This is a genomic window from Oceanicaulis sp., assembly GCF_965284345.1.
GTDB lineage: Bacteria > Pseudomonadota > Alphaproteobacteria > Caulobacterales > Maricaulaceae > Oceanicaulis > Oceanicaulis alexandrii_A.
This window is the reverse complement of sequence record NZ_OZ260073.1, coordinates 2128347-2183468: the sequence shown is the minus strand read 5'-3', so window position 1 is coordinate 2183468 and position 55122 is coordinate 2128347. Positions and strand designations below refer to the sequence as shown.

The 55122-nt window shown below is 63.3% G+C and carries 60 protein-coding genes and 1 other RNA gene (2 of these 61 running past the window's edge); 30 read left to right on the top strand and 31 right to left on the bottom strand.

The window, feature by feature from the left end:
• Positions 1-141: the 3' portion of a calcium/sodium antiporter gene (locus ACQ66J_RS10520; RefSeq protein ID WP_430431594.1), read on the top strand. The gene continues 864 nt to the left of window position 1, outside the view; only the last 141 of its 1005 coding nucleotides appear in the window; its start codon lies off the left edge, out of view; the stop codon is at positions 139-141.
• A gap of 296 nt (positions 142-437) precedes the next feature.
• Here ACQ66J_RS10520 and ACQ66J_RS10515 read toward each other — a convergent pair whose 3' ends face one another.
• The 4 genes from ACQ66J_RS10515 to ACQ66J_RS10500 all read right to left on the bottom strand — a co-directional run bounded on the left by ACQ66J_RS10515 (position 438) and on the right by ACQ66J_RS10500 (position 3291).
• Complete coding sequence (locus ACQ66J_RS10515; RefSeq protein ID WP_430431593.1) at positions 438-698, bottom strand: hypothetical protein; 261 nt, start codon at positions 696-698, stop codon at positions 438-440.
• A gap of 181 nt (positions 699-879) precedes the next feature.
• On the bottom strand, positions 880-1464 hold the full coding sequence (gene pth, locus ACQ66J_RS10510; RefSeq protein ID WP_430431592.1) for an aminoacyl-tRNA hydrolase: 585 nt from the start codon (positions 1462-1464) through the stop codon (positions 880-882).
• An 85-nt stretch (positions 1465-1549) separates the two neighbouring features.
• A complete protein-coding gene (locus tag ACQ66J_RS10505; protein ID WP_430431591.1) occupies positions 1550-2185 on the bottom strand; it encodes a 50S ribosomal protein L25/general stress protein Ctc in 636 nt (211 codons plus the stop codon).
• A gap of 173 nt (positions 2186-2358) precedes the next feature.
• Positions 2359-3291, bottom strand: a complete 933-nt coding sequence (locus ACQ66J_RS10500) for a ribose-phosphate pyrophosphokinase (RefSeq protein ID WP_375549818.1) — start codon at positions 3289-3291, stop codon at positions 2359-2361.
• A gap of 215 nt (positions 3292-3506) precedes the next feature.
• Between ACQ66J_RS10500 and ACQ66J_RS10495 the strand changes: the two genes are divergently transcribed.
• Both ACQ66J_RS10495 and ACQ66J_RS10490 read left to right on the top strand, forming a co-directional pair.
• Positions 3507-4679 carry a sensor histidine kinase gene (locus tag ACQ66J_RS10495; RefSeq protein WP_430431590.1) on the top strand — a complete coding sequence of 391 codons (1173 nt, stop codon included), beginning with the start codon at positions 3507-3509 and terminating at the stop codon, positions 4677-4679.
• Positions 4660-5046: a response regulator gene (locus ACQ66J_RS10490; RefSeq protein WP_375549820.1), complete on the top strand. Its 387-nt coding sequence runs from the start codon at positions 4660-4662 to the stop codon at positions 5044-5046. Before ACQ66J_RS10495 ends, ACQ66J_RS10490 begins: the two co-directional genes overlap by 20 nt.
• On the opposite strand, the gene ACQ66J_RS10485 is transcribed toward ACQ66J_RS10490, so the two are convergent.
• Positions 5043-6173 carry a class I SAM-dependent methyltransferase gene (locus ACQ66J_RS10485; RefSeq protein ID WP_430431589.1) on the bottom strand — a complete coding sequence of 377 codons (1131 nt, stop codon included), beginning with the start codon at positions 6171-6173 and terminating at the stop codon, positions 5043-5045. The genes ACQ66J_RS10490 and ACQ66J_RS10485 overlap by 4 nt on opposite strands.
• A 22-nt stretch (positions 6174-6195) precedes the next feature.
• Positions 6196-7077 carry a prolipoprotein diacylglyceryl transferase gene (gene lgt, locus ACQ66J_RS10480; protein WP_375549822.1) on the bottom strand — a complete coding sequence of 294 codons (882 nt, stop codon included), beginning with the start codon at positions 7075-7077 and terminating at the stop codon, positions 6196-6198.
• Positions 7078-7172: 95 nt separating this feature from the next.
• Between lgt and ACQ66J_RS10475 the strand changes: the two genes are divergently transcribed.
• The 3 genes from ACQ66J_RS10475 to proC all read left to right on the top strand — a co-directional run bounded on the left by ACQ66J_RS10475 (position 7173) and on the right by proC (position 8991).
• Positions 7173-7511, top strand: coding sequence for an accessory factor UbiK family protein (locus tag ACQ66J_RS10475; RefSeq protein ID WP_337954532.1), 339 nt, complete (start codon positions 7173-7175; stop codon positions 7509-7511).
• 115 nt (positions 7512-7626) lie between these two features.
• Positions 7627-8124: a YbjN domain-containing protein gene (locus ACQ66J_RS10470; protein ID WP_107711418.1), complete on the top strand. Its 498-nt coding sequence runs from the start codon at positions 7627-7629 to the stop codon at positions 8122-8124.
• A gap of 18 nt (positions 8125-8142) precedes the next feature.
• The gene (gene proC, locus ACQ66J_RS10465; RefSeq protein ID WP_375549823.1) at positions 8143-8991 is read left to right on the top strand and encodes a pyrroline-5-carboxylate reductase; all 849 of its coding nucleotides are present in this window, start codon (positions 8143-8145) and stop codon (positions 8989-8991) included.
• Positions 8992-8993: 2 nt separating this feature from the next.
• Here the strand turns inward: proC and ACQ66J_RS10460 are convergent, their stop codons facing one another.
• From ACQ66J_RS10460 to flgK, 9 genes are all read right to left on the bottom strand, one after another.
• Complete coding sequence (locus ACQ66J_RS10460) at positions 8994-9380, bottom strand: hypothetical protein (RefSeq protein ID WP_430431588.1); 387 nt, start codon at positions 9378-9380, stop codon at positions 8994-8996.
• A gap of 123 nt (positions 9381-9503) precedes the next feature.
• Positions 9504-9947 carry a hypothetical protein gene (locus ACQ66J_RS10455; RefSeq protein ID WP_430431587.1) on the bottom strand — a complete coding sequence of 148 codons (444 nt, stop codon included), beginning with the start codon at positions 9945-9947 and terminating at the stop codon, positions 9504-9506.
• 67 nt (positions 9948-10014) lie between these two features.
• Entirely contained in the window at positions 10015-10341 is a 327-nt protein-coding gene (locus tag ACQ66J_RS10450; RefSeq protein ID WP_430431586.1) for a hypothetical protein, read from the bottom strand.
• Positions 10342-10374: 33 nt separating this feature from the next.
• Positions 10375-11124 (bottom strand): RHS repeat-associated core domain-containing protein, encoded by a 750-nt coding sequence (locus ACQ66J_RS10445; RefSeq protein ID WP_430431585.1) that lies wholly within the window; start codon positions 11122-11124, stop codon positions 10375-10377.
• Positions 11057-11488 carry a hypothetical protein gene (locus tag ACQ66J_RS10440; protein ID WP_430431584.1) on the bottom strand — a complete coding sequence of 144 codons (432 nt, stop codon included), beginning with the start codon at positions 11486-11488 and terminating at the stop codon, positions 11057-11059. The genes ACQ66J_RS10445 and ACQ66J_RS10440 overlap by 68 nt, the downstream gene beginning before the upstream one ends.
• Positions 11489-11554: 66 nt before the next feature.
• Entirely contained in the window at positions 11555-11977 is a 423-nt protein-coding gene (locus tag ACQ66J_RS10435; protein ID WP_430431583.1) for a hypothetical protein, read from the bottom strand.
• 11 nt (positions 11978-11988) lie between these two features.
• Positions 11989-13272 carry an RHS repeat-associated core domain-containing protein gene (locus ACQ66J_RS10430; protein WP_430431582.1) on the bottom strand — a complete coding sequence of 428 codons (1284 nt, stop codon included), beginning with the start codon at positions 13270-13272 and terminating at the stop codon, positions 11989-11991.
• Between the two features lie 77 nt (positions 13273-13349).
• Positions 13350-14261 carry a flagellin gene (locus ACQ66J_RS10425; protein ID WP_430431581.1) on the bottom strand — a complete coding sequence of 304 codons (912 nt, stop codon included), beginning with the start codon at positions 14259-14261 and terminating at the stop codon, positions 13350-13352.
• Between the two features lie 19 nt (positions 14262-14280).
• On the bottom strand, positions 14281-16407 hold the full coding sequence (gene flgK, locus ACQ66J_RS10420) for a flagellar hook-associated protein FlgK (RefSeq protein WP_430431580.1): 2127 nt from the start codon (positions 16405-16407) through the stop codon (positions 14281-14283).
• 447 nt (positions 16408-16854) lie between these two features.
• Between flgK and ACQ66J_RS10415 the strand changes: the two genes are divergently transcribed.
• The 14 genes from ACQ66J_RS10415 (at position 16855) to ACQ66J_RS10350 (ending at position 31863) form a co-directional block, all read left to right on the top strand.
• Entirely contained in the window at positions 16855-18792 is a 1938-nt protein-coding gene (locus ACQ66J_RS10415) for a flagellar hook-length control protein FliK (protein WP_430431579.1), read from the top strand.
• 16 nt (positions 18793-18808) lie between these two features.
• Entirely contained in the window at positions 18809-19549 is a 741-nt protein-coding gene (locus ACQ66J_RS10410) for a flagellar hook assembly protein FlgD (protein ID WP_430431578.1), read from the top strand.
• A gap of 101 nt (positions 19550-19650) precedes the next feature.
• The gene (locus ACQ66J_RS10405; RefSeq protein ID WP_430431577.1) at positions 19651-21051 is read left to right on the top strand and encodes a flagellar hook protein FlgE; all 1401 of its coding nucleotides are present in this window, start codon (positions 19651-19653) and stop codon (positions 21049-21051) included.
• Between the two features lie 182 nt (positions 21052-21233).
• Complete coding sequence (locus tag ACQ66J_RS10400; RefSeq protein ID WP_022701524.1) at positions 21234-21506, top strand: DUF1153 domain-containing protein; 273 nt, start codon at positions 21234-21236, stop codon at positions 21504-21506.
• Between the two features lie 239 nt (positions 21507-21745).
• Positions 21746-23338, top strand: a complete 1593-nt coding sequence (gene fliF / locus ACQ66J_RS10395) for a flagellar basal-body MS-ring/collar protein FliF (protein ID WP_430431576.1) — start codon at positions 21746-21748, stop codon at positions 23336-23338.
• A 4-nt stretch (positions 23339-23342) separates the two neighbouring features.
• Positions 23343-24380 (top strand): flagellar motor switch protein FliG, encoded by a 1038-nt coding sequence (gene fliG / locus ACQ66J_RS10390; protein WP_375549832.1) that lies wholly within the window; start codon positions 23343-23345, stop codon positions 24378-24380.
• A 15-nt stretch (positions 24381-24395) separates the two neighbouring features.
• Complete coding sequence (locus ACQ66J_RS10385) at positions 24396-25064, top strand: hypothetical protein (RefSeq protein WP_375549833.1); 669 nt, start codon at positions 24396-24398, stop codon at positions 25062-25064.
• 84 nt (positions 25065-25148) lie between these two features.
• A complete protein-coding gene (gene fliN, locus ACQ66J_RS10380; protein WP_430432248.1) occupies positions 25149-25454 on the top strand; it encodes a flagellar motor switch protein FliN in 306 nt (101 codons plus the stop codon).
• A gap of 31 nt (positions 25455-25485) precedes the next feature.
• Positions 25486-26850, top strand: coding sequence for a sigma-54 interaction domain-containing protein (locus ACQ66J_RS10375; RefSeq protein ID WP_375549834.1), 1365 nt, complete (start codon positions 25486-25488; stop codon positions 26848-26850).
• A gap of 143 nt (positions 26851-26993) precedes the next feature.
• Complete coding sequence (gene flhA / locus ACQ66J_RS10370) at positions 26994-29102, top strand: flagellar biosynthesis protein FlhA (RefSeq protein ID WP_430431575.1); 2109 nt, start codon at positions 26994-26996, stop codon at positions 29100-29102.
• Positions 29103-29128: 26 nt separating this feature from the next.
• Positions 29129-30112, top strand: a complete 984-nt coding sequence (locus ACQ66J_RS10365; RefSeq protein WP_375549836.1) for a flagellar biosynthesis-like protein (FlhF) — start codon at positions 29129-29131, stop codon at positions 30110-30112.
• The gene (locus ACQ66J_RS10360) at positions 30109-30912 is read left to right on the top strand and encodes an AAA family ATPase (RefSeq protein ID WP_430431574.1); all 804 of its coding nucleotides are present in this window, start codon (positions 30109-30111) and stop codon (positions 30910-30912) included. Before ACQ66J_RS10365 ends, ACQ66J_RS10360 begins: the two co-directional genes overlap by 4 nt.
• Positions 30913-30984: 72 nt before the next feature.
• The gene (locus ACQ66J_RS10355; RefSeq protein ID WP_375549838.1) at positions 30985-31311 is read left to right on the top strand and encodes a hypothetical protein; all 327 of its coding nucleotides are present in this window, start codon (positions 30985-30987) and stop codon (positions 31309-31311) included.
• 96 nt (positions 31312-31407) lie between these two features.
• Positions 31408-31863 carry a hypothetical protein gene (locus ACQ66J_RS10350; RefSeq protein ID WP_430431573.1) on the top strand — a complete coding sequence of 152 codons (456 nt, stop codon included), beginning with the start codon at positions 31408-31410 and terminating at the stop codon, positions 31861-31863.
• 75 nt (positions 31864-31938) lie between these two features.
• Here ACQ66J_RS10350 and ACQ66J_RS10345 read toward each other — a convergent pair whose 3' ends face one another.
• Positions 31939-32661 (bottom strand): c-type cytochrome, encoded by a 723-nt coding sequence (locus ACQ66J_RS10345; protein ID WP_430431572.1) that lies wholly within the window; start codon positions 32659-32661, stop codon positions 31939-31941.
• Between the two features lie 142 nt (positions 32662-32803).
• Positions 32804-33676 (bottom strand): NAD(+) diphosphatase, encoded by an 873-nt coding sequence (nudC, locus tag ACQ66J_RS10340; protein ID WP_430431571.1) that lies wholly within the window; start codon positions 33674-33676, stop codon positions 32804-32806.
• Positions 33677-33861: 185 nt separating this feature from the next.
• Here nudC and ACQ66J_RS10335 point away from each other — a divergent pair, with 185 nt between their 5' ends.
• Positions 33862-34422, top strand: a complete 561-nt coding sequence (locus ACQ66J_RS10335) for a carboxymuconolactone decarboxylase family protein (RefSeq protein ID WP_430431570.1) — start codon at positions 33862-33864, stop codon at positions 34420-34422.
• Positions 34423-34658: 236 nt separating this feature from the next.
• The gene (locus ACQ66J_RS10330) at positions 34659-35177 is read left to right on the top strand and encodes a porin family protein (RefSeq protein ID WP_430431569.1); all 519 of its coding nucleotides are present in this window, start codon (positions 34659-34661) and stop codon (positions 35175-35177) included.
• A gap of 63 nt (positions 35178-35240) precedes the next feature.
• Here the strand turns inward: ACQ66J_RS10330 and ACQ66J_RS10325 are convergent, their stop codons facing one another.
• Positions 35241-36335, bottom strand: a complete 1095-nt coding sequence (locus ACQ66J_RS10325) for a serine hydrolase domain-containing protein (RefSeq protein ID WP_430431568.1) — start codon at positions 36333-36335, stop codon at positions 35241-35243.
• 80 nt (positions 36336-36415) lie between these two features.
• Here ACQ66J_RS10325 and ACQ66J_RS10320 point away from each other — a divergent pair, with 80 nt between their 5' ends.
• Positions 36416-36961: a winged helix-turn-helix domain-containing protein gene (locus ACQ66J_RS10320; protein WP_430431567.1), complete on the top strand. Its 546-nt coding sequence runs from the start codon at positions 36416-36418 to the stop codon at positions 36959-36961.
• A gap of 92 nt (positions 36962-37053) precedes the next feature.
• Positions 37054-37263, top strand: coding sequence for a hypothetical protein (locus ACQ66J_RS10315; RefSeq protein WP_375549848.1), 210 nt, complete (start codon positions 37054-37056; stop codon positions 37261-37263).
• On the opposite strand, the gene ACQ66J_RS10310 is transcribed toward ACQ66J_RS10315, so the two are convergent.
• The 3 genes from ACQ66J_RS10310 to ACQ66J_RS10300 form a co-directional block, all read right to left on the bottom strand.
• Positions 37260-37586, bottom strand: a complete 327-nt coding sequence (locus ACQ66J_RS10310; protein WP_022701506.1) for a hypothetical protein — start codon at positions 37584-37586, stop codon at positions 37260-37262. The genes ACQ66J_RS10315 and ACQ66J_RS10310 overlap by 4 nt on opposite strands.
• A gap of 166 nt (positions 37587-37752) precedes the next feature.
• Positions 37753-38481: an autoinducer binding domain-containing protein gene (locus tag ACQ66J_RS10305; protein ID WP_430431566.1), complete on the bottom strand. Its 729-nt coding sequence runs from the start codon at positions 38479-38481 to the stop codon at positions 37753-37755.
• An 86-nt stretch (positions 38482-38567) separates the two neighbouring features.
• Positions 38568-39554 (bottom strand): hypothetical protein, encoded by a 987-nt coding sequence (locus tag ACQ66J_RS10300; RefSeq protein WP_430431565.1) that lies wholly within the window; start codon positions 39552-39554, stop codon positions 38568-38570.
• A 188-nt stretch (positions 39555-39742) separates the two neighbouring features.
• Here ACQ66J_RS10300 and ffs point away from each other — a divergent pair.
• From ffs to ACQ66J_RS10275, 5 genes are all read left to right on the top strand, one after another.
• An RNA gene (ffs, locus tag ACQ66J_RS10295) (signal recognition particle sRNA small type) lies at positions 39743-39839 on the top strand.
• A gap of 76 nt (positions 39840-39915) precedes the next feature.
• Positions 39916-41691, top strand: coding sequence for a DNA polymerase III subunit gamma/tau (locus ACQ66J_RS10290; RefSeq protein ID WP_430431564.1), 1776 nt, complete (start codon positions 39916-39918; stop codon positions 41689-41691).
• The gene (locus ACQ66J_RS10285; RefSeq protein WP_430431563.1) at positions 41688-42032 is read left to right on the top strand and encodes a YbaB/EbfC family nucleoid-associated protein; all 345 of its coding nucleotides are present in this window, start codon (positions 41688-41690) and stop codon (positions 42030-42032) included. The genes ACQ66J_RS10290 and ACQ66J_RS10285 overlap by 4 nt, the downstream gene beginning before the upstream one ends.
• Positions 42033-42339: 307 nt before the next feature.
• The gene (recR, locus tag ACQ66J_RS10280) at positions 42340-42936 is read left to right on the top strand and encodes a recombination mediator RecR (RefSeq protein WP_430431562.1); all 597 of its coding nucleotides are present in this window, start codon (positions 42340-42342) and stop codon (positions 42934-42936) included.
• Positions 42937-43130: 194 nt separating this feature from the next.
• Positions 43131-44135: an alpha/beta hydrolase gene (locus tag ACQ66J_RS10275; RefSeq protein ID WP_430431561.1), complete on the top strand. Its 1005-nt coding sequence runs from the start codon at positions 43131-43133 to the stop codon at positions 44133-44135.
• On the opposite strand, the gene ACQ66J_RS10270 is transcribed toward ACQ66J_RS10275, so the two are convergent.
• From ACQ66J_RS10270 to ACQ66J_RS10260, 3 genes are all read right to left on the bottom strand, one after another.
• On the bottom strand, positions 44136-45164 hold the full coding sequence (locus ACQ66J_RS10270) for a sensor domain-containing diguanylate cyclase (RefSeq protein ID WP_430431560.1): 1029 nt from the start codon (positions 45162-45164) through the stop codon (positions 44136-44138).
• A gap of 80 nt (positions 45165-45244) precedes the next feature.
• A complete protein-coding gene (locus tag ACQ66J_RS10265; protein ID WP_430431559.1) occupies positions 45245-46027 on the bottom strand; it encodes a C40 family peptidase in 783 nt (260 codons plus the stop codon).
• Positions 46028-46030: 3 nt separating this feature from the next.
• Complete coding sequence (locus ACQ66J_RS10260; protein ID WP_430431558.1) at positions 46031-47401, bottom strand: leucyl aminopeptidase family protein; 1371 nt, start codon at positions 47399-47401, stop codon at positions 46031-46033.
• A gap of 146 nt (positions 47402-47547) precedes the next feature.
• Here ACQ66J_RS10260 and ACQ66J_RS10255 point away from each other — a divergent pair, with 146 nt between their 5' ends.
• Positions 47548-48381, top strand: coding sequence for a tetratricopeptide repeat protein (locus tag ACQ66J_RS10255; RefSeq protein WP_430431557.1), 834 nt, complete (start codon positions 47548-47550; stop codon positions 48379-48381).
• 20 nt (positions 48382-48401) lie between these two features.
• Here ACQ66J_RS10255 and ACQ66J_RS10250 read toward each other — a convergent pair whose 3' ends face one another.
• The 7 genes from ACQ66J_RS10250 to ACQ66J_RS10220 form a co-directional block, all read right to left on the bottom strand.
• The gene (locus ACQ66J_RS10250) at positions 48402-48899 is read right to left on the bottom strand and encodes a hypothetical protein (RefSeq protein WP_375549860.1); all 498 of its coding nucleotides are present in this window, start codon (positions 48897-48899) and stop codon (positions 48402-48404) included.
• A 69-nt stretch (positions 48900-48968) separates the two neighbouring features.
• Complete coding sequence (locus ACQ66J_RS10245; RefSeq protein ID WP_430431556.1) at positions 48969-49949, bottom strand: type II secretion system F family protein; 981 nt, start codon at positions 49947-49949, stop codon at positions 48969-48971.
• Between the two features lie 9 nt (positions 49950-49958).
• Positions 49959-50954 carry a type II secretion system F family protein gene (locus ACQ66J_RS10240; protein WP_430431555.1) on the bottom strand — a complete coding sequence of 332 codons (996 nt, stop codon included), beginning with the start codon at positions 50952-50954 and terminating at the stop codon, positions 49959-49961.
• A 3-nt stretch (positions 50955-50957) separates the two neighbouring features.
• The gene (locus ACQ66J_RS10235) at positions 50958-52493 is read right to left on the bottom strand and encodes a CpaF family protein (RefSeq protein WP_430431554.1); all 1536 of its coding nucleotides are present in this window, start codon (positions 52491-52493) and stop codon (positions 50958-50960) included.
• Positions 52494-52502: 9 nt separating this feature from the next.
• Positions 52503-54137: an AAA family ATPase gene (locus ACQ66J_RS10230; RefSeq protein WP_430431553.1), complete on the bottom strand. Its 1635-nt coding sequence runs from the start codon at positions 54135-54137 to the stop codon at positions 52503-52505.
• 13 nt (positions 54138-54150) lie between these two features.
• Positions 54151-54807 carry a CpaD family pilus assembly protein gene (locus ACQ66J_RS10225; RefSeq protein WP_430431552.1) on the bottom strand — a complete coding sequence of 219 codons (657 nt, stop codon included), beginning with the start codon at positions 54805-54807 and terminating at the stop codon, positions 54151-54153.
• Positions 54808-54811: 4 nt separating this feature from the next.
• On the bottom strand, positions 54812-55122 hold the 3' end of the coding sequence (locus tag ACQ66J_RS10220) for a type II and III secretion system protein family protein (RefSeq protein ID WP_430431551.1). 1282 nt of this gene lie beyond the right edge of the window; only the last 311 of its 1593 coding nucleotides appear in the window; its start codon lies off the right edge, out of view; the stop codon is at positions 54812-54814.

Here is a 55122-nt window from a genome sequence, read left to right as displayed (position 1 = left end):
ACGGCTGCGGCGCTGGCCATTGTGGCCTACGCCGTTCTGCGCCGTCCGATCGGGCGCGTATCCGGCGTCGCCTTGACGCTGGCTTATGTCGGTTATCTTGCGGTCCTGCTGCTCTTGAACCCGCCCAGCCTGCCCGTCTAGGCGGGCCTGCCAAAAAAATGACCGGCTGCACGAAGCAGCCGGCCAGATGGGAAGGTTCGTCCGCCTTGCGGCGGGTGCTCGGGGAGGAGCAGGTTCACTCTCATCGCGCGCTGTGACCTCTTAAGGGCTGCAACAAGGAAAGCTCGGGGCGGCATTAAGGCCGCCTCGCCGCAAGCCTGACAGGGCGTTCATCTGGATATCCCAAGTCAGCACCGAAACGACACAGGGCCGGTTGCGATGGCAACCGGCCCTGGCCGTGCACGCTGGGGAACGTGCGAGGGTGTGAAGCGTCGTGTTTACTGGTGGTCGCCGTGATCGTCCGTCGGCAGGGTTGCGGACCAGGCGTCAAACTCGCCCTGGTCCAGGCCGCCATCGGCGTTGACGTCATAGGCGGCGAACTCGCCTTCGGTCAGCTCCGGCGCAACAGCTTGCGCTTCGGACACGGTCACCACGCCGTCACCATCGGTGTCGACATCGTCAAACATCGGGGCTTGGGCGAATGCGGTCCCCGCGAACGCGGCGGCGGCGATCGTCGAAATCAGAACTTGGCGTTTCATCAGTCTCTCTCCTTGCTCTAGAGCCAGACTCTGACGCGGCGTCTGAGGGTCGCCCCGTCGTCTGGCAGGATCGAAGATGAGGGTCGCTTGTGTCGGCAGAGGGTCGAAAGCGTGCTCTTCTGGAGAAGATTTGACGGCGTATTCCCGTCCGCAAACAGGCGGAATTGTGAACGTCTGTTCATCAAGGCGCAGGCGCGAGATGGGTCACCTTGGTCTGGAAGGCGTCGTCATTGTCTTCCACAATCAATGGGAAAGACCGGGCGATCGCGTCCAGAAGCGGGCCAAGCCAAACCCCTTCCGCCTTTGAGAAATCGCCCAGCACCCAGTGGGTCACCTGGTTCTTGTCGCCGGGATGGCCGATGCCGATGCGCCCGCGTTTGAACTCGCCCCGGATATGCGCCTTGGTCGACCGCAGGCCGTTATTGCCGGCATGACCGCCGCCGGTCTTGAGGCGAAACTTGCCCGGCGCCAGATCCAGCTCGTCATGGAAGACCAGGATGTTCTCAGGCTCGATCTTGTAAAACCGCGCCGCCTCGGCCACCGCACGCCCCGCTTCGTTGTAATAGGTCTCAGGCTTGAGCAGGAGCACCTTGCGCGGGCCTTTGGCGGTCTCCACCATCCCTTCGGCGGTCTGACCCTGAAAACGCTTCTTCCACGGCCCCAGCCGCCAATCCTCGGCGATGGCGTCCAGCGCCATGAAGCCGACATTGTGACGGTTGCCGGCGTATTGGCCGCCCGGATTGCCCAGGCCCACGATCAAATGCATGGCGCGCTCCACAAATGAAAAAGGCGGCCGGGACAGAATGTCCGCCAGCCGCCTTTTAAGTCCGTTTCCGGCGAAAGGAAGAGGATTACGCCTCGCCGCCCTCGGCCTCAGCCTCGGTGTCTTCGCCTTCAGCCTCAGCCTCGTCGCTGTCACGTGCAGCGCGCGAGTTCTGGATGGTGGCGATGGTGAAGTCACGATCGGTGATCGCCGGCTTCACGCCTTCCGGCAGGGTCACTGCGGAGATGTGAATGGAATCGCCGATGTCATAGCCAGACAGGTCCACGTCGATCTGATCGGGGATCGAGCCCGCCGGCACGTTCACTTCCACAGCGTGACGCACCACATTGAGGATGCCGCCGCGCTTCAGGCCCGGAGACTTCTCTTCATTGTGGTACTGAACGGCCACTTCGACGGTGATGACGGTGGTTTCGTCAACACGCTGGAAGTCGATGTGCACCGGCTCGTCGCGCACCGGGTGGAATTGCACGTCGCGCGTCAGCACGGTCTGCTTTTCACCCTTGTGATCAATGGTGATCATCGAGGCCAGGAAGGACCCCGAATTGATCGCCTTGACCACTTCGTTGTTTTTCAGCGCGATCGCGACGGGACCTTTGTCACCGCCATAGAGAACGCCCGGCACAAGGCCGTTGCGGCGGGTCTCACGCGAGCCGCCAGTACCCGTGCGCTCGCGCACTTCGACGGAGAGAACAATATCGCTCATGATCCGGTCCCATACGAAATCGGTTTAAACGCAAGCGCCGCCGGTTTTGGCGGCGCGCGCTTCGTTCAGCCATCAGTGACTGAGTAAGAACTTTCGAGCCGCGGCGTATAGCGGATGCTTGCGTTGAGCGCAAGCGATCCGCTGACTCTTCGCCGCGGCGCGAGGCGAAAAGGTTAGTCAAAGAGCTTGGAAACGGACTCATCATTGGCGATCCGGCGGATCGCCTCGCCCAGAAGCGGCGCCACGGACAGCGAGCGGATATTCTTGCCCGCCTTGACCTTGGCGGTCACGTCGATGGAATCGGTCACCACCAGCTCCTTGAGAACCGAGTTGGAGATGCGCTCCACCGCCTTGCCCGACAAGACGCCGTGCGTGATGTAGGCGGAGACTTCCTTGGCGCCTTTCTCTTTCAGCGCCGCAGCGGCGTTGCACAGCGTGCCGCCCGAATCGATGATGTCGTCAAAGATGATGCAGCGGCGGCCTTCGACATCGCCGATAATGTTCATCACTTCAGACTCGCCCGCCTTGGGCCGGCGCTTGTCGACAATGGCGATGTCGGCGCCCAGACGCCCGGCCAGCGAGCGCGCGCGCACCACCCCGCCCACATCAGGCGAGACGATCAGCAGATCTTCCACATCGTAATGCTGGCGAATGTCGTCCTCGATCACCGGGGTGGCGAAGAGATTGTCGGTGGGAATATCGAAAAAGCCCTGGATCTGACCGGCATGCAAATCAATGGTCAGAACCCGGTGAGCGCCCGCTTCAGCGACCAGATTGGCCACCAGCTTGGCGGTGATCGGGGTGCGGCCGCCGGTTTTGCGATCCTGCCGGGCATAGCCGAAATAGGGGATGACGGCGGTGATCCGGTTGGCGCTGGCGCGCGCCAGCGCGTCCATGCAGATCAACAGCTCCATCAAATGGTCGTTGGCCGGCTCGGAAGTGGGCTGGATGATGAAGACATCCTGGCCGCGCATATTCTCGTCAATACGCACGAACAATTCGCCGTCGGCGAAGCGCTCGATCTCCACGTCCGACAGAGGGGCGTCAAGATAATCTGCAATGGCTTTCGCCAAGGGTCGGTTGGCGTTGCCGCACATCAGTTTCATGATCTGCCCTCTCCGGTGTTCTGGGTCGCGGCGCTCATAGCAGGATAAGTGCGCGCGGCAAAGCGGCGGGGCGCCCTGTCTGCTGCCATGGCTGTCGAGACGTAAACGGACGAAATTCCCCTGTCAGGCGCATCACTCGCCTTTTACTGGAACATTGTCTTAAGGGGACTAGCTGAAGGCTTTGAGTTCAAGCGCACTGACGTCTAGAGGGCTTTATGCAATCACTTCACGGATTCATGCCGCACGGGATGTGTTATCTGTGGCGTCTGGACATTCTGATCATGCACGTTCTGGCGGATGTGCTGATCGGCCTCTCCTATCTGTCCATACCCGTCGTGATCTGGTGGATCTCGGTCAAACGGCCTGACATCCTGTTCCGGCCAATCGCGTATCTGTTCATTCTTTTCATCATTTTCTGCGGCGTCACGCATTTGTTCTCGATCTACACGGTCTGGACGCCGGCCTATTTCATCGAAGGGGGGCTCAAACTCGCCACCGCCGTGGTTTCGGTGGCCACCGCTGTCGTCCTCTGGCCGCTCCTGCCCAAAGCGCTGGCCATGCCCAGCAGCGAGCAATTGGCGCAGAGCAATAAAAGCCTTCAGGACGAGGTGAAGCTGCGCACGGGCGCCGAACGCCAGCTCACACAACTGACCAATTCGCTGGAACGTCAGGTGCAACGGCGCACCTCCGAGCTGGAGCGCTCTAACGGCACCTTGCGAGATTTCGCGGCCGGGGCCTCACACGATCTCAAGGCGCCCGCACGACAGATTTCGCTGCTGGCCGACCTCGCCCAGCGCGAGCTCGGCGGCGCCGCCAGCCCTAAAGCGTTGGGCTATCTGCATGATGTGAAATCCAAATCGCGCGATATGCTGATGCTGATCGATACGCTGCTCAGCTATTCAGACCTGGTGGAAACCAAGGCGGAGTCGAGCGCGACCGCACTCAAACCCCTGCTTGAAACCTTGCTGCGTGAATACTATCCCGACGCGCCGATCACGCTGAACGTCACGGGCGACCCGACCGTTCAAGGCGATGAGACCTTGCTGGCGCACCTGTTTCGCAATCTGGTCGACAACGCCGTCAAATATGCTGACACGCCCAAGATCGTCCTCACCCTAGACAGCCATGAAACCGCGAACGGGCTTGTGGTCCGTTTCGCCGACAACGGCCCCGGCATTCCCGCCAATCAGGCCGAAGGCGCTTTCAAGATGATGCAGCGCTATCGTAGCGACGTGCCCGGGTCAGGCGTGGGGCTGGCCTTTTGCGCCCGGATCATGGAGGCTCATGACGGCAAGATCATAGTCGACCCCGACTATGATGACGGGGCGCGGTTCATTCTCAGTTTCCCACCGTTTGAGGAGTTTGCAGATGACAAGCCTGATCATTGAAGACAGCCAGATCGACGCGACCTTGATCACGGATGCGCTGACGGCGCAGGGATTTGGCGACCTTCAGGTCTTCGAGCGCGCCGAAGATGCGATCAAGTTTATCCGCACCCAGCCAGGCCGCCCCGATTTCTGTCTGGTGGACAGCCGCCTGCCCGGCATGTCCGGCGCCGACTTCATTCGCCTTGTGAAGGCCTGTGAGAAGATGGCGGGCGTGCCGTGCATCAGCCTGTCCACCTCTAATCTCAAGGACGAAATCCGCATCGCGCTCGCAGCGGGCGCCGACGGCTATTTCGTCAAACCCTCTGACATCGACGAATACGAGCGCGTGATCGCCCGCATCATCGAGGCGCATCTGACGCCGAACTAGCGCGTAAACGGCGCGATCCCCGGCGCGGGCGGCAGACCGTGCGAGCTGAACGCCGCCAGTTTGAACAGCGCGCCCATATCCTCAGGCGAGACGAGGCGATGCATCTGGCGCTTGAGCCGGGCCTGGCCCGCCGCGTCCACCGATTTCGCCAGAACCGCCGCGCGTTGCTCGATCCCCAGCTCGGTCAGGAACGCTCCTTGAGTCATGGGGCCGTACGCGGTCAGCCCCGCATCGAGCCCCAGCCGCAACAACCGGTCAAAATCCACCCAGGCCGTTAGATCCGCCGTGCCAGGCATATCGAGCGGGTCCACCTTTTGATGAGCGCGGATAGCCTGCAGCGTGTCGCCGGTCTCCGGCTGTGACGAGCCGTAATCCACAAACAAGGCGTAGCCCGGATCGCGTTTGAAGCGGCCCGCCAATTGCTCCATCTGCTGCTGGTCGCCGGGGCGCAGCTCCACCAACGCGCCGTCTTCCGCCTGGCGCAGGGCCGGAGCGATATAGCCCACATCCGCCTCGCTCAGCACCGGTCCGAGCCCGAAACCGAAGCGGTCCTCGTCTTCGGGATGCAAGGTCACCACGCGTTCGCGCCACTGGCCCTGATGCCGGATCGCCTGGCGGATCGGCAGGCAATCGAGAAACTCATTGCCGATCACCACGGCGGGCCCGGAGGGCGCTTTTTCGAACGCTTTCGCCCAGTGGATCGGAACCTGTGCGTTCGCCAGCGTCTGGCCCTGCACCATTTTCAGCGCCGGCGAGGCTTCGACCAGAGTCACATGCACCGCGTCCAGAAAGCCCGGCGCCGCGCGGCCCGCGCGCAGCATGTCGCTCATCATGCGGCCCGTGCCCGGCCCCAGCTCGATCAGCTCGAACCGCGACGGCGCGCCCATCTGCATCCAGCACTCCGCCGCCCACAGGCCCAGCAATTCGCCGAACATCTGGCTGATCTCGGGCGCGGTGATGAAGTCGTTCGCGGCGCCCAGCGGGTCCTTTGTGGCGTAAAAGCCCGCCATGGGATGAAACAGCGCCTCCGCCATGTAGGCGGCGACCGACAGCGAGCCTTCTGAACGGATGCGCTCAATCAGGCGCTCTGAGATCATCTGCGCGGGGCGAAAGTCATCATCGCTCATGACAGGGCGTCCTCGTATCGGGTCAGGCTTTGCGCGCGCCCACAGCCGGGTTCCGGCGCGCCCGCCAGATCAGATAGGCGCCGACGGCGATCATGGGAATACACAGCACCATGCCCATGGTCACATAGCCCTGCAGCGCGTCGGGCATTTGCTGGTCCGGTTCACGAAACACCTCGACGAAAGCGCGGAACACGCCATACCCCGCCAGGAAGGCGCCGGTCAGAAGGCCCGGACGGCTAAGCGCCCTGAAACGGTAGATCAGCACCGTCAGAATGACGAACAACACCACGCCCTCAAGCGCGGCTTCATAAAGCTGGCTGGGATGGCGCAGCTGGCAGGTCGGGTCGGCGGAGAAGCGCATGGCCCAGGGCAGGTCTGGCGCCGGACGCCCCCACAGCTCGCCATTGATGAAATTGGCCAGCCGCCCGAAGAACAATCCGATGGGCGTCGCCGCGGCCACGGCGTCCGACACCCGCAGCAAGGGCGCTTTGTAAGCGCGCGCGGTGAACACCATCGCCAGCGTCACCCCCAACAGCCCGCCATGAAAACTCATGCCGCCATCGGTGATGCCGGTGACCACGCGCAGCGGCTCCTCCCAGATCATCGAGGTGTTGTAGAAGAGCACATAGCCCAGCCGCCCGCCGCCAATGATGCCGATCATGATCCATAGCACCAGATCATCCACAAAGGCGCGGCTGTACGGCGCGGTCTGGGTTTTGGGCGTCAGCCCCCAGAGCCGCCCCTGGGACACCAGCCGCAACACCCAGTACAGGCCGATGAACAGCCCGGCGATATAGGCGAGCGCGTACCAGCGGATCGGAAACGGGCCGAGACCGGCGATTTCGGGAATCGAGAATAATACCGGGTCGATCAGGTCGAAGCTGGCGGGGCATGCGCCTATCATGGACGGCTCCAGAAAAATAATTCGGTCGTAAAGACCGATTGTTAACTGTTAGACGGCGCGACTCCGCATTGCCTAGCGGGGCCGCGGACGCCTATATGGGTCTTCATAGCAGAGCACACGGTGATGTCATGCAGTCCCGCAACCCAATGTTCGCAGATCTGGCCGATCTGATGACCGACGCATTCAGCGCAGCGCAAGCCGCAGGCGATGAAGCGCGCGCGGTGTTCCGCGCCCAGGCCGAACGCATGGCGTCCGAACTTGATCTTGTCAGCCGCGACGAGTTTGAAGCTCTGCGGGCCGAAGCGGACGCCAGCGCCGCCCGGCTTCAATCGCTGGAGGCCCGTCTGGCGGACCTGGAAGCCCAATCGGCGAAAAAGCCGAGCCGGGCGAAACCGGCCGCCAAGACATCCACAGCAAAAAAATCCGCTGAATAAACCACTTACAATTTCCCTAACGCTGAGCGCTTGCACCCCGGGGATCGGGGCGCATACCGTTCCACATGGGCGACAAACTGAGTCGCCGGGCGCAGCGAGGGGCTAGAGGACCATCATGGATCTCACCACCCAGGAAACCATCATCGCGATGGATCCGCTGGAAAGCATTGAACAAGCCGTCCTGACGGCGCAATACGCCTATGAGCGCGATGATCTGGAACTGCATATGGCGGTGCCGGGGTCCTGGCGCGACCATCAGGTCTGGTTCGCCTATCGACCGGATCTGGATGTAATTCACGTCTTTTCCGCGCTCGACCTCAAGGCGCCTGACAGCCGTTACAAGGATGTCTGCGAGCTGGTGGCGCGCCTGAACGAGCGCCTCTGGATCGGTCATTTCGAGATCTGGCATGAAGACGGCTCCGTCGTCTTTCGCCATGCGCTGACCCTGCCGGAAGCGGAAAACGTCTCCGTCGCGCAAGGGGCCACGCTGATCGAAGCAGCGAAAGAAGCGGGTGAAAGGCTGTATCCGGCGTTCCACTATCTGCTCTGGAGCGGTAAGACTCCGCTCGAAGCCGTGGCCGCCGCCATGTTCGACACGGCCGGAGAGGCCTAAAAGGACCCGAACGCACTTATGTCAGACATTGAGGGCCGGATCGGCCTGCTGGGCGCGGGCCGAATGGGCTCCGCACTGGCACAGGGCTGGCTGCGCAAAGCGCGCGGCGGCATTAGCGCCGACGACATTATTCTGATCGACCCCCGGCCCGGCGTCGGCGCTCAGACGCTGATCGAGACGCGCGGCGTGGCGCAGGCGGACGCCCTGACGCCCGAGCTGGCGCGCACGCTCGGCACGCTGGTGGTGGCGATCAAGCCCGACCAGGTGCGCCCGGTGCTCAGCGCTCTCAATGACGACCTGCCGCTGGACGCGCTGGTGATCTCGATCTGTGCGGGCGTTCCGCTACGCACCTTGTCGAAAGCCCTGCCGGACCGTCCCATCGTGCGCGCCATGGCCAATACGCCCGCCGCCATCGGCGAAGGCATGAGCGTGTGCGTGGCCAATCCGATCGCCGACACCAAAGCGTTTGAAAAACGCGTGGAAAGACTGCTCAAGCCCGCCGGGCTGGTGGAGTGGATTTCCGATGAGCGGCTGATGGATGCGGTGACGGCGGTCTCGGGCTCGGGACCCGCCTATGTGTTCTTGTTCACCGAAGCGTTGGCCGCAGCGGCGGAAGCGGAAGGTCTGCCGCGTGCGCTCGCCCTCACCCTCGCCAAGCAGACCGTCGCCGGCGCTGGCGCCTTGATGAAGGCGGGCCAGGGCGAACCGGATGAGCTGCGCCGCGCTGTGACCAGTCCCGGCGGCGCCACCCAGGCCGGCCTTGACGCTTTGATGAACGGAGGCGGTTTGCCCGGGCTTGTGCGCAATGCGGTCTCCGCCGCCGAACGTCGGGGCCGCAAAATGGGCAGCCAGAGCGCGGGCGACTAGGCTCAGGCCTGCCTTGCCGGACGCAATGCCCAACCGCGAAACCGGTCCCCACTTTCGCTGAAAAGGCTTTGAGTGCGGCCCCGCCCGTCCGAGGTCAGATTGCCATTGCCGTCATAGCCGAGCGAGACGCCGGTGACCGAGGTGTACGGGTTCAGCCCATTGCTGGCGTAGTTATCAGTCGCCGAGAAAGACGGCCGCCAGACCAGATCCTCGCCCGCCAGCGTGCTGACAAGGGTTTCAGACAAGATCTGTCCCACGCCGTTCGACGTGAAGTCAGAGGCGATTTCCGCCCCCGCGCCGTTACACGCCGCAGCCGCCGCGCCGCTCAGATTGATGTCATGACAGCGGATATCCCCGCGCGGAATAGCCAAAGAGCGCGGCGGCGCCATTGGCGCAACTCACGCTCTGCCGGTGGGACTGGCCGTCATAGGCGATGGTCGCCGGCTGTATAAGAGTTCAAACATACGAAGTTCAGTAAACTACGATTGTAGAATTCACTTTGAATTTAAATATCAAATTTCACTAATAGAAACCAATACGGTAATGTCATACCCAGCAATGTCGTACGAATTCAAACCACACCGAGCCCTTGCCTGAATAATTTCAGAGTTTCGACTAATAACACTACCGCCTAATTCGTCAATATTATACTCAATTAATTCTAACTCCGCTACACTAAATTCTTCCTTAATAATTCCAAATTTATGTATATTGTATATGCACTGACTTTCATAGTTTGACTGCATAGAATTACTACCATTTTCACAGGATGTAATAAAAATCAAAACTACAACCAAAACAACTAACTTAGACATTTTGTAATCCGGCGACAAGCTGGGGACGCGACCACGAATAACTTCTCGCGGAATACCTACAAATGGCGTCACGCGATACACTAAGGTTTGTCCAATCCCTGCATCCAATCTGACACGTACTCTGAAATTATTATAATTCATATTATCGATCCATACACTTCCAGGCGTTTCAAAACCGACGTTGTGTGTCTGACGAGTAGTGCCGACTCTACTCATCGCCGATTACCCTCGTCACTGAGATGTCTATTCTTACTACGGTATCTGGTAAGAATTGATCTTTTAAAAAAGTTTCGATGCCTTGGCGTTCCAGCATTTCAGCAGCCTCATCAACATTTCGAATAACCGTCCTTCCGAAAGCTGCTGCAGCTCGGGGATCAATTGGATCCCCATAACGCCGAACAGTAATCTTTACTCCTGAAGCGTCGGCAGGCATCGGGAAGTCAAGCTCACGGCTGGTAACTGAAAGGGGTACGCCTTCCATCACAGGGAGAGGGCGGGCCGAGTTGCCCTGCTCTCTCCGGCCCATGGAGCGCATATCTATGCTCTTGCACATAGCCGCCACCTCCTTCTATACGGCTGGCGCACACGCCATCCCCGTCGGATCCGTCGCGTTCACCGGATCATTGCCCACATAGGCGTAGAGATTCCACTGGTCGGCGTATCCGATGGGATCGGTGGAGAGGAACCGGCCCAGATCGGCGTCGTAATAGCGGGCGCGATAGTAATAGAGCCCGGTTTCCGCGTCATAGCGGCGGCCCGTATAGCGGAACGGATTGCCGGACTCATCGCCGCGCAGCTCCACCCCATAGGGCGAGTAGACATAGCGCTTGATCGCGCCGGTCTGGGTATGGGTCACCGCCACCACATGGCCCAGGCGGTCCGCAGTGTAGGCATAGGTGTCCGCGCCCGCCTGGTTCGGCGCGCAATCCGCCGAGCTGCCGCAGGTGATCATCAGCACCCGCTGGTCAACGCCCGGCCCCGGGATATAGCGCCGCAGCAAGGCGCCGCTATCGCCGTCATACTCGGCGATCTCCATGGTCCCGGCATGCACGAACTCGGTGCTGGTATTGCCCACCAGCATGCGCTTGCGTCGGCCTTCCGCGTCATAGCTGAACTCGGCCTCCACGCCGGCGCCGGACAAGGTCTCAAGCCGGTTTTCAGACGAATACGCCAAAGTCTGACCGCGATAGGCCGTTAGATTGCCGTTCAGATCATAGCTGAACGCCTGACCGTCCACGCTTTCGTACTGATCAAGCGGATTGGCCACATAGTTCGCGCTGAGCGGTGAGCCGGCCTGGGCCGGTGAGATTGATGTCATGACAGCGGATATCCCCGCGCGCGGAATAGTCAAACAGCGCGGTCGAACCATTGGCGTAGCTGACGCTCTGCCGGCGCGACTGGGCGTCATAGGCGATACTGGCGAGGCGCCGCCCCGCGGAGGCGCAAGGGTCGTTAAAGTTCGCCGCGCCCTCTTCCGCGCAGATCACCCGCCCCAGCGCGTCATAGCCATAGGCCACCTGGCTGGCGTCGAGATAGGTGAGCTCAACGAGATTGTTCGTCACATCATAGGCGTAAGACACCGTCAGACCGTTCTGATGGGTCTGGGACTTGATCCGCCCAGAGGCGTCATAGCCATAGCTGAGGGTCAAACCGTCATGCACGGCCGAAGTGCGCAGACCCATGGGATGGGCATAGGCACTTCCGAGCGGCGACCGAACGGAAATCAAGTTGGCTGCTGAGTAATACTGCTATGGATCCCATCCGCTATAGCCAACATTTATTTCAACAATCTGACCATCATGAAAACGAGCGGATACGCGGGCGTCCCTCATGAAACCGGGTTGTTTGAAGCTCCAGTATTCATCCTGGTGCACAGTGACGTCCTGTTCGCAGAACGGCCCTCGTGAAAATACTGGCACACCCTCCGCAGAAACTACAACCACCTGCGGCGCAAACCGTCCCTCCTCGATGTTACGGCAGGCTGCGCTAAAAGCTTCTTGGTACGTCATATTGGTTGCAAGACCGGCGTAAGCGCCATCCGTGATATCGCATTGGCGATATAGCAGCCCACTGCACTCTGCACCTTCTGAATTGAGGGGTGCGCAGCCTGAAATCCCTATTAGTGACAATACAGCAAAAAAGGCCATTCCTGCGTATATATGTAGTTTCATGTCCAGCTCCATTAACACGAATCGCGCGCAATCCGGGACCCTGTACAGGTCACCCGCTCTGCCTGCCCTGCGCCGGGATGTATGCCGGATGGCGCAACGAACCTAGTTCCCGCTAAGGCCGCACCCGCCTGACCGCGCGCGAAAGCTTCGGCGTTACTGTTGGTTGAGCCCGGAACAGCAGCAGGAACCGGGCTATAGGGGCGCGGATCGCTTTCGACTCCAAAGAGAAAATGAGCATCATCGTTACCTAAGCCCACAATCTCCTCATAGGATACTCCCGGCACAGCCTCTCCATTAATGATTGACTCAAGCGCCTCGACGTCATCGAAAAGTGTCTTCGTGCCAAAGTTCTGACGCACGGTATTTCCTGAAGGCCTACCCGCACTTCGGTTCGCATTTTCTGGGCCGTACGAATAGACGCCCTCAATACGACCCTCGGAGATTGACGTTCCTGCCTCTGTCACGACGAGAAAGGCATGCTTGGTATTGATTGTTGCGTTATAGGCAGCGGCCCCAGCTCTCGCTCTCATTGTATGCGTCCCTCGGGCTGCAGCGTAGGCAGCAGTGGCAGCGGCTCGGGCCTCAACTGGAGTAAAGATGCGCCGACTAACTATGTATGACTCCCTCCCCGTCGGATCGGTCGCGTTGAGCGGATCATTGGCCACATAGGCGTAGAGATTCCACTGGTCGGCGTAGCCGATGGGATCGGTGGAGAGGAACCGCCCCAGATCGGCGTCGTAATAGCGGGCGCGATAGTAATAGAGCCCGGTTTCGGCGTCATAGCGGCGGCCCGTATAGCGGAACGGATTGCCGGACTCATCGCCGCGCAATTCCACCCCATAGGGCGAGTAGACATAGCGCTCGATCGCGCCGGTCTGGGTATGGGTCACCGCCACCACATGGCCCAGGCGGTCCGCAGTGTAGGCATAGGTGTCGGCGCCGGACTGGTTCGGCGCGCAATTGGTCGAGCTGCCGCAGGTGATCATCAGCACCCGCTGGTCCACCCCCGGCCCCGGAATATAGCGCCGCAGCAAGGCGCCGCTATCGCCGTCATACTCGGCGATCTCCATGGTCCCGGCATGCACGAACGCGGTGCTGGTATTGCCCACCAGCATGCGCTTGCGCCGCCCCTCGGCGTCATAGCTGAACTCGGCCTCAACCCCGGCGCCGGACAGAGTCTCAAGCCGGTTCTCAGACGAATACGCAAGAGTCTGACCGCGAAACCGGTTCCCACTTTCGCTGAAAAGGCTCAGCCTTTGCCGGACGCCTTTTCGAACCGCGAAACCGGTTCCCACTTTCGCTGAAAAGGCTCAGCCTTTGCCGGACGCCTTTTCGAACCGCGAAACCGGTTCCCACTTTCGCTGAAAAGGCTCTAGAGAAAATTCAGCAGGCTGATCTGGCTGAGCGTCGAGAAGGTCTGGGCGGACACTTGCACGGCGGTTTGCGCCTGCTGGAAGCGGGTTGCGGCCTCGGCCATGTCCGCATCCTCGATCCCCGCCACCATGATGGTGAGGTAATCGGCGCGCTTTTCATGGCCGGTGATGGCGTTCTCCACCTGTTTCTGACGCGATCCGTTCTCCGCCTGCGCCACATTGATCGTATCAAAGGCGGCGATAATGTTGGCCAATTCAGTTTCCAGAAACGCCTGCTGGTTTTCTGTGATCTGACCGTCAAAGGGTCCGTCCGGCCCGGCGTTGAAATCGGCGATCCGCTCGATGGACGCCATCAGGTCCGTGCCCACTTCAGAGGCGGTGGCGTTGATGTCCATGGTGATCGTCTCTTCGATCATCGTGGTCTGGCGCCGTGCGGCGTTGTCAAACATCGCCGAAACATCCGGCGCCGCCGCCTGCAGGTCGGCGATGGTGTCCGCGGTGAAGGGCAAGGCGTCCGTACGCACGCCGCCAAAGACGTAAGAGCCGTTAAAGCGCATGTTGAGCGCCGCCGAGGCCTGGTCGAACACCTCTTGCACCTTGTCCATCATGAACGAGCCGTCATTAGTGGTCAGCGCCGTCCGCAGGTCCGTCGCCGCTTCAGACAATTCCTGATACGCCAGATCCTGGATCTCCAGCCGGTTCATGATCCGGCTGTTGGCGCTGGCGAAGGACTCGCTGCGCTCCTGGGCGGCCCGCGCCGAGATGATCGTCTCGGCGGTGTTGGCGTAGCCCTTGAGGTCCGGCGCTTTCTTGCCGCTGGCGAGCTGATCGCGCGCATCATAGGCTTCGCGCTGGGCGCGCATCAGGTCCATCAGCGCCGCCTGGGATGCGGCTTGGGTGGAAATTCTCATTCTAAGCTCCCGTCCCGACCTAAACGATACGCAGCAACGTATCGGACATTTCGCGCGCGGCCTGCAGAAGACGCGCCGCGGCGTTATACGATTGCTGAAACTGGATCATCCGGGCGAGCTCTTCATCGAGACTCACCCCTTCAACATCCGAGCGCTTGATATCGGCGGCTTCCTTGACCGACGCGGCGGCGGTTTCCTGACGCTGGGCGGCGGCGGCGACCGACCCGACCTTGCCGGCGACCCGCGCGCCATACTCGACCAAGGTGGACTGCCCGCCGCGCATATCGCCCGCATCATCAAAGGTGCGTTTGACCTGCCCGGCTGCGGCCAATGCCTGACCCCCGCGATTATCGCCCGAGCTGACCACCAGATCGCCCGGCGCGGACGCGCCCGTCACATCCAGCTTGGCCATGGCGAGCAGCATGGAGTCCGACCGGATGGAAGGCCGCACTTCAAAGCCTTCAGACCGGCTCATCCGGGCGTTTTCGGACAAGCCGAAAATCGTGGTGAAGGATTTGCCTGTGCCGGTGCGGATGCTGGTGTCGCCGGTGACCACGACCTCATACTGCTCGTAGCCGGCGCCGGGGGTGAAACTGATCTCGCCGTTCGCGTCCATGCCGAACGAGCCGTAGGCGCCCAGCCCCGTGCCCGCCGCGTTCAAGGCGTTCAGCTGATCCTGAATGGTCGCGCCTGCGACCGTCACGTCGATATCGGCCGTGCGGGCGCCGCTGGGTCCGAGCACCTTGAAGCTCATCACGCCGCCTGCCGCCAGGCCATGAGCGCTGGTCGCCGTCAGACCCGTCTCGAAAAAGCCCGGACGGTCGGAATCCACGATGTCGTTCAAACCAAAGAAATGCGCGAAGCCGCGCCCGCCGATGGATGAGGGCGTGGTCTCGTCTTGCACCGTCGCGACGCCATGATTGGCGTTGGTCGCGTCAATGCTCAGCCGGCCATTGGTGAAGCTCGCCGTACCGTTGGCGCCCAGCGCGGTGTTCAGCTCATTGACCAGATCGGTGATCGAGTTCGCGGCGTTGCCGTCCACCGTGAAGCCGGCGCCGGTGACCGTAATGGCCACCTGCTGGACCAGCGTGCCGTCAGTATTGACGATCGCCAAAGTCGCCGCGCCGGAGCCTTGCAGCACATCGCCGCCCACAAGGCTGGTGTCGCGCCCGGTCAAAGTGTTGGGCGGCGGATAGGCGGTGGCGTCGTTATGCGCCGCGTTCAGCGCGTCCGCCGCCCCTGCAGTGAACTCGCCCAGGGCCGCCGCGAGCTGCGGCAGATCCTGATCGCGCAGATCGATCAGGCCGCGGATTTCACCCGAGGTGATGTTGTGGGTCAGGCTGACCCGCGCGCCGGACGCGGAGACCACAGCGGTGATCTCGCCGAAATCCAGCCCATAGGCGCCGGTGCCGGCCGGTGTGTATTCCAGCTCCAGCCGTGAATTGTCCAGAAGCGCCACGCCATCGGCGGTGGAGACAAAAACCCGTCCGTCGGGCTGTCGCTGGGTGCGCACATCAATCAGGCTCGACAACTCATCCAGCAATTCAACCTGCCGGTTCGCCGCGCCGCTGGTGTCGGACGCGCTCGCGCTTAATGATTGCGCCTGCGTGTTGAGATCCTGCATCTCCTCGAGAATCTCGTTGATCCGTCCGACCCCGGCGCCGATCCTTGTGTCCGCCTCATTGCGCAACGTGCGCATCTCGACAGACAAACGTTCAGTCTCATCAAAAAAGCTCTGCAATTCAGAGGCTGCGCTGAGGCGAGACACGGTTTCCGCACTGTCCGCCGCCGCGGCGCTGAGCGAGCTGAACGCGGCGTTCAAGCGGCCAAAGAGCGACGCTTCGTCATCCGTGCCGCCAAACTGGGCCTGAAGCCGGTCCAGCGCGCCATTGCGCGCCATGGCTGCAGAGTAATCAGACTGGGCGCGCACCGAGGCCGCCAGCAGGTATTCATCGGTGATGCGCTCGACGCCGCGCACCTGAACGCCCATGCCCTGGCCCGCCACATTGCGTGACGTGATCGCAAGCTCGGTGCGCGCATAGCCAGGCGTGTTGACGTTCGCGACATTGTTGGACGCCGTGCGCAAGCCGAGCTGAGACGCCTGCAGCCCGGACAGGGCGTTGCCGATCACAGAATTGAGCGCCATGTGCGCCTCCAACATTCGCCCGCGCGGGTGATTTTACCCATCGAGCGGCAATAATTTCCCGGTCAGCCGGTGAAGCTTGAGTCCTGAGCGCTGCGCGAAGTTCAAAACAAGCACCTGAATTAAATGTGCTTTTTATGCCTTCGTCGGATTTTCGCTCACACGCGCTCCGAAACTGACCAAGACAGACAGCGCAAGCACCGGGCCAAGTGAAAACCCCCTGACCGGGTCGGCAAATCCGTCATCCAAGAGCAGGGAGAATCTGCCGACCGGCGCCGATTTCAAACCCTAACAACAGGTTTATTCATTGTTTTAAAACAGCTTTCCGGAATGATGAAATTGGCACGCCCCTTGAAAGCTCATGCAAACGCTTGCTCGGGCAAAAGGCTCGACACCTCAGACGCAGCAAAACGCGGCGCATCAGCTTGATGATTGCGGAGCCTTACGCTCATGCCGCTCGACCGCTTGCCTCCGGCCCCGGCGCCGACCGCCCCGTCCACCCAACGCGCTTCCCGCGCGTCGGAGACGGGCGGACAGGCGTTCGCCCTGCCTGAGACCCAGGATCGCAAGCCGACATCCGCACCGGCAGCGTCTGACAGAGCCGAACGCAACGCCGCGACGGCGCGCGACAAGGTGCAGGCCGATCAGGCGCGCACTGAAAAATCCCAGGCCGAACACGCGCAACGTGACGCCGCCAATGACGCGCAAGACGCGCAGACCCAGAACTCGACCGAAACCCCGGAAACATCGCAAGGCGAGACCGCAGCCAATGTGGTCAGCCTCAATGAAGTCCTGGCGGCCAACGCCTCGGCGCCTCAAGACGGCGAGGCTTCCGAACCAGGTGTGTCGGCGCAGGCGGGCGCGGCTCAAGGGTCTGAAGACGCGTCAGACGCGGCGATGAAACCCGGCGCCGACGCCAAGTCTTCAACCGCTGACGCCGCACAATCGGCCAAGCCGGCGCAAGCTGAAGCCGCCGCCCCGACGGCTGCGGCGAGCGCCGCGCCCGCCGGAACCGCCGATGACGGCGCTGAAACCGCGCGTCCGGACGCCGTCAAACCTGTTTCAGGCGATAAAGCGCAGCAGACCGGCGCTGCATCCGGGCCTGAGGCCGAGACGCCATCGGGCAAGAGCGCTCAACCGGTTGATGGCCGCGCCACCCCCACTGGCGCGGCAGGCGTGGCTGATGACGCCAGCGCACAGACCAAGGCGGCTGCGGCTTCTGACTCTGCGGGCGCGACCGACGCCGAAGCCGAGGCAGACACTGCGGCGCAGGCGCGCACAGCTGAGACGGTGAAGTCTGAGACACGCTCTGACGCCGCCAACGCCAACGCGTCCAAAGAAGCAGGACCGGGCGCAGCGGCACAGGCTGACGCCGCCCCCAAAAGCCGGAGCGACACAGCCCAACAGGGCGCCGCAACTCCCGCGTCCGACGCCGTGAAACCTGACGCCGCCGCGTCTTCTGCGTCATCAGCCGCCGCCCCGTCTGACGCTGCGGCTCAGGCTCAGGGTCAATCCAAGGCTCAGGCTCAAGCACAGGCCCAGGCCGCTCAGCAAGATGAGGCCGCTCTGACGCACCGCGCGGACTCAGATCGCGCGCCCGGCGCCCAGAATAAAGCGCGTCAGTCTGACACTGGCGCGCCGTCAGCGGCCAAGACATCCGCCAACACCGCCCAGAGCGCCGCCGCAGCCAGCACCGGAGCGACCGGCGCCGAGCCCGCCGTGTCCGCGGCCAAGCCTGCCGCCATGCCCGCGCCTGCGGTGACCGCCTATACAGACCCGCTGACCTTCCTGCTTCAGGATACGGCGCTGTCGAGCGAGACGCCCCTGGACACAAACACCGATACGATCGATCCGGATCTGGACATGGGCATGGCCCGCCAGGATGCGCGCACCGAGGCGCAACGTCCGGGGCAGGCCCAGGCGCACACAGCCGCCCGTTTCGCGCCCACCACCACCCATACGCTGGCCGCCCAGATCGCCCGCAAATTCAATGACGGCGCCCGGGTGTTCGACATTCGCCTGGACCCGCCCGAGCTGGGCCGCGTCGAGGTGCGTCTGGAGCTGGGGCCCAATAACAAGGTCTCAGCCGTGCTGAGCGCGGAACGCGCTGACACTTTGTCAGAACTGCAACGCTCGGCCCGCGACCTTGAAAAAGCGCTGACCGACGCCGGCCTTGAGTTGGGCGAGGACGGATTGTCCTTCTCGCTGAGCGAGGATGGCGGCGCTTTCACCTCTTTCGACGATGACGCTGGCGACTCCGCCAACGATTTCGCCGCCCGCAACCGGTTCACCGCGGAGGTCGAAGCTGACCTGCCCGGAGCTCCTTTGGCTGACGCGCTCTACGGCTTCGCCGTCAGCCAGCGCGCCGGCGTCAACCTGATCGCCTGAGAAGAAGAGCGAACTCATGACAGACGTATCCGCCGCCGCACAAACCCAGCAACCGCAAACCCAGTCCAAACTGGCCACTGCGGGGTTGGCGGACAATTTCGACACCTTCCTGACCCTGCTGACCGAGCAGCTGAAGAACCAGGATCCGTTGAACCCGATGGAGTCCGAGCAATTCGTCCAGCAACTGGTGCAGTTCTCCTCGGTGGAGCAACAGATCGCCTCCAATGAATCGCTGGAAGCCCTGCTGGCGCTGCAGCAATCAGACGCTCAGCTGACCTCGCTTCAGTTCATCGGCAAGGACGCCACGGTGAACACCACCTACAGCTTGCTCAAGGATGGCGAGGCGAAATGGGAATACGGCCTGCCGCAGGAAGCGCAGAGCGTGGAGCTGCTTATCACCGATGAAAACGGCAAGCAGGTCCGCCGTCTGGATGGCGACACCTCTGAAGGCGTTCATGACGTGGTCTGGGACGGCAAGGATGAAGCGGGCAACACCATGCCCGCCGGCGTCTACCAGCTGGAAGTCGTGGCCAAGGATGCTGACGACGTCATCCTGGATTACGCCGTGCGCGTCACCCACCGGGTCACCGGCGTGGAGATGAGCGGCGGCCAGGCGCAAGTCAGCTTCGCCAATGGCGAACTGGTGCTGCCGGCCAGCCTGGTCACCAGCGTTCGGGAATCGCAAGGCCAGACCGCGCCCCCGAACACCACAGACACTGGCGATGAGACCGAAGACGAGTCTCAAGCCGCAGCCTAACCCCGAATGGGGACATTCGGAGCCCGAACCGCTCCGCAACAAAATCGAGGCTCTTGACCAGAAGGACCGGGAGCCCGGGCACAAACGATGGGAAGCACGATATGAGTATCAACTCGGCCATGGCCGCCGGCGCGTCCGGACTGATCGCCAACTCTTCGGCGTTGGCGGCGATTTCGGACAATATCGCGAACGTGAACACGATCGGCTATAAGCGCGTCGATACGATCTTCACGCCGAACTACAAGATCGGCGGCGGCGGCGCGAGCCGGTACGCCTCCTCGGGCGTCAGCTCGAACTCGCGTCTGGACGTTAATTCGTCCGGCCTTCTGACGCCCGGCGTCTCGGCCACCGACATGGCGATCGATGGCGACGGCTTTTTCGTCGTGCGTCCCACCCCGACCAATTCCGGCACCGGCTCTGACGCCGTGCTGTTCACCCGCTCGGGCGGTTTCCAGACGGATTCCTCGGGCTATCTGCGCAATGATGCGGGCCAGTATCTGTACGCCTGGCCGGTCCAGGCGGACGGCACGGTGAACCAGAACCCGTCCAATCTCGACCAGCTTGAAGCGGTGAACCTGTCCAATATCGGCGGCACCGCCAACGCCACCTCCAATGTGCGCATCAACGCCAACCTGCAGGCGAGCACGACGCCGTCCGCCGCGGCGGCGACCTATGCCGCGGGGACCACGGCCAACAATATGGCGTCCGGCAATGTGACGCCTGACTTTGAACGCACCATTCAGATTTATGACACCCAGGGCGGCGTGCGCTCGGTCACCATGTCCTTCCTCAAGCACGCCACCAACGCCAACCAATGGCATGTGGAAATGCATGTGCAGCCGGCGGCGGACGTGACCACGGGCGCGCCGCTGGTCGATGGTCAGATCGCCACCGGCATTGTGGCCTTTGACACCAACGGCGAAATCCAGTCCGGCGCGCCGACCACTTTTCCGACCACGATCGCGTTTGAAAGCTCGGACACGGCGGGACCTGTGGGCGCGGGCGCGATCCGCTGGTCGACCACCACCGGCGTGGGCGCGCAGACCCTGGCGCTCGATCTGGGCACGGCGGGCGCGCCGGGCGGCATCACCCAGTTCAACTCGCCCTCAAACCTTGACTCCACCGTTGTGGACGGCGCGATCTTCGGCGCTTTCGCCGGGGTGGAAGTGAGCGAGGACGGCTTCCTGTCGGCCCGCTTCACCAATGGCGTGGTCCGCCAAGTATACCAGATGCCGGTCGCCACCGTGTTCAACGCCAACGGCCTGGCCTCGGTCGGCGGCGCGAGCTTCCAGATCACCGAAGATTCCGGCGCCTTCACCCTGAACGCGCCCGGTTCGGGCGCATCGGGCACCATCGCCGCGCAAACGGTGGAGAACTCCAACGTGGATATCGCCACCGAATTCTCAAACCTCATCATCACCCAGCGGGCCTATTCAGCCAGCTCCCGGATCATCACCACGGCGGACGAAATGCTCGCCGAAGCGATCCAGATGAAGCGTTAAACCACCGCCGTCCCACCGGCCGACTGACACCCCGGCGCTTCGGCGCTGGGGTGAATTTTTTCTAAACAATTGATTTACCGTACTTTTACCTTGAGCTTTAGGCTCACCTTAAGAGGCCCTCCCGTATAACCCTCCTCACTAAGGACGCGCGTAAGACGTGTCTTCTAACAAGGATGGGTCGGATGGAACGTCGAGCGAAGAAGGAAAACTATGTCATCGGTCCAGATGGCAGCCCGCTAACCGTGGCCGATTTGCCGAGCCCGGACACCAAGCGGTGGGTCATTCGCCGGAAGGCGGAAGTGGTCGCAGCGGTTCGCGGCGGACTTCTGAGCCTGGATGAAGCCTGTGACAGATATCGGCTGACCGTGGAGGAGTTTCTCTCCTGGCAGCGCTCAATTGACCGGCATGGACTGGCCGGATTGCGCACCACGCGCATACAGCATTACCGCCAATAGGCGGTACGCCCCCCTCTCTCTTTTTCTGGCCTGAATTCAGCGCGGCGAGCCTTTGCTCGCCGCGCTGATCGTGTTTTTTGATTCAACGCGTTAACACCCCGTTTACGCGGATAGTGGGAAAAACTTGCCTAGCCGCTTCAGGGAGCGGCGTTTTCTGATTCGGAAACGAGCAAGGGCGGCCCGGCGTGAACGCGTTATTGGAACAGCTTTCCCGATTCGGTGTTGGCCGATTGATCGCTATGTTCGGCCTCACGGCCGGCGCAGCGGCGGCTCTGGTGTTTTTCACCATGAGCATGAACTCCAATGGTCAGGCGCTGTTGTTTTCGGGGCTGGCGCCATCTGACGCCGCCGCCGTCAGCGAGCGCCTGGACCAGGCCGGCATTTCCTATGAGCTGCAAGAAGGCGGCTCGGCGGTCTATGTCAGCACCAATCAGGTCGACGAAGCGCGCATGCGCGTCGCGTCAGGCGGCGCGCTGAGCTTTGGCTCGGTCGGTTATGAGATCTTTGACGAGACCGACGCTCTGGGCACCACCAGCTTTGTGCAGAACGTCAACGCCAAGCGTGCGCTGGAAGGTGAGCTGGCTCGCTCCATCAACACGCTGAATTCCGTCACCGGCGCCCGCGTTCACCTGGTGCTGCCCGAACGCCGCCTGTTTTCACGCGACGAGCAACAGCCCTCCGCTTCGGTCGTGGTCTCCGTGCGCGGGGAAATGTCCAGCTCCCAGATCGCCACGATCCGCAATCTGGTCGCCACCGCCGTGCCGGGCCTTCAGGTCAACCGCATCACCCTGGCCGACGATCAGGGCCGGCTCCTGGCTGCCCCCAGCGACGCAGAGGGCGATCTGATCGGCGCCATGCTCGATGACCGTCAGAGCGCGATCGAGCGCGACTTGCAGCAGAAAATCCGCGATCTGGTCGAGGGCGTCGTCGGCTCGGGCGGCGTGCGCGTCGCGGTGACCGCCGAGCTCAATCGCCAGAGCCAGACCCGCACCCGACTGGAATACGACCCCAACGGCCAGGTGGAAGTCAGCCGCCGCGCTGAAGAGCAAAGCCGCTCCGAACCCGTCACCTCCGGCGGCGTCTCCGTCAGCGAGAACACGCCGGACGGCGAAGCGGGCGCAGACGGGGAAACGCCCCTGATGGCCAACAGCCAAAGCTCGATCACCGAACGCAATTATCAAAACACCCAGGAAGAGACCGTCTCCATCATTCAGGCGGGCGATCTGCAGCGCCTGGCGGTGTCCGTGGTTGTGGATGAAGTCGCCAGCGTGGGCGAAGACGGAAGTTTGACGTTTGAGCCGCGCAGCGAAGAAGAGCTGACCCAGATCCGAAACCTGGTCGCCGCCGCCGTGGGCTTTCCAACCGACACCACGCTGACCGATGGCGAGCAGATCCTGCAAGTCACCTCCATGCGCTTTAACCGTCCCGACCTGTCGCTGGGCACGCCCGCCCCTGAAGGCTTCAACCTGGGCAGCCTGGACTTCATGCGCATCGCCGAGATCGTCGTGCTGTTCATCACCGCCCTGCTGGTGATCTTGCTGGTGGCGCGCCCGCTGGTTCAGGGCGCGATCGGCAATGTCTCTGGCGGGCGGACCGCCGCGCTGGCGGGCGCTGGCGGCGCGGGCATGCCGGAGAATGTCCAGGCGCTGCTGGGCACGCCCGAAGGCGGGATGATGCTGCCTGAAGAGCCGGGCCCGGACGACCATATCGACGTGGCCCAGATCGAAGGTCAGGTGAAAAAATCCTCGGTGCGCAAAGTGGCCGCCCTTGTGGAGCAGCACCCTGATGAATCCATGAGCATCCTGCGCACCTGGATGCACGACGGGGAGTGATCTGATGTCTGACGCTCCAGCCCCTCGCGGTCGTAAAGTCGACGACCCCAAAGACATGTCCGGCGCCGAAAAGGCGGCTGTGATCCTGCTCGCGCTGGGCGATGAACAGCGTCAGCTGTGGGAGATGATGGATGACGAGGAAATCCGCGTCGTCTCCCAGGCCATGGTCAATCTGGGCAATGTCACCTCCGGGGCCGTTGAAAAACTGATCATGGAGTTTGTCGGCTCCATGTCCTCGACCGGGTCGATCACGGGCTCGGTGGATCAGGCGCAGCGCCTTCTGTCCTCCTTCCTGCCTGAGGACAAGGTCGACCAGATCATGGAAGAGCTGCGCGGTCCCGCCGGCCGGACCATGTGGGACAAGCTCGCCAATGTGAACGAGGTGGTTCTGGCGAACTATCTCAAGAACGAATACCCGCAGACCGTCTCGGTGGTGCTTTCCAAGGTGCGTCCCGATCACGCCTCGCGCGTGCTGGCCGCCCTGCCCGAAGACTTCGCCATGGAAGTGGTGACCCGGATGCTGCGCATGGAGCCGGTGCAGCGCGAGATCGTGGAGAAGATCGAGGAGACGCTGCGCTCTGAATTCATGAGCAATCTGGCGCGCACCTCCAAACAGGACAGCCATGAGCTGATGGCGGACATCTTCAACAATTTCGACCGCCAGACCGAAAACCGCTTCCTGGCGTCGCTGGAAGAGCGCAATCGCGATTCCGCGGAGAAGATCCGCTCGCTGATGTTCGTGTTTGAAGATCTGGGCAAACTCGACCCGCAAGGGGTGCAGACCCTGCTGCGCGGCGTGCCGAAAGACCAGCTGGGCCTGGCGCTCAAGGGCGCGTCGGACACGCTGCGCGACCTGTTCTTCTCCAACATGTCCGAGCGCGCGGCGAAAATCCTGCGCGAGGACATGGCCTCCATGGGGCCGGTGCGCCTCAAGGATGTGGATACCGCGCAACAGACCATGGTCAACCAGGCCAAAGACCTCGCCGCCAAGGGCGAAATCCTGCTGTCAGAAGGCGGCGGCGAAGATGAACTCATTTACTAGGGAGGCCGAAGCTTCGTGACTGACGGCTTCAGAAAATTCGACTTTGACCGGGAGTTCGCTCCGGACGGCCGCATTCTGCGAGAAGGCGACACGTTCAAGCGCGTCTATACCGAAGACGAAATGCAGATGGTGGCCGAACAGGCCGCCGAAGCCGCCCGTCAGGTCGCCGAAATCGAAGCCCAGGAAGCCGCCGCCGAAGCCGCCGGCCAGGTCGTACACCAGGTCACGGCGCTTCTGGGCCGGATGCAGGCGGAATCTGAAGCCATGCGCGAAGACGCAGGCCGTCTGGCGCTGGCCGCCGCCCGCATCATCGCCGGCGCGGCGCTGGAGCAATTTGGCGAAGACACGCTGAAAGCCTGCATCACCGAAGCCCTGTCCGATCTGCGCGGCGAGCCGCGCATCGCCGTCCGGGTCAACCCAAGCATGTCGGACGCGCTGGCTGAAGTGATGGAAGGCGAAGCCGCCCAGCGCGGAATGGAGGGCGCGCTGATCGTGCGCGCCGACGCCGACGTCGCGCGCACGGATTGCGTGCTGGAATGGCGCTCAGGCGCCATTGAACGCACCACCCAGGACATTGAAGCCCGCATCGAGCAAGCCGTGAAAAACTGGCTCGCCCAGCCTCTGGACGCCGATGCGGACGCCACCCCCGATCAGGCCGCTATGGGCGGTCAAGCCCAGGCCTGAAGGAGCTAAGCCATGAGTGACGACGATCTGAACCTGCCCGATCTGTCTGACGAGCCGGCCGGCGTGAACCCTGATCCCACGCCCATGGGCGAACCGTCCGCCGGCGCCGCCCAGTCGCTGATCGACGAGGAAGTGCGCACGGCGGTGGATCTGGCGCCCGTCTTTGACGTGCCGGTGAACATCTCCGCCGTGCTGGGCAAGGCGCAAGTGGATGTGAATTCGCTGCTGCGCCTGACCTCGGGCTCGGTGCTGGAGCTCGATCGCAAGGTCGGCGAAGCCATCGACATCTATGTGAACTCTCGCCTGGTGGCGCGCGGCGAGGTCGTCGTCGTGGACGACCGGCTGGGCGTGGCCATGACTGAAATCATCAAGGACGGGGACACCGGCTGACCCCGGCCGCCCATAGGAAAGGAAACGAACGATGCGCGTTCTGATCGTTGGAAGCCTGGGCGGCCAGTTGTCCGCCGCCACGAAAATCGCCATGGACCGCGGCGCCAAGGTCGCCCATGTGGACACTATCGAGCAGGCCACCGGCTATCTGCGCGCCGGCAAGGGCGCCGATATCTTGATGGTCGACGTCAATCTGGATGTGGGCAGCCTGATCGCCGCCAACGAGGCCGAGCGCATCATCGTTCCGGTGATCGCGTGCGGCGTGAATGTGCGCCCGGAAGCCGCCGCCGGCGCCATCAAGGCCGGGGCCAAGGAATTCATCCATCTGCCGCCCGATCCCGAGCTGATCGCCGCGGTGCTGGAAGCGGTGTCAGACGATGACCGCACCCTGATCGCCCGTGACCCGCTAATGCTGGACGTGGTGCGTCTGGCCGATCAGATCGGCCCGTCGGACGCCTCGGTTCTGATCACCGGCGAAAGCGGCGTGGGTAAAGAGGTGATGGCGCGCTATGTCCACAAGAAATCCAAGCGCGCGTCCAAAGCCTTCGTCTCGGTGAACTGCGCCGCGATCCCCGAAAACCTCCTGGAATCAGAACTCTTCGGCCATGAGAAAGGTGCGTTCACCGGCGCCTTGGCGCGGCGGATCGGTAAATTCGAAGAAGCCGACGGCGGCACGCTGCTGCTCGACGAGATCAGCGAAATGGATGTGCGCTTGCAGGCCAAGCTGCTGCGCGCCCTGCAAGAGCGCGAGATCGACCGGGTGGGCGGCTCCAAGCCCGTGAAGGTGAATATCCGGGTGCTGGCCACCTCCAACCGTGATCTGCGCGAAGCGGTGCGCGACGGCAGCTTCCGTGAAGACCTGCTGTTCCGCCTGAATGTGGTGAACCTCGCCATTCCGCCCCTGCGCGACCGCCCTGAAGACACGCTGGCGCTGGCCGATCACTTCTTGAAGAAATACGCCAAGGCCAACGGCGTCGATTATCGCCCGCTGTCGGACGCTGCGAAGACCCAGGTCGTCGCCCGCGCCTGGAAAGGCAATGTGCGAGAGCTCGAAAACGCCATGCACCGTGCGGTGCTGCTGGCCAGCGGCCCGCAGATCGAGCCCGAAGCCATCCGCCTGCCCGACGGCTCGCCCCTGCCCGCCAGCGCGGGCGGATCCTCGGTGGCGCGCCAGGCCGCGCAAGCCGCTGACGAAGCGATCAATCTGGTGGGCAAGACCGTGGCGGAAGTGGAGAAGGATCTCATCCTCGACACGCTCGATCATTGTCTGGGCAACCGCACCCACGCCGCGAACATTCTGGGGATTTCGATCCGTACGCTGCGCAACAAGCTCAAGCTCTATGGCGAACAGGGCGAGGATGTTCCCGCGCCCGGCGAATCCCGGTTCGCGGGATGACGCCCGCCCGGGCTCTTGACCGTTCCTCGCCACGCATGGACGAGGCGCGGCGCTCTTTTGAGCGCGTGAGAATCCGGGCACTCAGAACCCTGGCGAGCGCAGAATCGCGCCTCGCTTCACCCTTGCCAGAACAGGCCTGATCCATGGCTGACGCCAACGCCTCCTCCCAAAGCGGTTTCGATTTCGGCCAGATCGCCAAGCGGCTGGCGCGGGGCGATATCGCCATGGGCCTGGGCGTTCTGGGCCTGCTGGTCATGCTGATCCTGCCGCTTCCGAAAGCGCTTCTGGACGTGATGCTGGCGGTGTCGGTGAGCTTTTCCGTGCTCATCCTGATGACCGCGCTGTTTATCCGTTCACCGCTGGAATTCACCGCCTTTCCGGCGATCTTGCTGGTGGCGACCATGCTTCGGCTGGGGCTGAACGTGGCCTCCACCCGCCTGATCCTGTCTGAAGGGCAGAACGGCACCGGGGCGGCGGGCGACATCATCGAGGCTTTTGGCGGCTTTGTGATGCAAGGCAATTTCGTCATCGGCATCATCGTCTTCATCATCCTGGTGATCGTGAACTTCGTCGTCATCACCAAGGGGTCGGGCCGGATCGCGGAAGTCGCCGCCCGCTTCACCCTGGACGCCATGCCCGGCAAGCAGATGGCGATCGACGCTGATCTGTCTTCGGGCCTGATCAATGAAGACGAGGCGCGCAAGCGCCGCAAAGAGCTTGAAGAACAATCAAACTTTTTCGGGGCCATGGACGGCGCCAGCAAATTCGTGCGCGGCGACGCCATGGCGGGCATCCTGATCACCTCGATCAATCTGATCGGGGGCATGATCATCGGCGTCGCCCAGTCGGGCATGGATTTCAGCTCGGCGGCGAGCACGTTTTCCTCCCTGACCATCGGCGACGGTCTGGTGTCCCAGATCCCGGCGCTGATCGTGTCGCTGGCGGCGGGCCTTCTGGTGTCCAAGGCGGGTGTGGACGGCGCGGCGGAAGAAGCCGTGTTCGGCCAGCTTTCGGCCAATCCCGCCGCCATGGGGATGGTGTCAGGCACCTCGCTCGCCATCGGCCTGCTGCCCGGCATGCCGCTCATCCCGTTCGCGCTGATGGCGGCGGGGTCGGGCGCGCTCGCCTGGCAAAGCGCGCAGAAACGCGACAAGGCGGTGGTCAACGAAGCCGCCGAAGCCGTCGCCCAGGAAGCCGCCGCCGCGCCCGATCCGCAAGATGCGCCGATCGAGGACACGCTACATATCGACGAGCTGAAGATCGAGCTCGGCTACGCCTTGCTGCCGCTGATCAATGATGTGGAAGGCCGCCGCCTGACCGATCAGATCAAGGCGCTGCGTCGCAATCTGGCCCAGGATAGCGGCTTCGTCCTGCCTAGCGTGCGCATTGTCGACAACATGCAGATGCCCGGCGAGCAATATGTGCTGCGCGTCAAGGAGATGGAGGCCGGGGTCGGCGAACTGAAGATCAACCAGATCCTCGCCATGAACCCGTCCGGCGCCCAGGTCGATCTGCCCGGAACCCACGTCAAGGAGCCGGCCTTCGGCCTGCCCGCCACCTGGATCGACGAAGCCAATCGCGAGGAAGCCACCTTCCGCGGCTATACGCTGGTGGATCCCGCCGCCGTTCTGGTCACTCATCTGACCGAGATCCTGCGCGACAACATGTCAGAGCTTCTGAGCTATGCCGAAACCGAAAACCTGCTCGACGCGCTGTCACCCCAGCACAAGAAACTGCTCGACGAAGTCACGCCCGGCCAGGTGACCCGCGCAGGCATTCAGCGCGTTTTGCAAAACCTCCTGAAAGAGCGGGTCTCGATCCGCGATCTCGCCGCAATCGTTGAAGGCGTGGCCGAGGCGTCAGGCGCGACCAACAATCTCGACGCCATCACCGAGCATGTGCGCAGCCGTCTGGCGCGCCAGATCTGCTACGCCAATCGCGGCCCGGACGGCAATCTGCCGGTCCTGTCGCTGAGCCCGCAATGGGAGCAGGCCTTCGCCGAAGCGCTGATCGGGGATGGCGAACGCCGCCAGCTCGCCCTCGCCCCCAGCAAGCTGCGTGAGTTTGTCGAAGTCGTGCGCGCCGCCTTTGACCGGGCCGGCATGAGCGGCGACGTACCGGTGATGCTGACCAGCCCCCATGTGCGCCCCTATGTGCGCTCGCTGACCGAACGCTTCCGCCCGCAAACCGTGGTGATGAGCCAGAATGAAATTCACCCCAGCGCCCGGCTCAAGACCGTCGGCCAGATCTAGTCGCTGACTAAAGGAGAAATGGCGCGATGCGCCTGCGCACCTTCACAGGACAGACCCTGAGCACCGTCATGGAGCAAGTGCGCCATGAGCTGGGCCCGGACGCGGTGATCATTTCCACCACGGACGCCGCTGACGGCGGGGTGGAAGTGCGCGCGGCCGCCGAGCGCGGCGCGGTTCACGCCAAGGGCGAGACGCCGGAAACCGCTTTGGCGCGCCGCGATCAGGCGCGCACCCAGGCGCGGGGCGAAGCCGATGAAGGCCTGACGAAAATCGCCCGCGCGCTGGGCTGGCACCTGCCGCCTGAGCGCGCGTCTGAAGCGCTGATGGACAGCGCCATGGCGCTTGAGGACGGGGAAGCCACCGCCACCCTGGCCCGGGCGCTCGATCAACGCTATGGCGTGCATCCGCTGGAACCTGATCCGGGTCGCCCGGTGCTGCTGGCCGGACCGCCGGGATCCGGCAAATCCTCCGCCCTCGCCAAGCTGGCCGCGCGCGCCGTCACGCAAGGCCATGCGCCCATGCTGATCAGCGCCGACAGCCGCGCTGGTTCCGCCGAACAGATGACCGCCTATGCCGACGCGCTCGATCTGCCGTTTGAAGGCGTGACCGGCCCGCGTGAATTACGGTCCTTGCTGGAATCAAGCCGCGCCGGCCCCGTCTTGATCGATGTGGCGGGGCTCAACCCGTTTGATCTGGATCAGCTCGATGATCTGGCCGGGCTCGCCGACGCCGCAGACGGTGAAATCGTCGCCGTGCTGGATGCGGGCATGACGCCGGGGGACGCCGAAGACGCCGCCGCCCTGTTCAGCTCGATCGGCGCCGGCCGGGTGATCGCCACCAAGCTCGACATTGCGCGCCGACTGGGCGCATTGCTGGCCTTTGGAGAGGCGGGGCTTGCTTACGCCCAGATCTCCGCCTCGCCCTATATCGGCGACGGGCTGGCGCCCGCGACCGCGCTGCGCCTGTCCAGATTGCTCTTGGAAGACCCCGGAGAGGAGCTCCCGGCATGACCAATTTCGCCACAGACGCCAGCCTGGCGCTCACCGCGCCGCGACAGGCCGGACCGCTGCTCGCCATCGCGTCCGGCAAAGGGGGCGTGGGCAAGACCACGCTCGCCATCGCCATGGCCCACGCTTTCGCCCGCCGCGGCCAGCGCAGCCTGCTGGTGGATGCGGATCTGGGCATGGCCAATGTGGACGTGCAATTGGGCGTCAGCGCCGCCAGTGATCTGGCGTCCGTCGTGGCCGGTGATCTGAGCCTGGCGGAAGCGGTGAATTGTGTGGGCGAAGGCAGTTTCGACCTGATCGCCGGGCCGTCCGGCTCCGCCGCCCTGGCCGGGCTCGACCTTGAAAACGTCAATCGGCTGGCGGCTGGCGTCACCGCCGCCTCCATGGCCTATGATCGCACCTTGATTGATCTCGCCGCCGGGGCGGAGCGCTCCACCATCCGTCTCGCCGCCGCCGCCGACGATGTGCTCATCGTCATCAATGACGAGCCGACCTCGCTGACCGACGCCTATGCCTTCGTGAAAACCCTGCGCATGCGTGATGAAGGCGCCTGTCCGTTCGTGGTGGTCAACAACGCCCCTGATCCCGCGGCCGCCCATAACGCCTATCTGGGCTTCGCCAAGACGTGTGAGAGCTTTCTGGGCTTCCGCCCGCCGCTGGCGGGCATAGTGCGCCGCGATCCGCATGTGCCCCAGGCGATTCGGGCCCAGGTGATGCTGGAATCGCGCTATCCGGCGTCTGACGCCGCCTCTGACATCGCCAAACTCGTGCGAGCGCTGGAGCATGGCGTCGCCGTCAAGTAAGCTGACCATCAAGCCCTGGGGGGCAACACACGCGACAAACGCCTCGATCAGAGGCTGGCGAAGGGGGGACGCATGGCGGGCAATGACGCCTGGAGCCTGTTATGGGCCGGTTTCACACTTTTTGATCTGTCCTTCATCCTCATGGCGGGGATTGTCGCGGCGCTGGCCATGCGACGCTGGGGACAGCTGACCGGCGCGGCCCTTATCGCCTATGCGGTGGACGTCTTGTTGCGCTTCTCGCTGGAGTTCATGAGCGCAGGCGACATGCCGGCCAATTTCGCACTGGACCTCGCCTTCGCCCGCATGGACATGCACGCCCTGTCGGCCGCCCTGCGGCCCTTCTTGTATTTCGGGGCCATCGCCATCCTGTTCGGCGTCAAGAAGCGCTATGGCGGCTGAGGCCGCCGCACGCCTGCATCCAAACCCGGCCTGAGCGTCATCTTATCCATACGTACTGCGCCGCTGGGGCGCAGGCCCGGTATGGAGCGCACCTGAATGCTCATCTCTCTTCTCACCCTCGCCCTGACGCTCCCGCTTGAGGCTGGCGTCACCCTGGGCGCCTCCGAACAGACCAACGCCCCCGCCCTTTCCCGGATCTGCGAGCGCCAGACCCGGCGCACGCTCGACCCGGCGCAGCTGCCGCTGGCGCAATCAAGCCATGTTCAGATCGACTGCCAGGGATATGCGTTTCTCGGCGCGCCGCGCTTGGCCGAGTTCGTCTTCGCCGACGGTTCGCTGACCCATGTGTGGATCCTGGTCGAGGCGACAGAGCTGGATACGCTGGAGATGCAGTTTGCTGCGGCGTACGGCCCGGCGGATGCGCGCGCAGCAGAGTTCAGCGCCTGGTACGAGGCCCGCACCGCCGTGCGCAAGGATGTCCCTGAAGCGCTCTATTACAGCGCGCACGCCGCGCCCCTGTTTGAAGCCTGGTTCAGCGGTCAGGGCGGCTAAACCTGCACTCCCATCAACAAAAAGGGCGCGTCCGGCTGGACGCGCCCTTTTCAGAAATGCTTGGTGCGAAGCCGCTTAAAGCTCTTCGCCGCCTTCAGGCTGCGGCTCGGCCGGCGCGTCGACTTCGATGTCGACATCGCCCATCTCCTCGATCGAAGCTTCCGCTTCATCCAGGGTCTCGACGATCTCAGCGTCAGCAGCCGCTTCGCCCTCGGTCGTAGCGGCGTCAGGCTCGGGAACCGCCAGCGGTTCCGGCAGGTCCAGATCCGAACTGCCCTGTTCACGCATGTAAGCGATCAGATTGATGCGATCTTCCTGGTCCCGCAGACCGGCGAAGCTCATCGCCGTGCCCGGCATGTAGCGGCGCGGGCTTTCCAGGAAGTTGTACATGTTCTCGTACAGCCAGGCGCTGACAGTCTCGCCATACTCTTCCATGGCGCCGGAATAGTTGAAGCCGTCAACGGCGGCGACATCACGGCCCATGACGCCCCAGAGGTGCGGGCCGGTGCCGTCCGCCATGCCGGAGTCGAAAGAGTGGCAGCTGGCGCAGCGGCGCGCCACGCGTTCCCCGGCGGAGATGTCCGCGCTGGCGAGCAGAACGCCGAAATCAACCGGGCCTTCCACTTCTTCCTCGGCGGGCCCGCTGGCGCCCTCGAGGGCGGCGAGATCCACCGGATAGCCGAATTGCTCGGGCTGTTCAGCATGGAACAGGCTGTCGCCCAGCGTCGTCAGCCCTAGAATGACCAGGGCGACCGCCAGGAGAGCGGCAGCCAGTTTATTGAAGAAAAGAGAGCCCATGAGCGTCCTCACCGATCCCTATTGAGACAAATGGAGTGTGCGCGGTGTTTGGCATGCTCCGTCGAAAGAGGCAACCAGTTCACACCGCTTCGAAAGGTATTGCCCAGCTCATTTTGACAAGCGCGACAGGGCGTCGCACTTCTCAGACCGAGTCGGCCGACAGCCATCTTTCTATCAGCATGCGCGCAATTGAGAAGTGCCGGGGCATCATTCGGCTGACTTCGGTGTTGAAAAGCGCGCGCACCTCGTCGCGGGTGAACCAGCGCGCATCCTCCAGGTCATCATCGGGCACAAGGGTTCCCGGCTCCGCCTCCGCCATCAGCCCGATCATCAGCTGGGAGGGGAAGGGCCAGGGCTGGCTGGCCACATACGCCACAGAGGTCACTTTCAGATGGACCTCCTCAGCGACTTCGCGCACGCAGGCGGCTTCAATGGTCTCGCCGGGCTCCATGAACCCCGCCAGGGTGGAATACATGCCTTCAGGCCAGTTCGGTTGCCGGCCCAGCACGCATTGATCGCCCGCATGCACCAGCATGATCACGCTGGGATTGACCCGCGGGAAGTGCTCGGTCCCGCAGCTGGGACAGACCCGTTTGGAGCCCGCATCCGCCACATCCGTGCCGGCGCCGCAATTGGAACAGAACAAATGCTCGCGATGCCACATCAATAGCGAGCGCGCACGCCCTAGCACGCTGGCCATGTCAGGGCGCGCGTCAGCGGCGCTATGCCGAAAGTCAGGCCCTTTGTCCGCTACGCCCGGCTCCAGCGCGGCGGCGAACCAGGGCTGGCCGTCCAGAACGCCGATGAAGATCAGACCGGGCGGTCTCAGGGGCAAACGCGCGGCGTACTTCGCGCGCATGATCAGCGGCCCGCCCTGATCATTCAGCGCCAGATCGCCGCCGGCGAATAAAACAGCCTGCGCCTTGCGATCAGCAAGCTGGCTTTCGATCCAGTCCGGTTTGGACCGGAGCAATCCCGCGTGATCAAGCGCGGCGTCCGTGAAGGTCAGTGTCATGGTGCGCTTCTAGCGCGCATCGCCGCAGTGACGCCAGCCCGAACAGAGCCTCAGATCGTTCGCATTCCTGTGAACACGTGTTGATCGCTCAGAAGCTTCCGCATGGCCGCAGCTTGGCCCATCTGCCCATCGTCACACCGACCCGCGCCGCACATCGCGACGCTGTTCCCCCGATGGAGCCTCCCATGACCGAATTTAACCTGTACGACGAAACCAACGCCCCTGAAGCCGCCCGCTCGATTCTGAACACCGCCAAGGGCGCGTTCGGCTTTGTGCCGAACCTTCTGGGCACGCTGGCGGAAAGCCCAGCCGCAGCCGAAGCCTATCTCACCCTCGCCGGCATTGTGGACAAGACCAGCCTCAGCCCGGCCGAGCGCCAGATCGTGCTTCTGACGGTGTCGTATGAAAACACCTGCCATTACTGCATGGCGGCGCACTCCACCCTGGCGGGCGGCGCTGGCGTCGATGCGGCGACCCTTGACGCCCTGCGCTCTGGCGCGGCCCTGCCGGATGCGCGTCAGGACGCGCTGGCTCAGTTCGCCCGCACACTGGTGCAAGAACGCGGCTACGCCAGCGAGGCCGACATCAAGGCCTTCCTGGACGCCGGCTTCACCAAGGCGAACATCTTCGACGTCATCACCGCCACCGCGCTGAAGACCATCTCCAATTACGCCAACCACGTCGCCGAGACCCCGGTTGATGAGGCGTTCGAGCCGCAAAGCTGGACCCGGCCGGAAGCCGCCTGATCCTTGCCGAAACGTTAACAAGGTTATGCCGTGACGGAATTCGGGCGAGGTTTCGTCACGGCCTCGCCCCACTTCGCCACCGCTTGGCCATAGTGCGTCGCCTAAGTGCAACACTGCGTATTTTCACGCATTTTCAGCCTCAGTTTACGTCTTGTAAGACCTGGTTTCGAGGCGCAGCTATAGGCGCGGGCTGGGCCTAGAACCGCGATCAAAAGCGTCACAGAAAGACAAAAACCATGCAAAAGACGATCCTCCTCTCCACCGCCGCCGCCCTGCTGATCGCTGGCGGCGCTTCCGCTCAAGACTCCCAATGGCATCTGGGCGCCGGTTACACCTATTTTGACGCCTCCGATGTTGAGCTCGACGTGATCAATGTGCGCGGCGGCTACGACATCACCGAGTATTTCGGCGTTGAAGGCGAGCTGCTGGTCGGCCTCGAAGACGAAGACGTCACCATTGGCGCCGTGTCCGGCGATGTGGGCCTGGATTACGGCCTCGGCGTCTTCGCCAAGGCGCAATACCCGCTGGCTGAGCAAGTCTCCGTCTACGGTCGTCTGGGCTACGCCTATCATGAGCTCGACGCCTCCATCGCCAGCGCTCAGTTTGAAGACAGCTCTGACGCATTTGCGTTCGGCGGCGGTCTGGAATGGACGGTCTCCGGCCCGAACGCCGTGCGTCTGGACTACACCCGCTATGAGTATGAAGGCGACGGCGACGCCGACGCGTTCTCCATCGGCTATGTGCGCCGCTTCTAAGCGCTCCGTACTGTCGACACGCGAACGGGCGCGGCCAGCTGGCCGCGCCCGTTTTGCATGCCCCTAACGCGCGTCAAACCAGACCGCGCTCAGATGCTGTTCCACCTGATCCGCCGTGACCTGCCACTGATTGGATAAGGCGACCAGCGTCAGCCCGTCATCGGCATAGCTGCGCCAATGGGCGTTGAACCGGCGTGAGCCGCCATTGTGCCAGTAGATCCGCCCGCGCTCAGGATCGTCCTCGACCACTAGCCCATAGCCGTAATAAGAGCGGCCCGCCTGATCCTCGGCCTGATAGGGCTGATGGGCGCGCGCCACGGCTTCGGGCGCTGTCAGCTCGCCCGCTTGATAGGCCAGACGCCAGGCCATCAGCTCGCGTGCGCTGGACGTCAGCCCGCCATTGCCGATCAGGGTCCAGCCGGGCGGATGCCCGCCCCAGGACGCCTCGTCCAGAGCCAGACCATCCTCGAAAATGATCATCTGATCGCGGTCCGCCGCCAGGGCGTACCCGGTTGAGTCGATCCCCGCCCGCGCCAGATATGACATCAGCAAAGCCTCATAGCTTTGCCCGGTCACAGCCTCGAGCATCTGCGCGACGAGCGAATAGCCCAGATTGGAATAGAAATAGCCCTGGCCGGGCTCAAACCGCAGCTCGGTCTGATACAGGCGGGCCCGTTGGGTCTCGGCGTCAAGCGCTTCGGCGTCCTCGCCCACCACGTCCACCAGACCGGCGCTATGGGTGAGCAGCTGATGCAGTGTGAGGCCGTTAAACGGTGTCGGCGCATCACCAAACACCTCGCCAAACCGGGTGTCGGGCGCCAATAGGCCCTGATCGATCAGGTCCGCGGCGATCATGCCGGTCAGGGTTTTGGTCACCGAAGCGATATCGAACTGGGTATCGAGGTCAATCGGGCGGCCTTGAGCCGGGTCGGCGAGGCCGGCCGTCCCGCTCCAGATCGTTTCACCATCAAGAGCGAGGATCACAACCCCCGTGAAGCCGTCCTCCACCAGAGCTTCGAACTGCGCCTGCAGACGGGTCTGAACAGTCTCGAACTGCACCTGCGGGCGGGTTTGGACGTCCGGTGCGATTTCAGCGCAGACCGCAACAGAGGGCAAACCTGCCAGGGCCAGGAGCGATATGATAACGTGTTTATTCATCAGAGGCCTTCCTTGAGATAGAACAGGGCTCTGGATGCCGTCCCCCGCCCTGACCGACCTGACGAAAACCTGACCGAAACATGTCGACGCCCAACGCCCCTGCCCCTTTGCGCCGGTTTCAGCTCGGCGACGCCATCTGCAATCTGGATGACAACACCCTGACTCATGACGGGGTGAGTCTCAGGCTGGAGCCCCGACTGGCGGGTCTTTTGAGCGTGCTGGCGCAACAGGCCGGACAGACGATCAGCCGCTCGGACCTTCTGGCTCTGGTCTGGGACGAGGATGGCAGCGATGAAGCGCTGACCCAGGCTGTCTCGCGCTTGCGACGCGGGCTGGGCGACAAGGCGCTGATCGAAACCGTGCCGCGGATCGGCTATCGACTGAGCCAGACGCCGCGTCCGATTGAGCCTGCCCCTGTCACGCCCCCCGGACTGGCGCTCTGGCGCGATCTGCCGAACCGGCTCGCGCCGTTCCGTGGCGTCCTGGTCGCGCTGGCCGCCGGCATGGCGGGCGCGGTCATCGTTTTGATGGCTATGGGGCGCGACACCGCGCTTGAGCAGGAATTTGAGATCCAGAACGCTCAGGATAGCGAGATCGAATTCATTCCCCAAGGCGAGACACCCTGAACTGCAACATGATCGCCGCGGCCCATTTCAGGGCTGGACAAGCCGCGAGTCACTCTTGAGAATGAGAATGGTTCGCAATTAGGAGAGTCGCCATGGCCAGCGCAGTTCTGGAATTTTCAAACGCCCACCGAGTCCCGATCGCGCCGTCCGTCACCGACTGGCTCGACAGCCAGGCGCGCGTCGTCGATATCTGGATTGATCGTCTGGTGGCGGAAGGCGGGGATGTCAGCCTGATCGCGGTGCTGGATCAACATGCCGCATTCTTGCGCGAAGCGCTGGAGCGCAGCACGGATCGCATCTAGGCGGCGGAGCTGATCAGCTCTGCGTAGAAATCGTTGTCATAGTCCGCTTGCGCGGCCAGTTCTTCTCGCCCGCTCAGCTTCACGGCGTCGCGGAAGGCGGAATAGATCAGGCGGTCAGACAGACTCATTTCACGTTCGGCGTCGCCCTGTCCGCGGATCCGCACCCAGCGCCAGATCGCCAGTTTGATGGCGATACTGTCCCAGTCAGACGCTTTTTGCGCGCTGACTGCCGGGATAAGATGAGCCAGATCAGGATTTTCACCGTCCAATTTCATCTGCTTGAATTGCTCAAAGACAAATTGGATGAACTCATGATCGTTCAAACACACACTCCGATACAGGTCGCTGACGGTTTTTCGCCGGAGGCGCGGGTATAGTTAAATTTGACTGGAGGTCACGTCCCGTAATTCAGGGACCAATAGGGGCGCAGCGGCCCTATTCGATGCACAATTTCGCCTTAATGACGTACGCAATGTAAGGTGAAAGCGATTAAAACGTTATCAAACCAGCTCTTAGAGACTTAAGCACAGCGGCGATCCGGTTTGAAGCCCCTAATTTTCTGAAGGCACGCCGCATGACCGTATCCACAGTGTGCGGCGAAATTCCAAGAATATCGGCGATCACCGCATTGCTCTTGCCGCGCGCCAGCCAGTGCAGCACCTCCACCTCGCGCTCGGACAGGTTTGGCGGCGTCAGCGCCTTGCGCTTCTGCAGCGTGAGCGTACGAGCATAAAGCTCGTTACAGGCGTGCTGCAGGCATCGGCACTCCATCGCTGACAGATCAAAAGGCGCGCTGAACCGGCCACAGGCCACATAAGCGGCGAGCCCGGCGGGGCCGAAAATGGGCGTGGTCAACCCGTCCACGAATCCACTCTCACGCAACAAGTCAAAGATGCGCTGGCTGAACCGGGTGATCGGCGTGGTCTGTTCGACTTCAAACCAGAATTGGGGATGCAGCGCCATCGCCGCCTGGCTGGTGACCGGATCATGCTCAAACAGACGCTCGCGCAGATAGGCGTCCTTCATCAGATCGGGAAAGGTGTTGTACTCAAACTGGTTGTCGGCGTCAGACGCCTCAAACGGGCTGGGCAGGATCTGATACCCGATTGCTTCAACGCCGAAAGGTTCGACATAGTGCTCGAACAGACGGCACAGCGCCTCAACGCTTGTCGCCTCAGCGCTTTCCGCCATGAAATCGAGCAGCGTCCCCGCCATCATCACACCCCGTTCCCGTGGTCATGATGATATGCCGCACGCGCAGATGGCAAGGGCGCACATCGCCCAAGCCTTTCCGCGTCATCGCTCTATTGGGCGTCCGCGCCCGCCTGATCGTAATATCGGGTCTGGCTGAGCACCCTGACAGGGTCGGTGATGTTCAGAAGTTCGATCAGGGCCTGATCGGGGTCGTCTGCGCGGGTCACGTAATCAGCCACGATCTGGCGTCCCATCCAATAGCCCAGCTCATAGGGCCAGCCATCAGGGGCGCGACCGGCATTGGCGTGCCAGCGCGTCAGCGCCGTCGCGGCCTCCGGCGGCAGGTTTCCATAGCTCGCGCCCGCTTCTGCGGCCGCCTTGAGAATGCGGCGATCCTGCGCGAACTCCGGCCAGAGCCAGTCTTCATTCTCCACCGCCCAGTCATGTCGGCTCTGGGTGGGGACCTGCCCGGTCACCCTCAAGGACACATAGTCCGCCTGCCCTTCCAGCAGCGACATGTAGAGCAGGGGATCGCGCGCAAAGGCATCCATGTTCTGGGTCTGCAGGGCGTGGACCGCCTCATGAGCGAAGAAAAACCGGAAGATCGAACGGATATCCGCTTCCTCCACCCCAACACGGCAAATCACTTCGAGCCCCAGCACCAACGCGTCGGAGGCTGCGGTGCCGCCCGAATTGCCTGCGCCGAAGACCACATGGATCTCAGGCAGGTCTCGACCGGGGAAGAGCGGCTGCATGGCGGCGTAGGTCTCTTGCAGCTCGGCGTTCATCGACTCCGCGATGGGCAGGCAGACCTCGATCCCCCGGCGATACGCCTCAGGATCCTCGGCCACAGCGCGGGCCAGATTGTCCGCGTTCTGGATACGGCTGGGCGTGAACACCTCAACGCCCCGACCAGCGCCGTCGAGATACTCAGCCTGCAACAGCGCTGCATCGAGCGCGCCGTCATGGGCGTCAAACAGCGCGGCGAACCGGTGGGCGTCCACCGATTGAACATGGGGGGCGTCTTCTTGCGCCAGGGCAGGCAGGCTCGCGCCCAGGCTCACGCTGAGGGCGAATACACAGATCTTCAGGCTCATCTTGACCGTCTTTCGTGTCTTTTTCTTTCAACCAGTTCTGGTCAGCGACGGATCTGAACGCCCGTTCCCCGCCAGAGCCGTCCAGTCGAGCGCAGTCGGGCATGGATGAAAAGTGAAAATCTGGCAAGCTGTGGACATCTGCCCGCGCGTCTTGCGTTTACCCGCCTCAATCGCGATATTGCAGACAGGAAGGCCGGCGGCGGACGAGCCCCTCGCCAACCCGGTCAGGTCCGGAAGGAAGCAGCCGTAACGAGTTTCGGTTCGGGTCGCCGTCCGGTCTTCCGCCGTCTTCCGCGTCAGTTTATCCCCCGCAGCCCTCGAGCCTTGGGCGCGCGGCCCGCGCGAAGGACTTTCTCCTGTGATGGATGATCCCCACTCCGACGCGCCTGAATCAGAAGCGCCAGAGGCCTATGACGGCCCGGCCCTGCCTGGTCTTGAGCCTGAACCGCCCCAGGAGGATCCCGGTTATCAGGTGCTTGCGCGCAAATACCGCCCCCAGACCTTTGACGACCTGATCGGCCAGGAGCCGATGGTGCGCACGCTGACCAATGCGTTCGCCTCGGGCCGGATCGCTCACGCCTATATGATGACGGGCGTGCGCGGGGTGGGCAAAACCACCACGGCGCGCCTGATCGCGCGGGCGCTGAACTATGAGACTGACACGGTAAACCAGCCTTCGATCACCCTCACCCCGCCGGGCCGGCATTGCGACGCCATTGCGCGCTCGGCTCATGTGGACGTGATGGAGATGGACGCCGCATCCCGCACCGGCATTTCCGACATCCGCGAGATTCTCGACGGGGTGCGCTATGCGCCCGTCAGCGCGCGCTACAAGGTCTATATCATTGACGAGGTGCACATGCTGTCCACCTCAGCCTTCAACGCGCTTCTGAAAACGCTCGAGGAACCGCCCGAGCATGTGAAGTTCATCTTCGCCACCACCGAGATCCGCAAAGTGCCCGTGACGGTGCTGTCGCGCTGCCAGCGTTTTGACCTCAAGCGGGTGGACCGCGAGGTTCTGACCGATCATCTGGCGCGCATCTGCGACAAAGAGAACACCAGCGTCGACCGCGACGGCCTGGCCGCCATCGCCCGCGCCGCCGAAGGCTCGGTGCGCGATGCGCTGTCGCTGCTGGATCAGGCGATCGTGCAGGCCGACCGGGGCGAGACCGTCACCGCCCAGCAGATCCGCGACATGCTCGGCCTCGCTGATCGCTCGCGCGTGCTGGACCTTCTGGAAGCCGCCCTTGAAAACCGCGCCAAGGATGCGCTGGACGAGCTGCGCCACCAGTATGACTCTGGCGCCGACCCGCAGGTTCTGATGCGTGATCTTCTGGATCATCTGCACGCGGTCAGCCGCATCAAGGCGGCGGGCAAGGACGCGGATCTGGGCGAGGCGCAGGAAACCGTGGACCGGCTGGCGAAGCTCGCCGAGGCCCATTCCCTCGCCTCCCTCGGGCGGCTGTGGAAGACGACGCTGACCGGGCTCGATGATGTGCGCAACGCGCCCGACCCGGTCTCGGCGGCGGAAATGGCGGTCATTCGCCTGATGGCCGCGGCCAGCCTGCCGAGCCCTGAAGACGCCGCCCGCCTGCTCGCCGGGATCGCCCCGTCAGGCGGTGGGGCAAACCCTAAGACCGGTTCGGAGGGCTCAGCGCCGTCCGGACCGCACTCCGCTCACGCCCCAACACCCCAAACCGCGCCTGAGCCTGAACCGATAGGGCCCAAAGATCTCGACGCGATGATCGCGATGATCGACGCGGCGCGCGATATCGGGCTGAAGCTTGATGTGGAGCGCTGTTTCCGCCCGGTCTCGATGAAGCCCGGCGCCATTGTGTTCGAACCCACCGAAAACGCGCCCAGCAATCTGGGCGGCCGCATCGCCGCGTTTTTGCAAGAGCAGACCGGCGAGCGCTGGCTGGTGGATTCAAAGCCCAACACAAAGGGCGGCGAGACCATCGCGGAGCGCCGCGCGCGCCTGCATGAAGAACGCATGGACGCCATCCGGCGCGACCCGGCCATGATCAAGGCGCTGACCCTGTTTCCGGGGGCGGAGATCATCACCGTTGACGAAGCGCCGGAGCTCCCCACATCTGACGATGACGACAACGCTGCGCGGCAGGAGAACTCGCGATGAAAGACCTTGGCGGGCTGATGAAAAAAGCCCAGGAAATGCAGGCCAAAATGGCCGAAGCCCAGGAACGCCTGGACACGCTGGAAGTGACCGGCGAAGCCGGCGCGGGCCTGGTGAAGCTGACCCTCACCGCCAAGGGCGAGATGCGCGGGCTTCAGATCGACAAATCCGTCATCGATCCCGAAGACCCGTCCATGCTGGAAGACCTGATCAAGGCCGCCCATAACGACGCCAAGCGCAAGGCCGACAAGGCCCAGGCCGACGCCATGAGCGACGCCACCAAGGGCATGGGCCTGCCCCCGGGGATTGATCTGCCCTTCGGCACCAAGCCGGGACCGTTTTAGGGCTTTTCTCTTTTTCCCTCTTTCCCGGCGAAGGCCGGGATCCAGAGCCGGACGCGCAGCACTCGATGATCTCTGCGCCCCGGCCTTCGCCAGGGAAGAAATTTCAAGTCAACCGCCTCAAAATGTCATCCCCCGCTTCATGCGGGGGATCCATTCCGGTTGTTCCGATCACAGGTCACGGCATGGATTCACCGGATAAACCGGTGAATGACAGAGTGAGTGATAGCCCCCCTTGCTCAGCCTTTCGCTTGGTCTAAACGCTCGCTACGCCCTACCCTCACATCCGTGATTCCCAATCGAGGCCTCCATGTCCGCTGGTCCTGAAATCGAGCGTCTGATCCAGCTTCTGTCCAAGCTGCCCGGGCTGGGGCCGCGGTCTGCACGGCGCGCCTCGCTGTCATTGCTGCAAAAGCGCGAGCAATTGATGATGCCGCTGGCGGACGCTCTGGCCGAGGCGGCGGAGAAGATCAGCGCCTGCTCGACCTGCGGCAATCTTGACGTCACCGATCCGTGCGCGGTGTGCAGCGACCACCGCCGCGATGACAGCGTCATCTGCGTCGTCGAAACGGTCGGTGATCTGTGGGCGCTCGAACGCGCCAGCGCCTTTCGCGGCCGCTATCATGTACTGGGCGGGGTTTTGTCTGCGCTCGACGGCGTGGGGCCTGAAGACCTGAATGTGGCCAGGCTGATCGAGCGGGCGGGCCGTGAGGACGTCAAGGAAATCATCCTGGCGCTGAACGCCACAGTGGACGGCCAGACCACCGCCCATTTCCTCGCCGACAAGCTGGCCGAGGCGAGCGTGGACATCACCTCGCTGGCGCGCGGCGTGCCGGTGGGCGGCGAGCTCGATTATCTCGACGACGGCACGCTGACCGCGGCGTTCCGGTCGCGCCGTCCGGCCTGATCAGTCTCCTCATTACCCGCTGTCATCCTCTTTCCCCGCGCAGGCGGGGACCCAGAGACCGATGCAAGGCGCTCGATAGTCTCTGGGCCCCGGCCTTCGCCGGGGAAGAGAGGGTGTGTGAGTCTGCGACCTGAAACCCCACTTGATCTTGGCGCCCAACCCGCCTGTCATGGCGCTTCAACTCAGGAGCCCTCATGACCCGCCGCACCACGCACCCCGCCGGAAAAGTCACCCGCATCACGGTCCAGTCGAAACTGCTTGAAGGCAATCTTCTGGGTGATCCGACCGAGCGGCACATTGATGTCTATACGCCGCACGGCCATGACGGGGCGGGCCTGCCGCTTCTGGTGGATCTGGCGGGCTATACCGGGTCGGGGCTGAGCCATTCAGCGTGGAAGAATTTCGGCGAAAACCTGCCTGAGCGCCTCGACCGGCTGATCGGCGACGGCGTGCTGCCGCCGGTGGTGGTGGCCATGCCCGATTGCTTCACCCGTCTGGGCGGCAACCAGTATGTGAACTCGTCAGTCATGGGGCCGTGGGAGGACATCCTGATCACCGAATTCGTGCCCGCAGTGGAAGCGCGGTTTCAGTGCGGCGGCGCGGGCCAGCGCGGGGTCTTCGGCAAAAGCTCGGGCGGGTATGGATCGATCGTCCACGCGCTCAAGCATAACGAATTCTGGGCGGCGGCGGCGTGTCATTCCGGCGATATGGCGTTTGAGCTGTGCTATGCGCGCGATTTTCCCGCGGCCCTGCGCGCGCTCGCCAAGCATGGCTCGGTTGAGGCGTTCATCGAACAGCTTGAAACCAGCCCCAAGCCCAAGGGCGATGATATTCACGCCCTGATGACGTTTGCGATGGCGGCGACCTATGATCCCGATCCCAGCCAGCCCTTCGGCGTGCGCCTGCCGGTGAGTCTGGATACGAGTGAGCGCATAGAGGCGCTGTGGTCCAACTGGCTGGACTGGGACCCTCTGACCCTGGTGGAGAGCCATCATGCGGGCCTGAACGACCTCAAGGCGCTGTTTATCGATTGTGGCGATGTGGACCAGTACGATCTGGTCTATGGCGCGCGGCGGCTGACCCGGCGTCTGACAGAGCTGGGCGTGAAGCACCGCTATGAAGAATTCCCAGACACCCATTCCGGCATTGATTATCGCATGGATGTCAGCCTGCCCTATCTGGCGAACGCCCTGATTTGATCAGGCGCTGTCAGGGTAGATATTGGCGGCCACCTGCCCCACTTCCAGCCGGTTCCGGCCCGCCTCCTTGGCCCGGTAGAGCGCCCGGTCGGCCAGTTCGATCAGATCATCCGGCGATAGCGCATAGGAAAACAGCGGCGCGACGCCGAAGCTGGCGGTGACCCGCACCTCGTCGCCATTGGGCGCGGTCAGATGGATGGCTTCAATGGCCCGGCGGCAGCGTTCGGCGGCGACCACCGCCTGATCAAGCGCGCATTCGGTGAACAGGAGCACGAATTCCTCGCCCCCCAGTCGACCCAGCCTGGACCCGGCCCGGACATGATCGAGACAAGCGTTGACCACGGTCCGGATCACCAAATCACCGAAGGCGTGGCCATAGGTGTCGTTGATGCGCTTGAACTTGTCGATATCAAACAAGGCGATCGTCAACAAATTGGCGTTGCGCGCCGCACGCTGGATCTCTTCGTCGACCGTCATCATCCAGTAGCGGCGCGACATCACCCCGGTCAGGGAGTCGGTGCCCGCTTCCAGGCGCAATTCAAGTTCATCCACCACCAGCTTGGCGAACTTTGTCAGCAGCTTGATTTCATGGTCGGCGAAGTCGCGCGGCTTGGTGTCGATCGCGCACAGCGTGCCGATCTGATAGCCGTCGGGGGATACAAGCGGCACGCCGGCATAGGCCTTGATGTGCGGCTGCCCGGTGACCATGGGATTATCGGCGAAGCGCGGATCTGCAGTCGCATCCGCCACGATCAGCGGCTCGGTCTGCTGGATCGTGTAATTGCAAAACGCGGCGTCGCGCGCGCTTTCACACACGCTCACCCCCCGCCGCGCCTTGAACCATTGACGGTCAGCGTCCAGCAGAGTCACCGCGCAGATCGGCGTCTCCAGAATGTCCTCGATCAAGGAGACGATGGTCTCAAACGGACGTTCCGGACCCGTATCCAGAACCTGATACCGATGCAACGCCGCAAGACGTCCCGGTTCATCACCCAGTTTCACTTTGCCGAGCAAAGACGTCTCCTTCATCCATGCAGTTCTGGAAGACACGGCACGGACTATGACACACGCAATTTGATCAAGCTTTAATCAACAGGATGAACGAAGCCCTAGCCCACCCGATAGACGCCGGTCGGCGGCGCGTAATGAAAGGCGATCCGGCGCGCGGCGCGGGACAGGTTCTCAGCCACAGTCATCATGTGATGGCCATTGGCGTGCAACAGCGTTTCAGCGTCCGTCATCACGCCCACATGTCCTGGCCAGAACACCAGATCCCCGCGCTCCAGCCCGCTGAAATCCTCGGTCAGCTCGACAGCCCGGCCATTGGCTTTCGCCCAGGCTTCCTGCGGGCCGGAATCGCGCGGGATGAAGCGCCCCGCCGCTTCCATGGCGGTCTGGATCAGGCCCGAACAATCGAGCCCCAGGCTTTCCTTGCCGCCCCACAGATAGGGCGTGTGCACAAACCGCTCGGCGACGGCGACCCAGTCGGGCTCGACCTCATCCCCCACAGCGCGCAAATGCCCGTCAAACACCCAGCCCATGCGCTGCGCCTCAATGAAGCGCCCTTCGCGCCGGGCGCCGACGACCTTGGCGTTCATCGAGATCAGGCAGACCGGCGCGCTTTTCAGATCCGGCTCTGAATAGACATAGGTGCGCAGCGCCTTGACGGTGTGGGTCGGGATCAGGGCCGGGGCGGACAGCGTCGCCATATCCACCCAGCCTTCATACCCGTCGAGCGAGGCTACGCCCCGGCCCCAGCCATTCGCCTCTTCAACCACCTCAAAGGCTTCGCCCGCGAGCAGCTGGGTATCCATCGGTCCGTCCTCGGCCGGCGTACGACGTAGCGCCGAGACCCCGGCTGTGACCTGATAGACAGTGGAGGCGGCGCTCATGGATCAGGCTCCGAAGCGTTGCTTGAGATAGGCGTAGACCGCCCGCCCCGCCAGCATCTCACCGCCCTGCGGACGGCCCGGGCGCGCCGCGGGCGTCCAGCCGAAAATGTCGAAATGCGCCCATTGCTTTGCGTCCGATCCGAAGCGGCGCAGGAACAAACCGGCTGTGATCGAGCCCGCAAAGCGTCCCGAGCCGGTGGAGCTGAGATCGGCGATCGGGCTGTCGAGCCATTCGTCATAGCGGTCCCACAAGGGCAGGCGCCAGACCGGGTCGTCAATGGCGAAGCCCGCTTCGGAGACGCCTTCGGCGATGGCGTCCACATCGGTGTAGAACGGCGCCACGTCCGGCCCCATCGCCACACGCGCGGCGCCGGTCAGCGTCGCCATGTCGATCAAGAGCTCGGGGTCGGATTCGCACGCCTTGGTGATGGCGTCCGCCAGCACCAGTCGGCCTTCCGCATCGGTATTGCCCACTTCAACGGTCAGGCCCTTGCGGCTGGCCAGAATGTCGCCGGGGCGGAACGCGTTGCCCGCAATGGCGTTCTCAACGGCCGGGATCAGCACATGCAAGCGCACCGGCAATTTGGCGTCCATAATCATCGAGGCGAGGCCCAGCACGGTGGCGGAGCCGCCCATATCCTTTTTCATCAACAGCATGCCGTCGGCGGGTTTGATATCGAGCCCGCCGGAATCAAAGCACACGCCCTTGCCCACCAGCGCCAGACGCGGATGGCTTTCATCGCCCCATTCAAACTCGATCAGGCGCGGCGCGTCCGTCGCGGCGCGGCCCACCGCATGGATCATGGGATAGTTTTGCTCGAGCAAATCATCGCCTGTAATCACGCTGACCGAGGCGCCATGCGCGTCAGCCAGCTTGCGCGCTTCCGCTTCCAGATGAGAAGGCAGCATGTCGCCCGCTGGCGTATTGATCAGGTCGCGTGACAGCATCACCCCTTTGGCGACGCGTTCGGCCTCGGCCACATCGCAATCTTGCGCCGTCACCAGACGCGCCGGGGCGCGCTTGGGGGATTTGTAACGGGTGAACTGATAGCCGCCGAGCGCAAAGGCGATGGCGGTCTGGGTGGCGTCCCAGCCCTCGGGCAGGCCGTCATAGGCCCAGTCGCCTTCGGGCAGGGCCAAAGCCGCGCCGGCGGCGTCAAAAGGCGATTGCCCCTTGCCCGCGCCCACCAGCGCATCGAGCCCCGCTTCGCCTGGCAACATCACCACCTGTCCCGGTCCCGCTTCAAACCCGCTGGCGCGCGCATGGGCGGCGCTGGAATCGCTCAGTCGCGACAGCTCCGCCTCAAGGCCTGAGGCCGTGACCAGGCGTGCGGTGCGGGCGAAATCTGAAGGCGAGGCGAAAAGGTCGGTCATGCTAACTCTTTCAATCACACAGGTCTTGCAGGCGTCAGGCGCTAATGGTGAACACGGTGGAAACGTTAACGACTTCTTGACCGGCTCACAGGCACTCTCACAGCATACATTTGGATGCATATAGCCTGACGTCAAAAAGGTAGAGCATGGCCCGCCCATCTCCTGCAATCGCCGCGCTGTGGATCACCGCCAGTCTGAGCGTTCTGTCCGGCTGCGCCACCCATGCCGAGCTGCAACCGACCGAGCAGGAAGCCGAGCTCAGCGAAGCTTTGCAGGAACGCTCCATCGCGCCCGCCACGGCGGCGGAGCGTGAGGCGATCCACAATCAGGACCTTCTGACCCAGGCGGCGTTCTGGGCGGAAGCCTATGAGCTCAATCCCGGCGACCGCGAAGCCGCCTATGAATTGTCAGACGTGTTGCGCCAGCTGGGATCCAGCCAGCGCGCGGCGGAAGTGGCGCGGCAAGCGCTGGCGCTGTATCCGGCCGATCAAGAGCTTCTAAGCGCTTACGGCATGGCGCTGACCGCGGACGGACGCGGCGCGCAAGCGGTGGAATATCTGATGCGGGCGCTCAATTCAGGCGAGCCGGACTGGCGTCTGATCAACACGCTGGGCGTGGCGCTCGACCAGAGCGGCCGGCCTGACCAGGCCCGCGCACGCTTTCAGGAAGCCTTGGGCCTCGCACCGGGCGAGCCGGCGATCATGAACAATCTGGCGCTGTCCTATCTGCTGGGCGGTGAACCCGAACGCGCCGAGACGGTCCTGCGTCAGGCAATGCAACACGTCACGGCGGGTCCTGAAGTGCGCCAGAATCTCGCCATGGCGCTGGCGCTGCAAGGCCGATTTGACGAAGCGCGCGAGATCGCCCTGATCGATTCCACGCCGGAAATGGCGGACGCCAATCTTGAATATATCCGCGCCCTGATGAGCAGCCCGCGAAGCTGGGACCAGCTGCGAGGCTCCGAAGCGCTGGGCGGTTAGCTTGCTGACCTTAAGAGCGCCTAAACCTCGCCCACATCCGGCGGGGGCGCCATGGGTGGCGGCGCAGTCTGCACGTCTTCGACTTTTTTCAAGGGAAACCGGGTCTTCAGCGATTGGCTGACCATGATCTGGTCAAAGCGGAAATTCTCCGCTTCAGCCCGCAGCTCCACCGGCGCCCGCCCGTCCTTGGACGCTTCAATGGCGCGGTAGAGCGCATACAGGCGCAGATAGCCCTTGTCGTCCTTGGTCAGCGAAGTCTCATCAAGACCTGCGCAAACATCCAGAAGCTTGGCGTTGCCGGACCGGCGCTTGCCGCTGGCGAGATCCACCACGGCGGAGGCCAGAGCCGGCTTCCAGCCGCCATCGGCGAATTTGAGCTTGCGAGGAACCGCCGCCAATTCCTCACGCGCGCGATTGAGATCGCCTTCCGCCAGCGCGTCCAGGGCGTGTTCCGCCGCCTGGTCGGCGATCCGGATCGCCTCCCGACGCTTGGCCACAGCCTTTTCACCACCAAACATGCCTTGACGGCTCCCTCTGAACGCGACGCCTTGTGATAGACCAAAGCGCGAGCCTCACCCTAGCGGGGCTTACATGTTTTGGAAACTGATCGCGGCGGGGCCGATGATCACAACAAACAGAACCGGCAGGAAAAACAGGATCATGGGCACGGTCAGCTTGGCCGGCAGGGCCGCCGCTTTCTTTTCCGCATTGCTCATGCGCATGTCGCGGTTTTCCTTGGCCATGACCCTTAGCGCCTGCCCCAGCGGCGTGCCGTACCGCTCCGCCTGGATCAGGGCGGTCGCCACCGCTTTCACCCCGGCGTGATTGGTGCGCTTGCCCAGATTTTCGAACGCCATGCGCCGATCCTGCAGATAGGCCAGCTCGGCGTTGGTCAGGGATAATTCCTCGGCCAGCTCCATCGAGTTCGCGCCCACTTCGGCCGCGACCTTGTGCAAGGCGGCTTCGATGGACATGCCGGCTTCAACGCAAATCAACAGGAGGTCGAGCGAGTCCGGGAAGGCCTGCATGATGGAATCGCGCCGCTTGGCGGCCTTGTTGGACAGATAGATGCCCGGCGCATAATAGCCCAGCACCGCCAGCCCCATCACCACGGTCAGACGCTGCATCAGCGGCAAGCCGAAATCATTGACCACCCAGAGATAGAAAAAGCCGATCAGCCCCAGCACGGGCGGAATGGCGAAGCGGGCGAAATAGAAGGCGTAGACCGGGCCCTGGCCGCGATAACCGGCCTGGACCAGCTTGGTCTTCAAATTGGCGTCTTCCAGCAAGGTTGCGAGATTGAGCTTCTCCACCACCTTGCGATAGAGCGAGCGGGTATCCTTGCCGCGCAGCCCGCCCTTTTTCTCGGCGGCGGATTTCTCAAGCTCTTCGCGCGCCTTGCGCCGCAACTCATCCCGGCGGTTGGCGACCGCTTTCATGCGCTTGTTGAGGTCATTGCCCCCAAACGCCGGCGCGGACAGGGTCCACACCGTCGCGAACACAAGCCCGGCGGCGATGACCGCGAACAGATTGGCCGGGGTGACGATCCAGGTGATGAAATCACTCATGCCGCCCCCCTACATTTTGAAATTGATCATGCCGCGCATGACCAAGATCCCGGTGAGCATCCACACGCCCCCGCCCAGAAGCAGGAAATGCCCGGTCGGGGTGGTCAGAAGCGGCGTCATGTAATCAGGCGACATGATGGACACCATCACCCCCACGCCCGGCGGCAAGGAGCCGATGATCCAGGCGGAGGCCTTGGCTTCAGACGACAGCGCGCCGACCTTCTCGCGCATCATCTTGCGCGCGCGCAATACGGTGGAGAGGTTGTTGAGCGCCTCGGCGAGATTGCCGCCCGCCTTTTGCTGAATGGCCAGCACGGTGGTGAAGAAGGACAATTCTGACAGCGGCATGCGGCGATACATGCGGCGCATCCCCTCTTCCACGTCCACCCCGACGGCGAGACCTTCCACCAGAAGCTGGAATTCCTGCTTCACCGGCGCCTCGCCCTCCTGGGCGATGATTTTCAGGGTTTCATTGAGCGGCAGGCCGGATTTGACGCCGCGCACGATGATGTCGAGCGCATCGGCGAAATTCTCGGTGAACTTCTTCTGCCGCGAATTGCGCATCATCCCCAGCACCCAGCGCGGCAGGCCCAGCCCCGCGATGATGGCGGCGGCGATCGAGATCAACGGGTTCAGGCCCGCAATGAGGACGGCGAAAGCAGCGACGACCCCCAAAATGGCGGACACGATCCAGAACTGCATCGGTCCGGTTTTCAACAAGCCCGCCTGATCCAGACGCGCGCGCAGGGTCAGCGATTTTTTGCGCTCAGCCTTCTGGCGCTCTTCGAGCTCTTTGAGGCCTTCCTGGATCTGACGCCGTTTCTGGTTGGCGCTGTCCACCGCCGAGACCCGGCGACGCCCCGCCTGTAACGGCCCGCCAACCGCGCCTTCGAGGCGCATCTTGCGGTTTTTCTCCTCGCCGGAGCCTACAAACGCAAAGCCCACGCCGGCCACGGCGATAAAGGCGCATCCAGCAGCGACATAAAGGGCGAGTTCGGGGGGCATGGCTCAGGCCTCCGACGCGTCGAGGGCGGCGGCCAGCTGGGCGTCGAGCCCGAAATAGCGCGCGCGCTCCCAGAAATTCGGGCGGGCGATGCCGGTGGAGACATGGCGGCCGTCGATATCGCCGTTTTCCGTTTCGCCGGTGATCTCATACAGGAACAAATCCTGGGTGATGATCACATCACCTTCCATGCCCAGCACTTCGGTGACATGGGTGATCTTGCGTGAGCCGTCGCGCAGGCGCGCAGCCTGGATGATCACGTCGATCGAGCCCGAGATCATCTCGCGGATCGTCTTTGTGGGCAGATTGTATCCGCCCATGGTGATCATGGATTCAATCCGGCTCAGCGCCTCTCGCGGCGAGTTGGCGTGCAGCGTGCCCATGGAGCCGTCATGGCCGGTGTTCATGGCCTGCAACAGGTCAAAGGATTCCGGTCCGCGCACCTCGCCCACGATGATGCGCTCGGGGCGCATCCGCAGGCAGTTCTTCACCAGATCGCGCATGGTGACCTGGCCTTGGCCCTCGAGGTTCGGCGGACGGGTTTCAAGACGCACCACATGCGGCTGCTGCAGCTGGAGTTCTGCGGCGTCTTCACAGGTGATGATGCGTTCGTCTTCACCGATGAAGCCGGTGAGACAATTGAGAAGCGTCGTCTTGCCCGAGCCGGTGCCGCCCGAGATCAGCACATTAGCGCGGCAAGCGCCGATGATTTCCAGAATGCGCGCGCCTTCAGGCGAGATCGAGCCGAACTCCACAAGGTTCTGGAGCTTGAGCTTGTCTTTCTTGAATTTCCGGATGGTCAGCGTCGGGCCGTCAAGCGACAAAGGCGGCGCGATGACGTTCACCCGGCTGCCATCGGCCAGGCGCGCGTCACAGATCGGCGAGCTTTCATCGACCCGGCGGCCCACCTGGGACACGATGCGCTGACAGATATTCATCAGCTGGCCGTTATCGCGGAAGCGGATATTGGTCTTCTGGACCCGGCCATTGACCTCGATGAACACGTCGCCTGCGCCATTGACCATGATGTCGGCGATATCGTCGCGCGCCAGCAAGGGCTCGAGCGGGCCATAGCCCAGAACATCATTGCAGATGTCCTGAAGCAATTGCTCCTGCTCGGCGATGGACATGGCCACGTTCTTGATCGAGATGATCTCGGTGACGATGTCGCGGATTTCATCGCGCGCGGTCTCATTATCGAGGCGCGCGAGCTGGCCCAGATCGATCGTGTCGATCAGGGCGTTAAAGATGGTGGTCTTGACCGCATAGTATTCCGCCGACCGCTCCGCGCCGATGGTGGCGGCCTGATTGGCGGCCTTGGGCTTGAGCGCGGCGGAAGGTATGGGCTTGGGCGCAGCCGCGGCAGCAGGCGCAGGCTGCGCCGCCGGGGCGGCGGGCGCCGGTTTTGCGGGGGCCGGTTTGGGCGCAGGCGGGCGCGCCTGGGTCGCCACGCCGCCAGAGCCGCCCTGGGACGGACGCGCTGCGCCGCCGCCGAACGATTTCGGCGGGGTTTGCGTACCAGTGGGGCGCTTACCGAACATGATCGCGCGTTAGCCTTTTCCCAGAAGCGAACCGAAGAGCGATTTGCGGCGCGGCGATGCGGGCGCCCGACCGGTGAGCTGGGCCGCCAGATGCGAGAACCCGTCCGCCGCTTTTGATTTGGGATCCACTTCAGGGATCATCTGGCCATTATTGGCCGCCTTGCCGAACAGGGCGGGCTCAAACGGCAGCACCAGCACGGGCGCCGCGCCCAAAGCGTCCGAGAAATCCTTGAGCGGGATGTCGGGCTTTTTCGGACACCCGGCCATATTCACCACCACTTTGGGCGGCTCGTCATTGGGGCGGGCGTTATGCACCAGATCAAACAGGTTCTTGGCGTTGCGCAGGCTGGCGAGATCGGGCGTCACCGTCACCACCACCTGGTCCGCGCTCAAAAGGGTCTGGCGCACCCAGGGGCTCCAGGCGTGGGGCAGATCGAGCGCCACGAACGGCGCCTGGCGGCGCACCTTGTCGAGCACGGTCTCAAACGCTTCCGATCCGAAATCCCAGTCGCGTTCCAGGGTTGCGGGCGCCGAGAACAGGCTCAGCCGTTCCGTGCACCGCACCAGCAGGCGATCAAGCAAGGCGTCGTCGAGCCGGTCAGGCTCCTCAAGCGCCATGGCGATGGTCTGGGCCGGGTCCTGATTGAAATCGAGACCCGCCGTCCCGAATGAGAGATCAAGATCGACCAGCACAGCATCCGACCTCAGACCCTCTGTCATCTGCCAGGCGACATTGTGCGCGATGGTGGACGAGCCCACCCCGCCCTTGGCGCCGATAAAGGCGATGGAGCGGCCGGCGAACGGCGCTTCAGGGTCCAGGAACAGGCCGGAAATCGTCGAGATCAGGTGCAGCGGCGTCATCGGCGGCACGAGATATTCGCTCACCCCGCGCTTGATGAGTTCGCGATACAGGGTGATGTCATTGGCGGCGCCAATAATGATCACCTTGGTGTCGCCGTCACAGACCGCGGCCAGATCTTCAAGCTGCTGGAACAATTCGCGGCCGCGCATGCCGGTCTCAAGGATCAGCAGCTCGGGCGTGCTCTCGTCATGAAAGCGCTCGATGGCGGCGGACAGACCGCCCAGCTCCACCGTCACATGGGTGCGCGCCATGCGTCGATCATCGGCGGCGTGATGGATCAGACGCCCGGTCTCCGGGCTCTCGCAAAACGCATGGATCGCAATGCGCGGGACCGGCTGATTGATCAGGGATTCATCGGGGCCGGACACAGCCGAAATCTCACCCGTCATGCCGCCCGATGCGATGGGAGAGGTCAGCGGCATCGCATCCGCATCGCCGAACGGATCCGTCCTGGCGTCGCCCGCCGGGGCCTGAGCCGGGCGCAAAGGCGCCGCCGGCTCATACCCGTCAAACTCATCATCATAGCCGGCGTGCTGATTGGCGTCGGCCAGACGGGCGCCGAACGGGCGCGCGCCCGGATCTGCAGCCGGTTGCGCCGTCGTGTTCGCGTCGCCAAACCCCTCTTCTTCGCCGAGCATCCGGCGTTCAATGCTTTCCGCATCATAGAACGGATCTTCCGGCGCTGCGTTCAACGGCTCTTGCGGCGTGTACGCGTCCTCGGCGACGAATTCGTCGGCGACGTCGAACGCTTCATCTTCAAAGGCGTCAGCGGTGCGGTTCATAGCCATACCCTAATTAATTGCCGACGCTGGAGCTGACGGCTCCACTTTCGCGGTCGGAGCGCTCACTGGCGGTGGACTGGCCCCGCCGGTAATTGTCGAGCACGCCCTGACGCCGCGCGGAATCAGGCGCATCCATTGTGCGCGGCGCCACCAGATCGCGCGGATCCGCGACCATGCTGGCGAGATTGTTGGCGGTGGCGCAGCCAAAGCGCGGCCAGGTCTCATTGGGGCGCGCGCGGGCCATATCGGTCCAAGTGGTCGAGCACTCCGGCGCAATCGCTTCGTATCGGGTGAAGGAGAAGATCACCGGCGCGCTGATCCGGCCGCCCGCTTCATACGCGCCGCCGGAAATCTGACGCCAGTCGAGCCCGGCCGCGTAAAGCCGCGTCCGCGCCTCGGCGATGGCGCCGATGGCGGCGTCGGCATTGCCGGCGTTTTGCGGATAGGAGATCACCAGCGGACCATGGCCGCGCGCCTTGTACTCGGCGGCGACGGCTTCGATCACATCGATCTGGTTCCAGGTCAGCCCGTTGTCGATGGCGCTGACTGCCATGCTGACGCGGACGGTTTCCGCCGCGGCGGTGGCGCGCGGACGCGGCTCGGGGGCGCTGGCGCAGCCGGCGACGACCAGAGCGCCGGCGACCATCAGGCTTTTGAAGACAAGATTCATCACGCTACTCCAGCACAAAGCCGACCGGGCCTGACCAGCCGCGGTTTTCCACCTGCGCGCCCGGCGCGGCGTAAACCCGGTTCAGACGTCCCAGAAAGGCGCCCGCGGCCAGCGAGGACACGGCGAACCCTTCCGCCGGGCTTTCCAGATCATTGGGATTGACCGGGTCCACCAGATACGGCGTGACCACGACCACAAGCTCGGTTTCATTGTTGGCGAAATCACGAGACCGGAAGAGCGAGCCCAGAACCGGCATGCGCTCAATCCCCGGAACGCTGTCCATGGCCTGGCGCGTCTCTTCACGGATCAGGCCCG

Bases quoted from the DNA above. Each gene is read 5' to 3' on its own strand.
- nudC (WP_430431571.1), bottom strand. From the start codon at position 33,676: ATGACACTGACCTTCACGGACGCCGCGCTTGATCACGCGGGATTGCTC.
- ACQ66J_RS10485 (WP_430431589.1), bottom strand. From the start codon at position 6,173: ATGAGCGATGATGACTTTCGCCCCGCGCAGATGATCTCAGAGCGCCTG.
- ACQ66J_RS10315 (WP_375549848.1), top strand. From the start codon at position 37,054: ATGGCCAGCGCAGTTCTGGAATTTTCAAACGCCCACCGAGTCCCGATC.
- ACQ66J_RS10250 (WP_375549860.1), bottom strand. From the start codon at position 48,899: ATGTTTGGTGGTGAAAAGGCTGTGGCCAAGCGTCGGGAGGCGATCCGG.
- fliN (WP_430432248.1), top strand. From the start codon at position 25,149: ATGGGCGAACCGTCCGCCGGCGCCGCCCAGTCGCTGATCGACGAGGAA.
- ACQ66J_RS10445 (WP_430431585.1), bottom strand. From the start codon at position 11,124: ATGACATCAATCTCACCGGCCCAGGCCGGCTCACCGCTCAGCGCGAAC.
- ACQ66J_RS10475 (WP_337954532.1), top strand. From the start codon at position 7,173: ATGGGTCTTCATAGCAGAGCACACGGTGATGTCATGCAGTCCCGCAAC.
- ACQ66J_RS10450 (WP_430431586.1), bottom strand. From the start codon at position 10,341: ATGCGCTCCATGGGCCGGAGAGAGCAGGGCAACTCGGCCCGCCCTCTC.
- ACQ66J_RS10320 (WP_430431567.1), top strand. From the start codon at position 36,416: ATGTCGACGCCCAACGCCCCTGCCCCTTTGCGCCGGTTTCAGCTCGGC.
- ACQ66J_RS10365 (WP_375549836.1), top strand. From the start codon at position 29,129: ATGCGCCTGCGCACCTTCACAGGACAGACCCTGAGCACCGTCATGGAG.
- ACQ66J_RS10360 (WP_430431574.1), top strand. From the start codon at position 30,109: ATGACCAATTTCGCCACAGACGCCAGCCTGGCGCTCACCGCGCCGCGA.
- lgt (WP_375549822.1), bottom strand. From the start codon at position 7,077: ATGATAGGCGCATGCCCCGCCAGCTTCGACCTGATCGACCCGGTATTA.
- ACQ66J_RS10470 (WP_107711418.1), top strand. From the start codon at position 7,627: ATGGATCTCACCACCCAGGAAACCATCATCGCGATGGATCCGCTGGAA.
- flgK (WP_430431580.1), bottom strand. From the start codon at position 16,407: ATGGCGCTCAATTCTGTGATCGGCAACGCCCTGTCCGGGCTGCAGGCG.
- ACQ66J_RS10405 (WP_430431577.1), top strand. From the start codon at position 19,651: ATGAGTATCAACTCGGCCATGGCCGCCGGCGCGTCCGGACTGATCGCC.
- ACQ66J_RS10305 (WP_430431566.1), bottom strand. From the start codon at position 38,481: ATGATGGCGGGGACGCTGCTCGATTTCATGGCGGAAAGCGCTGAGGCG.
- ACQ66J_RS10260 (WP_430431558.1), bottom strand. From the start codon at position 47,401: ATGACCGACCTTTTCGCCTCGCCTTCAGATTTCGCCCGCACCGCACGC.
- ACQ66J_RS10495 (WP_430431590.1), top strand. From the start codon at position 3,507: ATGCAATCACTTCACGGATTCATGCCGCACGGGATGTGTTATCTGTGG.
- ACQ66J_RS10275 (WP_430431561.1), top strand. From the start codon at position 43,131: ATGACCCGCCGCACCACGCACCCCGCCGGAAAAGTCACCCGCATCACG.
- ACQ66J_RS10415 (WP_430431579.1), top strand. From the start codon at position 16,855: ATGCCGCTCGACCGCTTGCCTCCGGCCCCGGCGCCGACCGCCCCGTCC.
- ACQ66J_RS10270 (WP_430431560.1), bottom strand. From the start codon at position 45,164: ATGAAGGAGACGTCTTTGCTCGGCAAAGTGAAACTGGGTGATGAACCG.
- ACQ66J_RS10245 (WP_430431556.1), bottom strand. From the start codon at position 49,949: ATGAGTGATTTCATCACCTGGATCGTCACCCCGGCCAATCTGTTCGCG.
- fliG (WP_375549832.1), top strand. From the start codon at position 23,343: ATGTCTGACGCTCCAGCCCCTCGCGGTCGTAAAGTCGACGACCCCAAA.
- ACQ66J_RS10410 (WP_430431578.1), top strand. From the start codon at position 18,809: ATGACAGACGTATCCGCCGCCGCACAAACCCAGCAACCGCAAACCCAG.
- ACQ66J_RS10375 (WP_375549834.1), top strand. From the start codon at position 25,486: ATGCGCGTTCTGATCGTTGGAAGCCTGGGCGGCCAGTTGTCCGCCGCC.
- ACQ66J_RS10230 (WP_430431553.1), bottom strand. From the start codon at position 54,137: ATGAACCGCACCGCTGACGCCTTTGAAGATGAAGCGTTCGACGTCGCC.
- ACQ66J_RS10425 (WP_430431581.1), bottom strand. From the start codon at position 14,261: ATGAGAATTTCCACCCAAGCCGCATCCCAGGCGGCGCTGATGGACCTG.
- ACQ66J_RS10435 (WP_430431583.1), bottom strand. From the start codon at position 11,977: ATGAAACTACATATATACGCAGGAATGGCCTTTTTTGCTGTATTGTCA.
- proC (WP_375549823.1), top strand. From the start codon at position 8,143: ATGTCAGACATTGAGGGCCGGATCGGCCTGCTGGGCGCGGGCCGAATG.
- ACQ66J_RS10350 (WP_430431573.1), top strand. From the start codon at position 31,408: ATGCTCATCTCTCTTCTCACCCTCGCCCTGACGCTCCCGCTTGAGGCT.
- ACQ66J_RS10490 (WP_375549820.1), top strand. From the start codon at position 4,660: ATGACAAGCCTGATCATTGAAGACAGCCAGATCGACGCGACCTTGATC.
- ACQ66J_RS10330 (WP_430431569.1), top strand. From the start codon at position 34,659: ATGCAAAAGACGATCCTCCTCTCCACCGCCGCCGCCCTGCTGATCGCT.
- ACQ66J_RS10285 (WP_430431563.1), top strand. From the start codon at position 41,688: ATGAAAGACCTTGGCGGGCTGATGAAAAAAGCCCAGGAAATGCAGGCC.
- ACQ66J_RS10300 (WP_430431565.1), bottom strand. From the start codon at position 39,554: ATGAGCCTGAAGATCTGTGTATTCGCCCTCAGCGTGAGCCTGGGCGCG.
- ACQ66J_RS10255 (WP_430431557.1), top strand. From the start codon at position 47,548: ATGGCCCGCCCATCTCCTGCAATCGCCGCGCTGTGGATCACCGCCAGT.
- flhA (WP_430431575.1), top strand. From the start codon at position 26,994: ATGGCTGACGCCAACGCCTCCTCCCAAAGCGGTTTCGATTTCGGCCAG.
- ACQ66J_RS10240 (WP_430431555.1), bottom strand. From the start codon at position 50,954: ATGCCCCCCGAACTCGCCCTTTATGTCGCTGCTGGATGCGCCTTTATC.
- ACQ66J_RS10235 (WP_430431554.1), bottom strand. From the start codon at position 52,493: ATGTTCGGTAAGCGCCCCACTGGTACGCAAACCCCGCCGAAATCGTTC.
- ACQ66J_RS10355 (WP_375549838.1), top strand. From the start codon at position 30,985: ATGGCGGGCAATGACGCCTGGAGCCTGTTATGGGCCGGTTTCACACTT.
- ACQ66J_RS10460 (WP_430431588.1), bottom strand. From the start codon at position 9,380: ATGGCGCCGCCGCGCTCTTTGGCTATTCCGCGCGGGGATATCCGCTGT.
- pth (WP_430431592.1), bottom strand. From the start codon at position 1,464: ATGCATTTGATCGTGGGCCTGGGCAATCCGGGCGGCCAATACGCCGGC.
- ACQ66J_RS10225 (WP_430431552.1), bottom strand. From the start codon at position 54,807: ATGAATCTTGTCTTCAAAAGCCTGATGGTCGCCGGCGCTCTGGTCGTC.
- ACQ66J_RS10345 (WP_430431572.1), bottom strand. From the start codon at position 32,661: ATGGGCTCTCTTTTCTTCAATAAACTGGCTGCCGCTCTCCTGGCGGTC.
- ACQ66J_RS10325 (WP_430431568.1), bottom strand. From the start codon at position 36,335: ATGAATAAACACGTTATCATATCGCTCCTGGCCCTGGCAGGTTTGCCC.
- ACQ66J_RS10455 (WP_430431587.1), bottom strand. From the start codon at position 9,947: ATGAATTATAATAATTTCAGAGTACGTGTCAGATTGGATGCAGGGATT.
- ACQ66J_RS10505 (WP_430431591.1), bottom strand. From the start codon at position 2,185: ATGAGCGATATTGTTCTCTCCGTCGAAGTGCGCGAGCGCACGGGTACT.
- ACQ66J_RS10400 (WP_022701524.1), top strand. From the start codon at position 21,234: ATGGAACGTCGAGCGAAGAAGGAAAACTATGTCATCGGTCCAGATGGC.
- ACQ66J_RS10290 (WP_430431564.1), top strand. From the start codon at position 39,916: ATGGATGATCCCCACTCCGACGCGCCTGAATCAGAAGCGCCAGAGGCC.
- ACQ66J_RS10500 (WP_375549818.1), bottom strand. From the start codon at position 3,291: ATGAAACTGATGTGCGGCAACGCCAACCGACCCTTGGCGAAAGCCATT.
- recR (WP_430431562.1), top strand. From the start codon at position 42,340: ATGTCCGCTGGTCCTGAAATCGAGCGTCTGATCCAGCTTCTGTCCAAG.
- ACQ66J_RS10335 (WP_430431570.1), top strand. From the start codon at position 33,862: ATGACCGAATTTAACCTGTACGACGAAACCAACGCCCCTGAAGCCGCC.
- fliF (WP_430431576.1), top strand. From the start codon at position 21,746: ATGTTCGGCCTCACGGCCGGCGCAGCGGCGGCTCTGGTGTTTTTCACC.
- ACQ66J_RS10265 (WP_430431559.1), bottom strand. From the start codon at position 46,027: ATGAGCGCCGCCTCCACTGTCTATCAGGTCACAGCCGGGGTCTCGGCG.
- ACQ66J_RS10440 (WP_430431584.1), bottom strand. From the start codon at position 11,488: ATGGGTCTGCGCACTTCGGCCGTGCATGACGGTTTGACCCTCAGCTAT.
- ACQ66J_RS10515 (WP_430431593.1), bottom strand. From the start codon at position 698: ATGAAACGCCAAGTTCTGATTTCGACGATCGCCGCCGCCGCGTTCGCG.